Raw genomic sequence first — 57,671 nt, 5'->3', positions numbered from 1 at the left:
ATGAACTTCGAACGCCGCTCACGATATTGCGGGGGCGGTTGTACGGGATTGCCGATGGTATTTTCTCGCCGGGTTCAAAAGAAATTACAGGACTGATCCGACAGGTTGAAGGACTGAGCCGAATAGTGGGCGATCTTCAAACGCTGAGTCTCGTCAACTCCAACGAGATGAGCCTTGATATCAAACCCACTGATCTGGCTGAAGAGGTTGAGCACGTGCTGGTAACTATCAAGCCAGATCTCGAAGCAAACGGCCTTCAACCATCTCTAAACCTGCAATCATCCATCGTGGCGGCCGATAGCAGCAGGATCAGGCAGGTCGTCGGAGCGGTGTTATCCAATACTCAGCGTTATGCGAGTGAGAGTGGAATGTTAAAGATTAGCACATGGTGCAATGCCAACGAGGCGGTGCTCGAAATCATCGATCATGGCCCAGGCCTTCCGCCGGATCAAAGTGAACGAGCCTTTGACCGGTTTTGGCGCGCAGAACAGTCGCGGGCCAGGCATACTGGAGGATCCGGGCTGGGACTTGCAGTGGTTCGCGCCATTGTCGAGGCTCATGGCGGAGAAGCAAAGTTTAGCAATCACGCTATGGGAGGGACGAGATTTGCAATGCACCTTCCCCGTTAAAAATCATCTCCATGATCTCTCCACACGATAGCAAAGAATCCTCCATATTGCCGGGCTAGCTATTATTCATTGGTCAATCCAAGTTTCGATATCGGGTTTGAGCAAAATAAGATTTCTGTCCGAACATGGTTGCGTTTCCGGACAGAAAGGCATTGCGCGCCGTCTCCAAGACCCCTGTACGGCGCGCAATGCCCTCGGCTCTGAATATCCGATGTGGCAATGACCATGCACAATATTAAAGGAACGAAAGACAATGCTCCGTTTTGTTACAATTTCACTGACATGTTCCATGGCTTTAACTGGTTGTGTCACTTTGCCGGACGAGGATTTTGCATGGCGCACCATCGAACAGTGCGATTATTCCGGAGATGAAGTCATCAGCGAAGGTGAGGCATTGGACTGCGGTTTACCGCGCCGGGATTTTCTCAACATGGATTTCAATGATGATGGGTTCCTGACTTTTCATGAGCTGGCCAATTACGGATAAAATTTAGTGTTGCAAAGTTTGTGCAGCCGATTTCGGCGCGCGATAGATTTGAGGATTTAGTTATGAAATTTCATAGAATTTTGGTGCCTTCCATATTGGCATTGACTTCAATATTGCCCCAGGCAGCGCATGCGACAGTTGCAGCTTATACGTCTCATACCGTTGATTTAAGAGCAGGTCCGAGCATGGGATATCCACCCATTCAATATGTTCGCAAGGGTACCGGCGTTCATGTGCATGGCTGCGTCAGGAATTATACCTGGTGTGATATCAGTACGCGTGGTCGCAGGGGATGGGCATCTGCCGCATATCTGGCCACGATTCGAGACGATAAGCCGGTTTATATTCCCCCTTATGCTCTGGATTTGGGAATTCCGATTGTTACGTTCGAGCTTGATGATTATTGGCATGAAAATTATTTGGATTACGAATTTTATGACGAGCGTGACTATTGGGACGATTATGTGTGGGAAGATGACGGCCTACCTCCCGGATGGATGGAAGATTGGGAAGAAGAGTCAGATGATCTGGTGATTTTGGAAGATGATGGCAGCATCATCTGTTTTATCGAAGACTATGATACAGTCTACGATTGCAGCTAGATATTTTACCGAGCTGCAAATTATCGTTGATCATATTCAATCGAAAGTCGGTGCTCGATTGACCCTTATTTCCCGACCAGCAAATAAAAAAGGTGACCATAATAAAACTGCCGGTACTTTTTAGAATATGGATAAATTCTGTCCCGGTAGGCGAGTTGGGCGGTAGATTGGTATAGGCAGCACCGGCTAAGATCCTTTAACCATCGACGCCAAGCAAATCCGATCCGGCCCAATTCGTCCAATGTTGTTGAGCGAAACAGCCTTGACGATATTGTTCATAGTTTTGCCTTGCACCATATCGTTACTTAACTGGTAAAAAGTGAAATACCATTTCCATATAAAACCGGGTTCGAACAGCGGGCCATTCTATCACTCAAGATAGCTGGCGAAGAGCGTTGCATAGGTCTCTTTGCACGGTATCGAGCCTATTGCGTGGATTTGGTTGCGCTGATCCAGCGTCAGTCCTACGCCTAGATTGACCAACATGGAGCTATTTATGAAACAATGGCTCACAGTGGGTTATCAGCACTAACACCAGTCATGCCGCGGCAATGACCATGCTTGAACCAGCATAGCAGGCGGCAAGCACCATCTTAAATCCTGCGAGTATCAAGCGTATACGCAGAACGAACATAACGACGGGCTCCTGTCTTCAATTATCAAATTACCAGAAAACGACCCTCTTTCTTTTCGTCTCCACTGTTTCTGGACAGTTCGTGGACGACCGCTCCATGCCAACAGTCAAATAGGCGACCAACAGCCATGGTTTACCGGGCTGTAACAGGATTAAACAAGAAGGATAAGAATATGAAGTCGTTTACAATCTTTACGGCAGCTTGCGTTTTAGCTCTCCCCGTGGCTGCAGCCGCGCAGAGTAATGACAAGTCGCCATTCAACGGACCGTTCGTAGGGATCGAAGGCTCGCTAGACGCTAACCAGGCACGCAATCCCAAGACGCCCGCCAAAACGCCTCCCACTACCACTACTCCCGCGAGTAAGAAGAAAACGAAGAAAACCAAGACAAAATTCCCGCACGAACAGGGGATGGGTGGACGCATCTTTGCTGGTTATGATGTCGTTCTTGGTGACAGTTTCCTTATCGGCGTTGAAGCTGGCATCGGTACATCCTCAGGCGCAATGACACTCGATGCCAACGGTAAAAAGAAAAAAGCGCCGAAAAAGACCAAAAAGAAAACCAAAACAGCTGCCAGCAAAAAGAAAAAAGGCAAAAAGGAACTTGCACTTGCCGCAGGTGAATACCGACTTGATCCAGGCCTGACCTATGATGCCACAGCTCGTATCGGTTTTCTGCCATCTCCCAATTTTCTGGTATATGGCAGAGGCGGCTATCGCTGGCTGCAAACCAAGCAATCAGTTGGCAGCATGAAGGATAACAAACCAGTCACGACGACTACCAAAGTGACCGAAAAAGGCTTTACTTATGGCGGTGGCGCTGAATTTGCGGTGTCCGAAAACTTCAGACTGCGCGCTGAATTTAACCGTACCAACTTCAGCAAAAACTTTAAACAGAACAAGTTTTCTGTCGGAGCGACGGTAAGCTTCTAAGGCAGAAAGCATCGCGCGTAGCGCTTCTTTCCTCCGTGGGAAGCGTTGCGCGCGATGATCCTTTTTGAGAAACAACAGATGTTTCAGCGGCATCTGTAAATCGTCCCGCTCGGTGACGTTTTTTTTCACCGTAAGTTCGTTCTGCACGTTTCAATCTTATGTCGAATCCATGTCCTTGGTCGACCAGCGTTTCGCTGAGTGTGGAGTGAATTTTGTGAGAATATTTTGCGTGAAGCTGTTTGTCCTCTCAAATATTATTTTGCGTTTCGCCGTTCCAGCACCCGTTTTCTCACGAAATCATAGCCTTTCCCCTTTGATCAATTTTCATGTTGATGCGGGAGTTAATCACGATTGTGAAAAAATGAGTCGGTCTGATGGGTCCGACAAAAGAAAGACTGACAACAGTTTAGAAGAGAAATTTAGCGGAAGAACAAGCATACTTATAATCGGTAGCATCTCTGCGGCACTTTGGACTGGTCTAATTGCCTTAATCATAGCGGTGTACGAATTATGTTTTTGATCTCAGCTTTTTTGCGCACCATTGCGATTATATCAAGACAGTTTGTTACGGGCGTTTTGCCCAAATTGGGATTGCTACCAAATCTAAGCTGAAATAATTGCCTAAAGATCACAATATCTTGGGAGTGGAATGTCCGTCGTCAGATAATTATTGCCAGTGCGTTGTGCCAATAAATATCCTATGTCCGCTTCTGCCCGTAGCGAGCTTTATTCTAACACCTCCAATTAGTTCCCTAATGATCTAAATGACGAATGGCTCTGAGAATGACAATTCTCGATGCTTCGTTCTTCGACGCCATTCCCCAATTATCTTGGAATCCTCTTTGGTCGATTAGACATGCTCCCCAGAAACATAGCGCGCCCGACTCTGAGGCTGATCGAATAACTATATCAACGACACAGACATCACTAAACGACAGCGAAAGCGGGTTGTGCTCACGTCGAGGATGTACCATTCCCACCCATTAAGCACATGACCCGCCTTGCGCGAATCTTTGTATACCGATTTCGACGTCGACCGGTCCGAACTATGCGCGTTCGACTAGAAAAACCTCGATATTTTCGCGTACAAAAGAAAATGGTGGCGTTCCGGCTTGCAATAATGCTGTCTGTTCCAGTTTAATCCATTGAGAAGAGTATCGGTGTATTAACCATCCAACATACTTGTGAATCCGAACAAGAGCTTAAGCGCAAGTTCCAGATCCGCATTATAGGCTCTATGGATTTAGAAAGACGGAATATGAGGACCATTCTCCTCTTTATGGCTTTAGTTCGGGTAGGAAAACGCCAGCTGTGAAAAGCCCCGGTTTTCTGACGGACCGCATTAGCGGCGAGGTGGAGCCATTTGCCCGGCAAACTGAATGTTCCCCGGCAGCGATCAATAGACAGATAATGATTATGTAGCTGGATGCGAGCTGCTCACACGGCGCTATAATCGTTCCTTCCGCAATATCGCCATCCTCGCGTCATTTGGGAACTGCTCAGTTTAACTTGGTGTCAACTTGAGCAATCGCCCATTATCACCATCTTCGATCACGTAGACATTTCCGTTGGGCCCCTGAGCAATGTCGCGCAGCCGATTGTTGAAAGCGAACCTCCCCGCTTCAGTGGCAGTGTTTCCGCTAATTTTGACCTGGATGATGGCCTTGGACTTTAGACCCGCAATCAGTGCGTCTCCCCGCCAGGGATTGAAGACTGTACCTGTATAGAAAATGAAATCGCCTGGCGCGATCGCTGGAGTCCAGCTCAATGTCGGAGCCTTGAAGTCGGGGCGCGAGCTGTGGGAAGGTATTGCGCGGCCGTCATAATGTTCACCCTCCGAAACGATCGGCCAGCCGTAATTGGCACCGGATTCCACGTTGTTGAATTCGTCGCCCCCTCTCGGTCCGTGCTCTGCGGCCCACAAGCTGCCGTTTGGCGCGAATTGCAGACCGAGGACATTGCGGTGCCCAAACGACCAGATCTGGTTGGCGGGACCACCGCGATTGGCAAAGGGATTTCCCGTTGCCGGGCTCCCATCAAGATTCAGACGCACAATAGTACCAAGAGTGTTGCCATTGTCTTGCGCCGGGGTCTGCTTCTGACGGTCTCCGCTACTTACGAACAGATATTTTTCATCCGGCGAGACGGCGATCTTGTGAGAATAGTGACCGGCGCCGTCCACTTTCGGCTCTTGTTGCCAGATGACGGTGAGCGCTTCAATCTTGCAGGCCATGGTCTGGTCGCAAACCAGGGTTCCTCGTCCTACTGCCGCGCCACGTGTGTCGCCGCTGCCAGCCTCAGCCCAGCTCAGATAGATTGTACGGCGGCCCAGCGAACTCGCAGCCTCTGAGGGAAGAAAGGCGATATCGCCCAGTCCACCTTGTCCACCGAAATCGACATTGGGCATCCCCGACACGTTTCCAGTCTGACCGCTCTTGATGTCGACGAACTTCATCGTGCCAGCTTTTTCGCTGATAAAAGCGAACGAGGTACCGGGAGCAAACGAAATGGCCCATGGGCTAGCAAAGGTTCCGATAGGTTCCTTTTGCAACACAAGGGGGGCGTTGGGTTTTGGCGGTGTTGGTGCCGGTGTTGGTGTCGGTGTAGGACTGGGCGTAGGAGACGGGGTGCTAGGGAGAGTTACGCCGCCTGTCGGCGCGGTCCTGTCACTTCCAGAAGAATCGCCGCCACACGCAGCCAAGCCAATGGCAAGAAACGAAGGGAGAGCGATCAATTGAAATTTCCTGAAAATCATTTTTCGACACCTTAATTTTTGGACCAGTTGCAAGCGATCATGATCGGACATCTTAACACAAAAGGGTGCTACCTTAATGCTTGAACAGCGAAAGGACTAAGGAGAAAGGTTTGCGAGTCTGGTTTGAATCGAGAGAGCCTTCGACGCTCACATAAGAGCCCCCAGAATGTTTATCACTGTTGCTCTGCGCCGAGGTTGCAGCAGGAACCGCGAGCAAGCTGACCGTCATCGGTGTAGCGGACGACTTCATGGAATTTTGTCCTTCGAAGCTAATTCACAAACAGTCCGACCGAATCGTAACCGCTGGAAATCAAATCGCTGCTTTCAGTCGAGATTAGATCGAGATTGTGTGGAGGATTTATGGAGACTGGAAGGCGCGACGAAACACGCTTTTCCATGATTGGGACATTCGCAACCTTGCTGCACAGAACGCAAAAAATCGGGACGGGAAGTGTTTCGCACTTGCCAACTTGCCCGTACAGCGTTCGGAGCCAGAACCATTCATTGCTACTCGGATTGTCTGTTATCAGATAATTTGAGACAGATGCGGCTTTCATTCTGTTGAGCGTTTGGCAATATCAATCAACCAGATAAAACCGTTTTCTAATATTCGCCTCGGGAATAAGTTTTCAAAGCATAGTGTTATTGACCCTTAGCTCGCCGCCAAGGATTAGTTGGATTTGGGATACAGCCTTTTCTGTAACCCTAAGGTCTTGATCGACGCTGGTTTCAGAACTTCCGATTGTGATCAAATTGCGATTTGAAAGTATAGATAAGATGCGATCTAGATTTGTTGGGCACCGCATAACTCTCTCTAGGGTTGTTCTTCGCACAATCTGCTTCACATCCCGATTAATGTATAGCTTTAACAAAACGTGCCAAGTGTCGTCGCCAAGAGCAGATATGTCATAACCCAGTGTCTGGTTTCGCTTTTCGGCGATTGCTAAAAGATTGTTTGCAGCATCAATACAGTGCATATGCGCCTCCGTCTACTTCTCTACAACAATGCTCGTGGCCACTATGGGCACAAGAGCGGGCATATACATGTTAGAATATTCTCGTGATTGACTGCGAAGGCCCGAAAGAAACCCTGTCTTTATGTTGATCGCTTCTAGGCAAGCTCTTTCCTTTTCGAAAATTTTCCGCACATGCTTCCCATATGATTCTATTTTGGTCACCAAGAGCAAATGTTCTGGCCTTAGCCAAGCATGCTTTTGCAGCGTCGTGTCGGTCCGGATAGCGATAATAAATTAATGTCAGTTCTTTCAATAGACCGTCCGAAAACCGCTTTGAAGCGGTTCCAGAATTGATTGGCAGATCACGATAGAAATCGCTGCAATTCATCAAACATATCCTTCTTGTCGAAACAAAATCACGATAATTTTGAGCATCTTCAACATTCAACCAAAGAGGCAGGAAGCATATTAGGGATTGCTTCCTGCCTCCATAGCTGACCGATTGGTTGCGATCCGCACGGCCAGCCCCCTGTTCAGAAGATCTGCCGGGAGCAGATCTTCTGAATCTCATCGACTTTCAAACAGCCAATTTTCTGTGCGGCTTTCATTCAATCTCCGTCCAATGCTGTTTTGATTATTTGACGCAGATACTCTCGGTGAGTGCGCGTTGACGGATCACCGCTGCGCGCCTTGCTTCGCATCATCTTGTCGATTTTGGTTACTTGCCCGTAGGTGCCAGCAATAACGGCTTCATAACCAGACTTCTTCTCAACGATGTTGAGGAGTTTATTGACATATGCCGTCTGCAAATTCTGACGGTAAATATTGACTGGTCCACGCATATCCGCTTCGAATATCGCGCTGGTCAAATCATCAAGCATGATATCAAACGTATAGCCGTTGCCATATTGCGCTGAATCGATGATCCGGCTGAGAACCTTTTGATGGAGCAAATAGTCCAGTACGCTTGATTGAATCTGTAAAGCGTCAGAATGGACCTCTGGTGTTTCTATGCCGCTCTGACCACGACGTTGCGGCATCAGATAAGGCAATAAATTTTCAGGTAGTTGCAAGGCATTTGGCGCGAAAATATGCTGAGCTAACATCGCCATGGCATATTTCTGTTCTTCTAAAGGAACAGGAACGAAGGGGTTGGGACCGACTGCGCTTTGCCCCTTAGGACTGCGATCGATATAGACGCCGCCAACATAGCGTGAGATCGTGGCAGCATGCTGCCGATAGATCGTGTGCAAGATATTATTAGCACGCACCAATGCGTCCCATGGCTCGCCTGGCTTTATGAGTTTGTCGACCAACGTTTTGCGCGCCTCATCAATCAATTGCATCTGACCGACGGCAAACAGAACGGGCTGAGATGACATATCAAAAGCCATAATCCTTGGATCAGCACCGCGAGCCGGCGTCCGCATGGCATCCATGTCATTACCGAAAAGAAGGCCACTGCTGCCCGATTTTGCAAGATGCTCCGCACGATAGGCCGCATCCCTCATCCGTTCATCATAGCCAAATCTAATCGCCCAATAGTCATATGGGCCGGGTCCGCTTGGAAAATAGGACATATCGGCATTTTGCTCTGGCAGGATATTAGGAGCAGGATAATCCATGACCGAACCCGAAGTCGGGTGGTTTTTCTCTCGTTCACCAATTGACGTATCCATTTTTGTCAGCTCTTCAACACTGCGATAATAGGATGCTTTCATATTGTGCGTCAGGCCAAGCGTATGGCCGATTTCATGCATCACGATATAACGGAGACTGTCTTTGATGATGCGATCCATCGGGTCGCCGTCATCCCCTTTGCCAGCCGCTCCCTTGGTTAAAGCGATAAGGTGCGCAAAATCTTGCACCTGCAGCAGCGCATGAGAGAAAAGATTTTTCTCATTGCCAAGCTCCTCGATCAATTGCTCAGGCAAATGCTCGGGTAATTCTACGCCAGACATTGTTGCGGCCTTTCCGCTGCGATTAAAAATACCGTTGAGCATCTTGTTGCGACGGACATGATTATGTTCGATTACAATATTCGCGGCCAATATTTCGCCGGTACGTGGATTGACGATTGACGGGCCATAGCCACTATACAGAGGATTGGGAGACGAAACCCATTGGATGACATTATAACGTATATCGCCCGCGTCCCATGTCGCATCATCGGGCTGCACCTTGATCTCTATCGCATTTTTAATCCCTGCGGCTTCAAAAACGGGGTTCCAACTTAATCCAGCCTCGCGGATAGTATCGCGATATTCATGCGGCGTCGTATTTTCTATCCAGTAAGTGATCGGTTTGACAGGCTCAGAAATTGCGGCTTCGGGCTGTTTTTTCTCTAACCGCCAGCGACGGATCCGATCTTCATAGGGTATATCCTTTGTTGTGCTTAAATTTGTGCGCCGGACCGTAAAATAGCCGATCCTTGCATCTTCTTGTTTCGGTTCAAATCCTTTGGGCGGCATGCGCGCAAAACTATGTTGGACAATTACGCTGGTTGGCGGGGCCCCTTTCGAAAAATCAAATATATATTCCGACAGTATCTCTGAGTTTTCCGGATAGTTACGGACCAGTTGGATATTGGATTTCTGTTTGTTTAGTTTTGGCACGATCCCGATGATTGAGAGCAGTGCAGAGGCCTCACCGATGCGGAACAGATCTTTGCCTTTAAACAATCCGTTTGCTGACACGATAAAGCGTGTGTCGTTTTTGTTTTTTGCGACAATGCTAAGCGTGGCCATCACGGAATCAGGGATATTGGTGCGTCCGCCAAGTCCCAGAGTGCTGTCTTCATCATATACATAACCGGTGTTACGCTGGATGATGTCGATGCTTTTGTAACGCCTGCGCATTGAGATAACATAATTGTCGAGCATGTCCCCAGCAGAGCGCAAGCCAGTCAGCCTTCCCAGAAACCCACTAACGCCACTGTGCACATAATTATGATAAATATATTCCGGTCCGAGTTGCTCGGCGGTAACCTCCATGTAGACAATACCGGTCTCTTGGTCCCTGTAAAACGAGAAAAGGCCGGATATCCGTTTCTTTCCTTTAATAAACTCAGCGATCGTCTTGATCTTGGGCTTCTTCTTTTCTTTTTTCTCTCCGTCCTCTGCGCCATCTTCATTTTCGCAATCGTCGCCGACACATTCTTCATCATCGTCCTGTTGCAAGGGCGCGGCGTCATTTGTTTCAATATCGGGAGCCGCTATTGCCGCGACAGGCACGATAAGCACCGACCAAAAGGCTATGGTAGAAAACACGCGAAACAACAGGATCATATTCTAAGCCTTGTGATAAAATCGGGGAGAGGGAAAATTAATCATGTATAAATTAGGACGCGTAAGTTTCAGTTATCCGTAAAAATTGCATCAGAATCTTCCTTTGATGCCCATTGTAAACGTGCGACCACCGTTAAATTGCAATGAGTCAGAAAAGAAATAACGCGCATCTTTCCGATCCGGATTTGACCCTGTTCCAGAGCGAATATCCGGATCATGGGGACCATGTAAGAGATCATCCCCTTCGAAGAAAATCGTCCATCCGCTACCACCCTTATCGAAGGTGTAGGAAAGCCTCAGGTCAAGAGTGGAATAGGCTGGTACGATCTGGTTGAGATCATGAACATTATAACTACTCACCGCTTCGGTTTGGTGCGTGTAAATCACCCTTCCATCGAAACCGCCCCGCGCATAGTTGAGCGAGAGGTTGTAAACCCACGCCGCTTGGTCCTCCAGTGGCAGGTCGAGCAAAAATTGCTTGAACCGGCGGTTTTCATCGACACCGTTGAGCAAGGTAGGAAAATCGCTGGTCGTGTATGTAACATTCCCGAGGACTCCAAAGTCTTTCAAAAAGCCCGGGAGGAAATCAAGCTGACGGATCAACTCCAGTTCGAAGCCATAAATTGAACCGCCTACACCATTTTCTGGTCGTTCGAGCAGGTAAACAGCATCATCGTCAAATGTCAGGAGGTCGGGCCGCGTAGCCGCTAGCGGCTCTAAATAATCGAGCACACGCTGTCTGACATCTGCATTTTCGCTTTCTGTCGATACGACATCAGTAAAGTTGTTGCTGATCTTTTTGTAGAAGAGCGAGGCTCGAATTAAGCCGGGACTGTCCTGAAAATAATAGGCGATATCGAGATCGAAATTATCGGTTACACTTGGAACAAGATCGGGATTCGATTCCCTAATGCGAATTTGATCTGTGATTGCTGAACGAATATCAAGTTGATAGGTTGTTGGTCTTCTCAATAACAGAAAGCTGGGATTAATGGTCGAGCGGAAATATCCAAACCGTGCGACAATATTGTCTGTTGGGCGATAATTGACCAATATGCTGGGCGTCCAAGTCCGTTGAGTGCCAGCCAGATCATTAAAGTCGATAAGACCTTGGTCAAAGAAGGTTATACGCGGTTCCTGAAAATCATTGTCGGTCCTTATGGATGGTGTGACTATAGTAGTGCCGGTGCGTGTCACCTGTTCCATGCGAACACCGCCAACTGCATCAAAATCACCGAAGTTAATTTTTGTTTCGAAAAATGCAGCGATGCGCTCTTCTTTGGATTTAGCTGGTTTAAGTCCAAGGCTTTCCAGAAACGGATTAAGCTCCGTAAAGTCACGAAAGCGGAAGCGTTCTTCATTTACTCCGGTATTGGGGTCATCAACGAGAAAACGGTCCAGTCCGCTAAATATGTCTTCAACCGAACTGCCGGGCAAGAAAGAGACGATCAAATCATCAGCCCCGATATCTGACAGTGAGCCGGTATCGAACAGGGAAATGCCGATATCGGACAATGGTGTGTTACGGCCAAATATCCGCTTATATTCCTGTGATTTTTTCAAATTACCGATGCTGGAAGTAGGCCTGTCATCGGCTGCTTTGCGGATACTTAGATTATATTTACCTCCGACCTTCAGATAGTCGATAACACCTATATCTGGTTCATATGTGGCGGTAAACTCGCCGATATAAGCATCCGTAGGGCTGTTGGAAAAAGAACGATTCGCACTTCGCACGACATATTTTTCAGCATTGATGAGCGAGTCATAGCCTGCCTCGGTTAGTGATGGAATAATAAGGCCATTGGATAGTGTTACGAATCCGCCGTCGACATATTTGGGTGTCATAGCGGCGTTATCCTGAGTATTGATAACTGCTGTTGCTGGATTGATAATAATGTCCAGATCACCGGACCTGATTATGTCGCCTTCTAGAAAAATGACCGTATTGTCGGTTTTCGTGCGCGATCCACTATAGCCAAGCTTATAGTCTAATTGCAGGCGATCCAGTACCGTCTCGCCCCTAAAACTGATAATATTGCTGTTCAGACGCTGGTCGGTATTGCGCAATGTATTGGTTGGTCGCCAACTGTCGTAGGTATTGCGCCGTCTCACTTCTCCATCCAGTTCAGGAACGAAAACATCCCGGCGGAACGTATTATATGATGCATTAACCTGCGACTGTTCAAACACTGAATTTCGCATGTTGCGCTGCAAATCGAGTCTTAGTTGCGTATGATCAGCAATATCCCAAGCGAGGTTCACTGATGCTGTCAGCGTTTCTTCATCTCGGTTCCGGCGGGAAAAGCGGCTACCGGCGATCAAGCGATCTTCGAATTCAGGTTCAAAGGGGAAGTTTTCTTCACCGTTAATTTGTGAAATGGCAGTGAAACCGGCAGGTAAAACATTAGGTATTCGATCAGAAATGCTGACATCGTAGTTCTGCCGGTCGGTTTTGCGATATTGAATACTACCTACAATGCCAAAATTATTCGTGATTTTTTTGGCCATCGTGGCATTGACCTGATATTCACCACCATAAGATGCAATCGTATTTGTTTCTCCTTCAACACTAAAGTTGAAAGCGAAATCGCCATAATCTAGACCCGATTTGGTTTCTATCTCAATCAACCCGCCGGAACCGCTCGCCTCGTGGCTCGGGAGCAATGATTTCTGGATTCTGATTTCAGAAATATTATCGGTTAAAAATCCACTTAGATCGATGGTTCGATCGAGATTACTTCCTTGAAGATCCAGACCGTTTAGTTGAACCTGAATCGCCTCGGAACTGAACCCGCGTACTAGGATACGCGATCCCTCTCCTGTCGCATCGTCACGGCCAAAGGCAACGCCTGGAACCCGGCGCAATGCTTCGGATACAGTTTCCGCTGGAAAACCACCGAGCAGGTCCGAAGAAACGATAGTCGCGCTATTGTCAGCGTTTTTCTGTTTATTCAACGCCTGCTGGATAGAACTGCGATATCCGAAAACAACGATATCGTCGGTAATTTCGCCAAGTACGATATTAGCTGTTTGTCGTGAGCCCGCGGATACCGAAACATTCACTGTCGTTACCGACTCACCCAGATATTCAACACGGACAACACGCCTGCCACGCGGGACAGCGGGGAAATAATACTGACCGCGATCATCCGTAACAGTCTCCAGATCCGTTCCTTGAATACGGACCAACGCCCCCGCCAGCGCAGAACCTGTGGTTCTGTTGACCACCGTACCGGACACAATACCCGTTGGGCTATCATTTGTCGGAGCTTCCGAAATAACCGGACCACTAACAGCTTGGGAAGCTGGCGTTGCCGTCAATTGGCGAACGATGAACACTCCAGATTGCCCCTGTCGGACGGAAAGTGCTGTACCGGCGAGCAATTTGTTAAGTGCGGTCCGAGCTGTGTAACTGCCCTTCAAAGCCTTAGCGCGCTTGCCGCGCACATCCGCATCGTCGAACAAGATTTGTTGCCTGGCGGTTTTTGCGAATGCTCTGAGCGCCGGCCCCAATTCCTGGCTGGGGATATCAAATGTATAGGTTTGTTGCTGAGCATAAGCTGGAACGCTTTGTGCAAATATCACCAAGGCTGCAGACGCTACACTGCCAGATAAAAAACTGGTTCGAAAGGCTCTGAAGTTCATTTTGGTTCCCCCCAAAATTGCCACCATCAATTGGCGATCATAAAAGGTAGGACGCACAGACAGCGCAATCGGACAGCACCAAAATGCAATTATTTTGCAGTTTTACCGCTTTTCAATGTCAACCGCCCCGTTTCCCGCACTGCTTTGACGTCATGCAACGCTGTAACGGCTTCAACAAACGCCTCGGTATCGCCTGCGGTAAACACACCATTTAATCGAATATTTGCGGCCGATTGATCACCCACGATAAGTGTCTGATCTGAATATCTGTTGATGCGTTCGACTGCGGAGCTAAGACGTTCATTATCAAAACTGATCTGACCTGCCTCCCAGGACAATGACCGCTCTACATCTATTGGGGCGATATCAGCAGTGGATGAAGATAGAGGTGCAACAAGCTCACTGCCGGGCACCAATATATTATCTGACTGAAGCCTAGTTTTATTAATTGCAATCGGGCGTGCTTTCGCCGTGCCGTCTACTTGATCCAGTATCTCAACACTGCCTTCATAAAGGACAACACGTGCCTGTTCGCTCAGTAACTCGACACTGAAAGACGTGCCGGTGGCGACGACAATTTTATTGCCGGCAGCAACGCTGAACGGCCGCAATGAATCTTTAGCCACATCGAATTTTGCGCGGCCTGTCAGCAGTCTTAATTCTCGACCATCATCAGTCATTCGCGCCTCGACGCTGGTCAAAGCGTCTAAAGAGAGTTTTGACCCGTCTTCCAGTGCGATCACCTGGCGTTCACCAGTGCCGGTCTCGTAAATCTGGGTCGGCGTATAAAACAGCATCACACCCGTTAAAATAGCGATGAGCATCGCAGCCACCAGACCGGCTGGCCAGCGCCAATGATCAAGAATGCCGCGCGCCCAACGGCGACTATTGGCGTGGCGTAGGCTCTGCAAAGCTTGTGAACGAATATGGATCAGTTCTGGACGCTCTGCAGCTTCATCCGCGCTTTGCCAAATCACCAGCGCCTCCCGAAACGCTCTGGCATTAAGAGGTTCTGCATACCAATTATCGAACGTTTGCCGTTCTTCATCCGACAGGCTATCTTCGGCTAACCTCAGGCACCAAATGGCGGCTTGCTCATCCTCATTCATAAAATCATCATTGGCGATATATCCGGTCATCGGCTGTCCCTCGTCCGCGCCATGAGGAACACCATTGCTTTCGTCACATGCTTTTTGACGGCACTTTTTGAAATACCAAAGCTCTCGGCAATGAGATCGAGACTCATATTTTCTATACGATAGAGCGTAAAAATATTGCGGGTCCTTTCGGGTAAATCTTCCAAACCTTGAGCAAATAACGAAAGCGCATCTCTGCTGGCGATGATGCGATGCGGATCGAACGGTTCTATGCCATGGCCATCAAGACTGGCCGTTGTTTGGCGGTATTCTGAACGTATCTTTGAACGACGTGCACGATCACGCACAAGGTTACTCGCCACCTGAAACACATAAGCATCCGGCGACTTTGTTACTTCCTCGCTGCTCCCCAGCAGGCGGACAAACACCTCTTGCGTCAAATCCTCTGCTTCGGCATGATTCCGAACACGTCTAAGGAAAAATGACATCAGAGCGGGTCGCCACCGGCGACTAAACTGAACCTCGTCACTGATTTTTTCCGAACGCATCTGGTCGAAACCTCTTGCCTGATAAATCAATCATATCAGTGTTAGACGCACCGGACAGCCAATCGGACAGTAATTTCTATTCAGCTCCGACTTCCACAGTCGATTTCGGTACAAGTCTATTTTCCATCAACAAGCAATCAAATAGGAATACAAACTCACTGCCAAGCACCCCCGAGTCTACTATTGACACAAAAAAGCTGAGGTCGACTTCTATCTAAAACCAATCGATTACGAATCAAGAAATCACTGTTTCGATGGCAGCTGGTCAGTCATTTAGCCCTGCGACATCAGAAGCTCCAAACGGCAAGACTTCCCAATTGCGCCGAGGTCAATCCCTTCGGCGATTGTATGATTTTATGGACAGTACCGCCAACTCTTGAGGCGGGGAGCGGGTAAGTTAGATTATAAATTTTCGATCCCTGTAGCGGCTTGGCCAAGAAAATCGGTCTTGGAAAGCATCGCTCGACATGATTTGAAACTAGAATACCCCAAGCAAATGGGGGATTGGTTTGGCGGTATTTTTTGGAAGTCATACGCATGTTCTCTTTAAAGAGCATACAACAGAACAAGCCGCCAAACGATTGTAAGTCCAAAAATTTTTGTGATGTACAGCGCATTGTTCTATTAGGTTTCCAGAGGAATAATTCACGCGCAATCTTTATTTGGTTCACCAGTTTAGTAAGGAACTGAGCAAACTGTTCAGTGCCCAACGCTGCCGCGACGGATGTGAGTTGAAAGAAGTTGTAGCATAATCCCACCTGAGAACTGGTTGTTCAAAAGAATATATTTACGGATGGATGGTCAGAGGAATGAGATATCCCGCCACGGAGAAACTGGAGATTGTCAACTGGTCGAACGCTCCCACCTATCAGTCAAACAAAAGTTGGACAGACTGGGCCATTGCCTGGTCTAACTTTTACGGCTGATATGATCTGCACCAGTGCTTCGATAAGGATCCACTCGGCATACCCTAAACAACGGCTCTTCCTTCATTGTAAGATAGGAGACATTCCTATTGGATAACGGGCGTCATCATCCAACTCTTAGTCCTCATAAGCTCTCAATGAACGCCGTTCTCCACATCATCAACACGAACGTTATCCAAACCATGAACAAAGACATGAAGGTGCTGATCTCTCGAGGTTAAAATTCTCCGGCGATGCCCACTTTGGCTGCGGTGTTTTTTCCGCCCGCAAATGATACGCCGCCAGTTAGCGCGAAGGGATTGTCGGTATCAAGCCGATGTGCGACCGAAAAACTGAAACCGACTTCCCCGCGTTAGGCGGCTCCGTTGGCGGTGTAGCTGGTCTTGCCGGGCGCCGAGGGAAACGGTGCCGTGGTCAGTGCGATCGCAGCAACTATACCCCGGTTGGTTTCGCGTCGTTCAATCTTTGCAAGATCAAAAAGCTTTGTCACTTGCCCTTCCAATGCCATTATGCGGTTTCCGACGCTCAGCAGCCCCCGAACATCAATATTCATTGCGCCCAGATTGCCTTGGGCATCGGTGGTGATCAAACTTAACGGGCCTTGTTGTGCGGCCTGACTGGCTGATGAGGTAATACCGGCGATTTTGACCGTCGCCGCTTCCCCACCCAGAGCGATCAGATTATCATGATCCGCAACCGCATTTGGTCCAATGGCCACTGCACCATTACCATTGGCAGCAGAACCATTTCCCAATGCAACCGCACCATCACCATTGGCGATGTTGAGATTACCGATCGCTACAGCACCCGTGCCGGTGGCCCGGTTATCCGCGCCCAGTGCGACAGCCCCGGCGCCAGTAGCAAAATTGGGATCACCAATGGCAACCGCTCCGTTGCCAGAGGCGACATTACCTGCACCGATCGAAACAGCTTTACCATTGATGGCTTTTGCACCTGCGCCGATGGCGACGGATTCTTCCCCGCTGGCTTCGCTGCCTGTGCCCATCGCGATGGCATTTTGCCGCTGGCCTTTGCGCTTGGCCCGCTGCTGTTGCTGTCGAAATAGGCCAGTTCCTTGCTGTTGGCATCAGCTGTGGCCTGTGCCGTGTTCGCCGCCGCAAGCCCCTGGATGGCGTCCGCCTGGGCTTTTGCAGCCTCGGCTCGGGCGGTATCGGCGGTAATCTGCGCGGTATCTGCCTTGGCCATCGCTTGTATCGCATCGCCCTGCGCGGCCGCAGCTTCAGACCGAGCAGCATCAGCGGTTGTCTGGGCTTTATCGGCCTTGGCTTCTGCCACTTCCGCTTTTTGTTGTGCCGCGACAGCCCCCGATCCCGCCTGTTTTGCCGCCGCCTTTGCTTCCGCTGCCTCGGTTCGCGCCATATCCGCCGTGGACTGCGCAGAAGCCGCATTGGTAAGAGCCTCGTCCGCTCGGGCTTGGGCTGCGGCGGCTTCGCTGCGGGCGGTATGGGCGGTGGTTTGTGCTGCCGCTGCCTCTGTACGAGCCGTATTGGCGGTATTCTGTGCGTTATCCGCGGCGGTTTGGGCGCTATCTGCTGAGCTTTGGGCTCTGGCAGCATTGGAGACAGCTTGGTCTGCGGTTTGCTGGGCATTGTCCGCAGAGTTCTGAGCAGCTGCTGCTTCGGTCCGCGCAGTGTCGGCGCTATTCTTCGCCGCAGCCGCATCAGACACGCCCTTGTTTGCTGTATTTTGGGCAGCGGCCGCTTCGGTGCGCGCAGTATCGGCAGTGGTTTGCGCGCTGGCAGCATCGATTGCAGCCTGATCGGCTGAGTTTTGTGCGTTATTGGCACTATTCTGCGCAGCAGTGGCAGCGGCTGCGACGATATTCACCTGACCGACATTGGCGGCATCGGTATTTTGCGTGCCTGCCGCGACATTGACAATCTGTCGCTGCGCACCAGCAGTCCCGACGGAAACTGTGTTCTGCCGATCAGCCACCGATGCGGTGCCCAGCGCGACGGCATTGCTGGCCGATGCCAGCGCATCATTACCAAGCGCCACCGCACCGCTGTTCGATGCCGTCGCACCGGTGCCACTACCGTCAGCATCGGCCCCGATTGCAAGGCTATTGTCGCCAGTGGCTTGCGCGAAAACGCCCATCGCCGTGCTGCTGATCCCGTTTGCTTTGCTGGCCACGCCGACGGCGGTGCCGGCCTCACCGTTTGCCTCGCTGACAACGCCCACTGCTGTGCTCCTGAAATTGGTGGCGTTGGCGCGTCCGCCAATCGCGGTAGTATCCGCAGCGGTGGCGTTGCTTTCAAAACCCATGGCTGTGCCACCAAAACCGGTTGCCAAGCTGAAAGCACCGATGGCGGTGCTGGCTCCGTTATTGGCCCGGCTTGCCACGCCCACGGCCGTGGCAGCCTCGCCGGTCGCTTCGCTGACCACACCGACTGCCGTGCCTCTGAAGGCAGTTGCGCGGGCGCGTCCGCCAATTGCCGTGGTATCCGAAGCGATGGCGCCGCTTTCAAAACCCATGGCCGTGCTGCCGAAACCTGTGGCCTGGCTGTCGACACCGTTGGCCGTGCTGGCAAAAGCTGTGGCCTTGCTGGCCTTGCCGGTGGCTGTGCTGTTGTCACCGGTGGCTTCACTGAGATGACCGGTGGCCGTGCTGCTTTCACCACTTGCGGTGGTGTAGCTGCCGGTGGCTGTGCTGTTGCCACCGGTTGCGGAACTGACCGATCCCGTCACGGTGCTGTTCCCGCCGGTCGCCCTGCTAAAAGATCCCGTCGCGGTGCTGTTGTTGGCGTTCGCCGTTGCCAAGGATCCGGTTGCCGTGCTGGCATTGCCAGTCGCATTGCTAAAGGCACCAGAGGCAGTACTGTTGCTGGTCGTTGCCCGGCTATTTGATCCTACGGCAGTACTGGCGTTTCCCGCGGCCGTCGCATTGACGCCACAGGCAAGTTTATTATCATTGCCATCCGTATTAGCGCCGCCATCATTATCTGTTCCGGGATCAACTTCACCATTATTGTCCCGGTCGAGTAAACATGTTTCCGCCCATGCTGGACTGGCGACGACAAGGGCCGCTATACTTATGCTGAAGAAAAGGCTGTAACAAATGGCATTGAATGGACGAGGCATTATTTATTCCTTCGATATGAAACGCGGTCATCAAAATCCGGGCCTGCGGTTGGCGATCAAGGGGTAAAGTCAGATATCGGGTTTTGAACGTTTCGATAGGGCAGGGGCAGCGGCTTTTTTGACACGCAGCTGATAGGGGCAGGGCATATCATCGAGTCCTCGGATACAGTGCCCACGAAAAAACGGGCTTTCACATTTCATCTCATTGCCTGTATCCCCCCCATCAGCTGGTCCGCACCAAGCGCTAATGGGCTTGATCGGCGACGAATGAACTGAACGGATATCAACGTAAATATCAGCGCCGCTATGCCCTCAAGCGATGATATCGGCTGTTGAATGTTCGGTCTAAATTTGGAATAGCGTAACTTAACGTAACACGCTGTTTAAGAGGCGACTGCGAAATTGTCCGATAAGCGCTCAATTTTGTCCGAAATCTACAAAACCGTTACGAAAAGTCAGTTCTTGAGCATAGCGACAAAGTTTTTAAGTTTGACCGTTTTCCAAGTAAGGCTATCATTGTCGTGATCCGATCGGGTGCGTTTTTACTGCTGGCAGCTGTGATATTTGGCCTAATTTCACCGGCCAACGCTCTCGCGGTCAAAGACTCCTGTGCTGATGCAGTCGCCCTTAAGAGTCCGATCAATATATTCTCAAAGGGTTATCTGGAACAAGCGGTACCGCTTCAAGCTGACTATTTCCTAAATGCAGGAGTTGCTCTCGGCGCAGATCAAATTGCCTCCCAGGAATTCGTATCATCTGCTTGCTCAAAAATATTCAAAGCGCCCGAAAGGGGTGGGGCTCTGTGGCTGCGATTCGAAGTAAAAAACGATCGCAATGATACACAAACAGCGTCTGTCGCTTTTATGGAAGGCATTTTTGATGATGTCACTTTGTTTGAGCATCGTGCGGATGGTATCACTGCAGTATCGAACGGCGGTCGCGGCACCGTAGATCACGAAAATGGTCTCATAACAGCGGTTTCGTTCAAGATTAAGGCTGGTGATACAAAGTTATTCTATATGCGGGTGTCGGGCGCTTACGCCCCCAATATCGTACCTATTATCATATCCGCGGAGCTTTTGCCCGACTGGACCGAACTTTTCACGATCATGTCTGCACTTCTGCTGGGTTTCAGCCTGCTCATGATCTTGTCGAGCTTGATTCTGTTCCGGCATATCGAAGCGCGCTTTTATCAATATTATACGATTTATATTGGTAGCCTTTTTATTTTTGCGCTGCTCTATCATGGTTGGCCAGCATTATTGTTCGATGTCTCAATACCATTGAAACAGTTTGAACCGCTTACCGAACTATTTTCCGGCATTGCCGTATTGGCTAATATTCAATATTGTCGGATCTTGCTAACGACCAACGAGACCGGCAACCATCTTGGGCAGCAATCGCGTTCACATATTTTTACGCTGCTCACCGTCATCGGAGTGATGGTGATTGCGCTTGCTATTGTCGATTCAAAGGGTGTTGCAACACCTTTGACCCTGTTTTTCTTTATCAGCCCGCTCATATTGCTGCTGGTCTCGATTCAGAAAATCAGAAAAGGCCTGAGGCAGGCGATACCGGTATGTGCGTCACTATTCTGTCTGTTTGTAGGCCTGTCTTTCATAAACTACTGCTTTTTCTTCCCGTTCCAACCAAGAGAGACAGATTCTGCTTCGCAGCTCATTTTGATGCACCCTTTGACTTTGAGCTATGCTTTTGCAATTTTGGGGGAAGGCCTCTTCATGATGGTAGCGATTTCCATCATGATGAATACGATGCAGAGCCAGCGAAAGGATGCAATTGCAGCAGCGATCCGGTTACAGAGTGAAATCCGGATGTCCGAGCTGGCGCATAGGGATGAGCAAAAGATAACAGGATTGCGGATTGAGACATTAAACGCTCTCTTGGCAGATAATCCTGAACGGTCAATTCCTTGCCCGGCAGAACAAAGTTTTTTGGACCGAGCCACCAAATGCGTGATCGATTCTATTCCGCAGAAGGGTTTTGGAGCGAGAGCATTGGCTCAGAAGCTGGGAGTCACGGAGAAAACTCTTGGTCGTCGGTTGCAGGCCTTACAGCCGCTTGCACCCGCCGCTTTCATTCGGTCCATACGTTTAAGCTATGCGCGTGACCTTATCCTGCTCCGGCAATATAATACGGTCACCGAAATTGCCAACGCATCGGGGTTTTCAAGTGTCAGCCACTTTACGAAATCTTATAGCAAAGAGTTTAATGAGACACCTAGCGAAGCCTTTAGGTCAATAAAAGCCGTAAGTTAAAGTCGTTCATATATAACACTCACAGGTTCTTTCGAATCCGCCATCCGCTTAAGGTTTCTTCCAGTGTGGTCGTGCGCCTGTAAACCAACTCATCGCCGGTCAAAACGGTTAGTGACTCGCGATCTTAATAATAGACCGGTCAAGCCTTTCGGACGCTACAATCATTGTTTAACTTTGAACCATCCGAGGCTTCTTCAACGGAAGCTTTGAGAGTTTTCGATATGGTCGATGCTCATGTGTCAATTTAGGTTCTGAACCGGAACCTTTTGTTTGCATGATGATCCGCCAATTTGGATGACCTGCCCCCATGAGGTGGTCCAGTTATTAAGTTAGAGCACGGCGGTTAAAGCCGTCCACCTGGACTGCCCGGAGCGTAGCGTAGGGCAGTTCAGGTGGATAAGGCGAGATTGTTGTTGGTGCTGGTGGTTTATAGCCCAACGAACTATGCGGTCTGATGGTATTGTAATGCTGCCTCCAGCGCTCGATGAGGATAGTCGCCTCCTTCAGTGAGTAGAAGATTTCTGCGTTGAGCAGTTCGTCGCGGAGTTTGCCATTGAAGCTCTCATTATAGCCATTCTCCCATGGTGATCCGGGTTCGATGTAGAGCGTTTTGACACCGATCCGGCCCAGCCAGTCTCATACGGCGTGTGCAGTAAACTCCGCGCCATGGTCACTGCGGATATGGACGGGCGGCTCGTGCCGGGTGAACAACTCGGGGAGAACAGCCAGCACATCATCACTGCTCAATTTGCGCTGAACATGTATTGCCAGAGACTCCCGGCTATATTCATCGATGACGGTGAGCATGCGGAACGCCTTGCCGTCATGAGTCCGATCCATGACAAAGTCATAACTCCAGACATCACCCTTATACTGTAGTCTGAGCCTGACGCAGGAGCCGTCGTTAAACCACAATCGCCCGCGCTTTGGTTGTTTCTTTGATACTTTCAGCCCCTCGCGCCGCCATATCCGCTCCACCCGCTTCGCATTGACCTGCCAGCCGCTGTTACGCAGTGATCCGGCGATAGCCATAGCGACGATATTGCTGTGCCAGCCGGATGATCTCGGCCGTCAGCGGCCTCTCATCGGTTGGTTCGATCTTCGGCTTTCGCTGGGTAGAACGATGTTGACCAACCACCCGGCAAGCACGGCGCTCGGAACAATCGAGCGCCGCCTGTACATGGTTCACGGCGTCTTTGCGACGGGAAGGGCTCAGTACTTTCCCTCAACCGCTTCCTTCAAAATCAGCGCATCCAGCGTCAGATTGGAAACCGCCTTGCGTAGCCGCTGGTTCTCTTTCTCCAGTTCCTTCAGACGACGTGCCTGACTCACCTTCAGACCGCCATATTCACGGCGCCAACGGTAGTAGCTCTGCTCCGATATGCCTAACTCCCTGCATATCGCTCCCGTCTTCTCTCCTGTCGCAAGCCGAACTTCGGCCTCCCGAAGCATCCCAATTATCTGTTCTGGCGTATATCTTTTACGAGCCATCCATCTTTCCTTTCTCAAGATAAACAGCCGTATCTCTAACCCTCAAATCGGACCACTATTTGGGGGAAGGTAAGTATCTCTGACTTGAGCGATTATGCGCCTTCTGGCGTTGCCGATATTGATTTAATGCCAGATTTTTTTGTGCAATCCTTGCGCGAACTTCGTGGACTGCCAGACACTAATAACGCATATGCGCATAGTCTGGAAAAAGATTGAACGGAATAGTGTAAAATTTTAATCTTGGTTCGTGATAACAAAGTAATATTAAACAGTGTATTGATGTAATTATGAGTTGTCACTTTTAAAGCGCCGATAAAGTTTTTGCATCTTTTCTGCGTCTTTTCCCGTGGCCGGGTTGTAGGTAACGAGTTTGAGATCCGGTCGGCCATCTACGGCAAAAGACGAGAATTCGAACGCTATGGCACCCGCCGATGGGTGTTGGAGGCGTTTGATTCCTTCTCCTGTCGACTGCACGTCATTATCAGACCACATGGCGGCAAAGTCCGCACTTTTTGCTGACAGTTCGGAGATTAATTTGGCCGCCAGGGAATCCTCCCCGGCGCGAGCTGTTGCCGCGCGGAACGTCGCCACCAAATAGCGCGCTATGCTTTCCCAATCCTCCTGGGCGGCACGCGTTTTGGGGTCGAGAAACATCCTGCGCAATACATTGCGCTCCGCTTTCGAAAGTGCGGGATAGTCGGTCAGCGCGGCACGAGCCGCATCATTCCAGGCAATGATATCCCATTGCGGCGTCGTAATGATTGCGGGAATAAAGGTCAGCGCATCAAGAAACCGCTGAATGCGTGGCGTTATCGCATCTTTAGAAGTAGAGCGGGTTCTTGGCAGCTTTCCAATGCCGACCAGAAAGAGATGCTCGCGTTCCACCTCGGTGAGCATCAGTGCATCGGCAAGACTCTCCAGAACGCGCGGTGAAGGCGGACCACCGCGTCCTTGTTCGAGCCACGTGTACCAGGTGGTGCTGATATTGGCCCGGCCCGCAACTTCTTCGCGTCTCAAGCCCGGTGTGCGTCTTCTTCCCGAAAATCCGAAAGCCATAGGATCGAGCCGCGTTCGCCGGTCTTTCAGAAAAGCTCCAAGATGATTCGTTTCGTTCAAAGTCACTCGACCCTATTATTATTTATACCTGTATAATGTCTCATCTTTAACTGGATAGAATATTGGATGAATATACGTTGATTTGCAATATGGAGAACGGCGAATGAGAATATTAGTTACCGGCGCAACAGGGTTCATCGGCGGAGCCATAGCCAAAGAGCTGCTCCATCGACGGCATAACCCTATCGGTCTGGCGCGCAGTGCGAGTTCAGCTGATGCGCTTCTCGATGCCGGACTGGATGTTCATCGCGGCGATATCACCGATCCTGAAAGCGTTACTTCCGCGGTAGATGAGGTGGACGCGGTCATCCATACCGCTTTCAATCATGACTTTTCTCGCTATACGGCAAGTTGTCGGGAAGACGGTCAGCTGCTCAATGCGCTGGCCAGAAAGCTTGTCGGTGCCAACAAGACCCTGATAGCCGCTTCGGCCACGATCGTAGGTAGGACAGGCAGCCCGATTACGGAGCAGAATGCGGCCTCGGAGCAGATCCCGCGAAGCTCATCAGAGGCGTTTTTAAGCTATGCTGACGATGGCGTCAGGACTGGCGTCGTTCGACTTCCGCCAACGGTGCACGGAGATGGCGATACCGCTTTCATACCCGCCCTGACAGCTCTTGCAAGGGAGCACGGCGTTTCCGCTTATCCCGGTGATGGCTCAAACCGCTGGCCGGCTGTCCACCGCGACGATGCGGCACGGCTTTTTTGCGATGCAGTCGAGCAAGGCCGTCATGATGCGCGCTATCACGCTGTCGCTGAAACGGGAATTGCGTTTCGCACAATTGCGGAAGCCATCGGTGAAGGCCTAGGTGTACCCTGTGAACGTATTCCAAATGATCAGGCTGAATCGCATTTTGGTTGGTTAGCGATGTTTGCTGCGCTTGATAATCCTGCATCGAGCGAATGGACGCAAGAAACTACCGGTTGGGCACCCCGAGAGATGGGACTGATCTCGAATATGCGCAATGTTGACTATTTCAATACGCCATCTCTTTGAAAGGAGAGCTACTATGCCGAAACACCTCCTTCTGCTACCCGTCATTACTTGCTTGTTGTCTTGCTCGCCTTCCACGGGAAAGGCGGGTTCGATAGCCGAGAAACCGTCAATTGTTGAAGCCACCGTCCAAGAGCGTTTGATGCCGATGACCATAATGCCGGTTGCCGATGCTTTGGACCGACCATTTCGCCCGCTTTATGCTAGATCGCCTGACGGGCCTCAAATCGCTGTACTCGACGGCAATCCGGACAGCGGGCCGTCCTTTACACTCTTCCGTTATGGACGCGATTACAAAGGGAGCGGCAATTTGCATTTTCATACCCATGACTATCATCTGTGGCTCATTGAGGGCGAATTGAAGCATTGGGATGCAGAAGGCAACGAGGATACAGCACCAGTTCTGCGCCCAGGTTCATACGTACATCAGCCTGGTCAGCGACTTCATGCCGCCAATTGTGTAGCAGATCGATGCACCGCTTATGTAATTTTCGATGGACCAATTGAGACAGGCTTCCCTGAAAATCGTTGATCAAAGGCGGAGGTTGGGGTGGAAAAAAATAACGTGAATTTCATTTCAAACCAAAAAGAGAGATGTAAAATGATGATCTACATATTGGCCAATCGTGCGAAATTTCTTTTCGCTATCGGTGCGCTATTTATAAGCAGTTCCATCTTTGCACAGTCGAATTGGTCAAATGCTGCTTCGCTGCCGTCGCCGCGGCAGGAAATCTACGCTACCATGCACGATGGGTTGATCTACACCGCTGGCGGTTTAACTGAGAATGCATCTGCCGTACGTGACGATTTTCTGGTTTACGATCCGCAGACCGACACTTGGCGGACATTGGCGAATCTACCTGCACCACGCCATCACGTCACTTTGTCAGCTGGCGATGACGAGATCTTCGCGATCGGTGGTTTTTCCGGCGCATTTCCAGACTGGAAACCCGAGGCGTCCGTTTATTCTTACTCAACGGAAACCAGTCTGTGGAGTGTTCTTCCCGATCTGCCAGTAGCTCGGGGTGAACATATTTCTGCGGTGGTTGAGGGGCGGATTTACGTGGTTGGCGGCCGGGTTGGTGGAACGCGCGGGGCAGCTAAATTCAACGAGCATCGTGACACAAGCCAGCTCGATATCTATGATCCTGCTACCCGCAGTTGGTCGCGTGGCGCAGATGCACCTACGGCTCGCAATAGCGCCGCTAGCGCTGTGATCAGCGGCAAAATATATGTCGTTGGTGGTCGCCAATATCTAAATCAACCTGACGGTAATACTGCTAACGTCAATGTCGCTTCTTTGGAGGTATACGACCCTGAAACCGGATTATGGACGGTAAAGGCGCCAATGCCAAAGGCATCAGGTGCTCCGGCTGCGGCGACGGTCGATGGTAAGCTTTACGTTTTCGGTGGCGAGCAATGGGTTCCTACCAAAAAGGTTTTTGGTGACGCTTGGGTCTATGACCCTTCCACAGATGTGTGGAGCCCCATCCCCAGTTTAAATATTCCCCGCCACGGACTCGCGGCTGCTGCAACAGAAAACAATATTTACGCTATTGGTGGTGCGACAGAGACCGGTGCTGGAGACGTGGTCACGGTTGAAATGCTGAGTGCCACCCCTTGAAATTGGTGTTTCTGAAGCCATTGATTTAGGCGATCTTACAACGTAACCGACGTTTCTCAAAATCCCAAAAAAACTTGTAGTCGGGAATTGCTCCGCGATAAAATAGGAAATGAAAGAGCAAATTTACAAACAATCTAGATCGAGCTTTCACGTTTCTCGCCCTTAATCTAAGGCGCAAACGAGATCGCATATAGTTCATGGCTCGAAGCTCATTCAAATTTCATGTTTATCTGCACGCACTTCATCCACAAACGTTAATTATAATTCGATGTCAGAAACAATCCGTCACAAATGACTGAAATATTGGAATTGACGAATGAACTTGTTGTTCAGATTAGGTATTTCCTGTGCACCTGAACAAATTCTTTTGAACGAAGCGGGATTTATACCTCCTGCTTTGACTTGCAGTTTGAAGTTAGAGAGACGCACTAAATACCGATTTTACCGTTCTAAACGCCGTTGTAATTTTGAATTTACAACTGTGGATGCGAATTAAACCATTCATGTAGTGGTGAGTTCTGAGGGATTCCAACCAGCAACCTTGCTGATTCACATTCAAACAAGCCCAATTCCGATTATTTCGAGAAATGCATGCCGATTTTGGACAGGTAGTCACCTTCTGAAAATAAGGTGAGAAACTTCTCCAGACTAAAATCCCAGTGCTAAGCACTATTTCTTCGCAAATCCTTGAAAAATTGGTCGGGACGAGAGGATTCGAACCTCCGACTCGCTACACCCTCCGCAAGTAGAGTTTTTCCAAAAACTATCGAAATAAAGCGCGTGACAACGGCCTAAGTCCATCCATTACGAACCGTGTATGAAAGCGATGGTTTCGCGACCGAGATGAATGTTTACCTGTAGCGCGAACAGTTCATTTCAGATTGCCCGATCTGACTACCGAACAAGGATTTGCTTTGGCTCACGTAAACTATCGCTAACATGCGCAGGCTTTTAAGCCGCACGAGAAAAGCAGGTTTTGGTAGTTTCGGATGAAACAAAGGCGACCAGTCCCATGAAGAAGATACAGCTGGCCAGGGTGAAAAACAGATTCGCGTTTTATATGCCGAGTTAGTGCGCAGTATCGTATGATATTGCAATGTCGAGGGTTGCAATTTGCCTTTTTAGGTTGGTCGATGGCTCAAGTACACAAGCTCTCATTCCAATCATCCAAGTTATAGCCAAGTGACACATGACAGCCTCCAATAAAGCATATTTGGTGAAAAATCACTATTGACTTATTTTGCAATAAGTAACAGCTTGATCTTGTCCGGCGTGATATTTTTGGTCCGGAAGCAGTCTTTCCTGAAGAGCTTGGAGCCTGAATATATGTTTGATTTATCCGACCATGTTGCTTTGGTTACCGGCGGAAACGGGGGCCTGGGACTTGCCATGGCAAAGGGCCTGGTCAAGGCGGGGGCGAGCGTTGCAATCTGGGGCCGCAATAGCGAAAAAAATGAAAATGCCCTTGCTGCGCTCAAAGATATGGGCGGTGATGTGGAGGCTTTTCAATGTGACGTCACTGATCCTGAAGACATCAAGGCGACATTTGATTCAACGCTGAAGCGATTTGGTAAAGTCGACAGCTGCTTTGCCAATGCCGGGGGCTCCGGATCGACAGCGATGCTGCACCAGCTGTCCGGTAGCGATTGGTCATCTGTTGTGGACCTCAATCTGACGAGTGTCGTGGACACGTACAAGGCGGTTATCCCCCATTTCCTTGAACGGAAAAGCGGCGGAAAACTGGTTGTCACGTCTTCGGCCGCTGCTCTTTTGGGTACGCCCTTGCATGCTGGATATTCGACGACTAAGGCGGCCGTTACAGGACTGACAAGAGCTTTGGCTGTCGAACTGGGTCGTGCCGGCATACAGGCAAATGCTATCTTGCCGGGCTATATCGAGACAGAGATGTCTCGCGAAACCTCCCAGGCATTTCGTGACGCGTGCAAACGACGCTCCTGCTCAGGCGAGTTTGGAACTTTGGAGGATATGGAAGGAATTGCCGTCTATCTGGCTTCGCAGAAAAGCAATTTCATGACCGGGCAGACTTTGGTGCTGGATGGCGGCCAGACCATTCATCCCGGTTGAATAGGGTCATTCCTCAGCTTTGGTGCCAGCTTCCGGTTTTTGGCGTATCAAAGGCCGCTGCCTTTTGGCAAAATCATTTTCTATTGCGTTGAGCGAACCCAATATCATGGTCACCGTGATATCTTCGATTTCCTGGCGGCTTTCATCACTGCGCAGGAAATGGGCTCCGGCGGTTGCCGGTAAACCAAAGGAGATATCGATCACGGTTTTGGCGAGCGTCCTCGGCAGGTTAAAATTGTCGACGACAATATCGGCAATATAATCGACTGCATCGTCGCGGCTGTAATCTGTCGGGTCATGGCCGTCCGATACGCTCGGTTCTGCCTGCAGGCGTTCGATAAGCAGGCCGCGTTCCTCAATATATTTCAGGTACTGGTGGGTTACACCCCGCACCAGACCTTCGAAAGTTTCCGCCTCTCTGGCCTCTTTCGCCTGCAGTTTTCTCAGCCTTTTAAGCTCTCTTTTGAGCAATACTCTGAGCAAATCGGTCTGGTTGTCAAAATAGGTATAAACCAGCGATTTGCTGATGCCCGCTTCTCTACCGATACGGTCCATCGTCGCCATCGCGACGCCTTCTCTCGCCACAATGTTCGCCGTGTGGTCAAGGATCAGGGACTTGCGCTTTTCCGGGCTGTAACGCCGCTGTTTGATTGGACTTTGTTCATTCATCCGATTCGACTAACATAATGTCCGTGGGGAATGAAGCGTCATCCCTCGCTATGTATATCGCGCCCCGCATGGCTCTCAATATGTTGTTGGATCGATCCATAGCATCGCATCGATAGATTCATCTTTTCCAGCCGACATGTTTTGCTGGATGGAGATTATGTTGCCGTCAGGGTCATGCGCATAATAGATTTTCCAGCCGCGGCTCATTATCGCGGGGCCCATCATCTTGATCCCCTCGGCGGCCAGCCGTTTCCGTTCCGCATCGGCATCGGTGACCTCGAATGCGGTCATATTGTAACCCATCTGGTCGACCATAGCAGGGGCGTCGCGGACAGGCGTCGGCGGGGTAACATATTGCCAGAATTCCAGTTGCAGGTTGCGCACCACAAACCATGAGCTTCGCAGTACCAGTCCATCGATGCCCGCAATGGCGTCAATCTTTTTGTTACCCGAATATTCACCGGTTCTGCGCGCGCCATAGCCGATAAATTTTGTATAGAAAGCAATCATCCGATCCACGTCGGATGTGGCACCGCCAATATGCGATATCCATGCTTTTTCCTGTCGTGTTGGACGGTCCATGACTTCATTTTCAATCATCGTACCATCATGATCACGTCCATAGGCATAGACGATACCATAGCCGCCGATATCGACCAGCTCACCGCCTATGGTGACGATGTCCAGTCCCGCTTGCTTGAACTTAGAGAAGGCTTGATCGGAAGCAGGGGACTGGAAACAGACATGGGTATAGCCCGGGCCGTAAACAGGTTTTACAAATGGTGGTTCCTTTGCGTCAGGATCAAAGTCTGTCAGCTGCAGGAACACGGTCGGCGTTTTGATCAGGGCAATTTCGACCTCGCCATGTTTCCGGTCCATCATTCCGGGCAGATAAATCTCGCTGGCAGGGATACGGTACCGGTGCACCAATTCATAGGGTACGGCTTGCTGGTAGAAAGCGATTGTATCATCGATATCGGACACGGTTTTGCCAACGAAGCGAACCCCCTTGATACGCGTGTCACCCAGGGTGGAGGGGCGGAAAAAGTCGGACTGGACAGTCCGTGGTTCATCAGTGGCCTGTGGGGTGGTATCATCACCCGCGGAAGCAACTTCGCTTTGTTGCATGCACGATGTGAGACACAGGACAAGGCCCAGCCCGGCAACGACAGATCTGATCATCAACTTTCTCCTCATTCCAGTCCATATACGAGCATTACATTGCCCGGTATCTGGCCAAATTTGTCATAGCCGCTGTTGACGATCAGCAGGCCGTTTGCGACCACAGGCCCGCTCGAGTCAATTGATCCTCCGCGAGCCTTTACGTTGTTAACAGTTTCATATTCACGCCGGGTATCGGTGCTCCACAAGATTGTTCCACCATCCATCGAATAGGCGCGCAAAATGCCATTGAGCGCTCCTGAAAATATGACCCCCGGCGTAATCGTTGGCGGCGCGGAGAGGGCGGTGCGGCATTCATGTTTGTTCTCGTCACAGACATCGGGTTCATATTTGCTCCATAACGCCTTTCCTGTGGCCGGATCATAGGCGTGCATCCCCTGCCGAGCGGGGCCAACGGCAAATTCATTGCCCGGCGTATCGGCGATACCGACAAACAGCGTTTCGCCATCGGTTGCCATGCCCCAATGCACGCCGCCATTAAAGCCGCCCATACCAGCGCGTTTTTCCCACAATATTTTTCCTGCATTGTCGGGATCCATGCCGTAAATCATGCCGGACTTCTGACCAGCCAGAATGATATCCTTGCCGTTGGATAGCCGGGTCAGGATGGGCGGCGCACCAAAATCGAAATCAGGTCCGTTTTCTTCCGGGCAATTTACCTGCGTGCCGTGCCGCCCACAGGCCGCGTTCCATGCGTCGCCTTCTATGGTTTGCTGAACCCAGACCACTGCGCCGCTATCCGGTTCGAGCGCGATGATCGCGTCGCTCATATCATTGGCCGGGGAGGAATAGTTTTCGCCCGTGCCGACATAGATCAGATTGCGCTTGCGATCGACGGTGGGCGTAGACCAGATCGGTGCGCCAGAAGGACCAAACCGGTCTCTGCCAACACTGTTGGTGCCGGTTTTTTCCGGTTTTGCGGTCGTGTAGAAACGCCACCGCGTCTCACCGGTTCTGGCATCTAGCGCCAGCACACCGCCCCGAAAGGTGCAGCATTCATATTCAGGGCTATAGGCATTGACGACTTCGAGTGAAGACATCGGCACAAAGAGGCGGCTTTTATACAGCGTTATCGAACCGGTAATTGTGCCGGCCGGATGATCCCTGACAGAACGGGTCCAGAGCAGTTCGCCGCTCCCGGCATCGACAGCATAAACATTTGCCTCCAGATCACCAAAATAGAGCGTCTTGGGCTTGCCTTCGCTATCCGTGGAAATAGTGGGTGCGTTACGCACTTCCGCTTTGGCTTCGAAGGTCCACCAGACGCATCCGGTTTTTGTGTCCAGGGCATAGACAAGTCCGCTCTGACTGCCGGTAAAAATCGCTTCCCGGGTCACAGCCGGTTGTGAACGTGCTCTTGCTGCACCGGGGAAACCAAAGGCCCATTTGAGTTTCAGATTTGGTGCGGTTTGCGGGTTGATACCGCTAAGCGATGCTGGCTGATAACGGGAGTTCCGAAGGCCGTTGCCCCAACGGTTCCATGAGGGCGAGGATGCGAGCTTCAGGGTACCGCTACACTGGTTGGCTTTTGCGTTAACCAGCGCATCGCCTGTTTTGGGGCTGCCAAGATATTCCGCAATTAACCGCCGCTGCATCGGTTGCAGCATGGATGCCTGCTCTTTCATGATGCCGCTGTTCAGCGCGCGGACAATTTCTTCCGTCCCCTGCATCATGATCGCCGCTTTGGTCGGGGCCTCGGTGGATCCGTTATCGTGACAACTTGCGCAATATTGCTGATATAGTGCTTTGCCTGCCTCGTTCTGGACTGTTACGGTGTTCGCTGACCGGTCATCCGGCTGCGTCGGTTTTCCGCTCGAGTCACAGCCCCCCAAAAAGCTCGCGGCGAACAGAATGGTAGCAGAACTGGTAAAGATAGAACGCATCAGATCAAGTCATACCTCTCCACGCCCTGCCTCCTCGGAAAGATTTGACAGGCGCAGTATTTTATTGTTGACTATCTTTACAATAACGGCGTGTAGGCGCAATGCAATGGCAAATTTACCGGGGAGAGGTAATGCGAGAGATAGTGAGAGAGACGAGGTGGCTGAGAAAGCTCACATCTACCATCATAGCGCCTTGCCTGCTGGTGGGTTGCACTGGCGAATCACGCAGCGATGAGCCGGTCGCGACGTCCGGCAATTCAGCACCACCGATCACTGCCAGTAATGATATGCAAGTGACCGACCCCGCGGTAACTTTTGCTAATGCCAATCGCACAGGCAATATCGGCTATCGGGAAGGCTATTTTGGCGAGGGCAACGACCGGATTCACTACGTCGAGGCAGGTGAGGGGCCGCTGATCATCTTCTATCATGGCTTTCCATCCTTTTGGTACAGCTGGTTCGACCAGATGGAGGCGTTAAAGGGAGAATACCGCGTCGTGGCGGTTGATGGTCTAGGCTCCGGCCTGTCTGCCAAACCGCAGAATCCTGCCCCCTATGACATTGCCAGGCTTGCAGCACAGCTTGACGCCCTGTCCCGTCATTTGGGCGGTGATGAGAAATATGTGCTTGTCGGACATGACTGGGGTGCTGTTCTCGCTCTTTCCTATGCGCAGGCCTATCCGAATCGGCTGCACAAAGTCATCGGGATGAGCGCACCGCCCCTGAACGCCCTGCTGAAACATATGAAAACCGACGAGGAACAGCAAAAACGGTCGCAATATATGCAAGTCATGCGGACAACCACGCTGGACCAGCTGCGCGCAACCGATGCCGCAAAGAATATTGCCCAACGATCCTATCAGGGGCTGCTGGATCGCGGTGATCTAACAGTCGGGGAGGTTGCCCTTTTTCATGCTGCGCTGAATGATCCGGAAAGAATCAACGCGGCGATGAACTGGTATCGCGCGAATATCCCTCCTTTTGAAGAGATTAGTGATGCTGACCTGTGGCCCGGAGCAGAAGCGAGAATCGAAGTTCCCACGTTGTTTATCTGGGGGGAGGCGGACCAGATTTTTGTGCCTGAATTGATCGAAAAAGTGAGTAATTACGGGGATGACTGGACCACTGTCCGTCTGCCCGGGATTAACCATTGGACCTCAATGGAAAAACCGGAGCTCGGCACTCAAGCGATTGTCGATTTTCTGGATGGCAAGCGCGAACCATAAACCTGCTTGATTGGGTCAGATGTCTGCTGACGCAGGTCTCCTATTTTTCGCTAACCAAGCTGTCGGTTGTAGCTCATCGAGGCATTAATTGACCAATTTGACAATTATTATTGACTCTATTTCCAATTAAGATAATCTTTCGCAAAACAACAGGATGGGAGAAGATCAGTGTCGCAAGGACCAATGTCTGGAAAATATCGTAAAATAAGCAGGAAAACAGCAGCATGCGTGTCGGCAGTTGCGCTGGCTTGGGCTGGCTCGACAGGTGTCGCTGCCGCCCAGGAGGCAGGCGCTGATCCCGACGATGATGATAACGTGATCATCGTCACTGCCCAGCTGCGCGAAGAAAATCTGCAGGACGTTCCAATCGCCATCACGGCCCTGAGCGGCGATGACCTGCAGGCGGCGAAAATTGAAGACGCTCTTGATTTGCAGTTCAACGCCCCGAATGTGGTCTTGTCGGCAAACCGCAACCTCACAATCCGCGGTGTCGGTTCACAGTCTTTTGGCGGCACCAATGACACCAATATCGGGATACTTCAAAACGGCGTATTTCTGCAGCAAGGCTCAACATTCGGAGAGTTTTTTGATCTGGAGCGGATCGAAGTTCTGCGTGGCCCACAGGGCACCTTGTTCGGGCGAAACACAACCGGCGGTGCAATCAACATTGTTACCGCCAAACCAAAAGATGAATTTGGCGGCTATGCGTCCATTCAGCTAGAGCGTTTCGACGGTATCCGGGCAGAAGGGGCGATAAACATCCCCATCGCCAATGGTCTGTCGCAACGCTTTGCCGCGCATTTCCTGAAACGCGACGGTTATACGAAAAACCTGTTTGACGGTAACCGCATAGATGGCCGTGACCAGTTTACGCTGCGGTCGAGCACCCGCTTTGAGCCGACGTCGCGCACCACGGTGGATCTGACGCTGACCTATTTCCGCGAGGACAGCAATCGTGCCAATGCGGTCAAGTCTTTGTGCACGCCGGACCCTGTGCTGGGCTGTTCGCCGGACAGTGTTGATTTCGATTTCCCGAGCAACAATTTCCCGATCGACAACGGATTGCTTCCCGGCATTGTACGGGCTGATACGTTCAGCGATAACCCCACCAATCTGCGCGAAGTGCGGATCGATATTGATCCAATCCAGCGTAACGAGGATTTTCTCGCAACGCTGGTGATCAATCAGGATATTGGCGACAATCTGCGTCTCACCTCGGTTACCGGTTATCGCGATGGCGAAAACAGTTCCTATCGCGATTTCGATCAGGGCACGCGGCCTAATGCCTTCAATCCCGGCGATTTTACTGTGTTCGGCGCACCCTTTACAGTAACCGACGATGGTAACGGTAATGGTGTGCTGACCTATAATATTGGCAACGGGCAGACGATAACGACAACAAATTACCTGACGGCCCAGGAAGCATTTGGCACGCGGGAGCAGTTCAGCCAGGAGCTGCGTCTGGCCTCTGATTTCGAAGGCCCGTTCAATTTCCTCATCGGCGGCTATTATCTGGACGCGGACGGCACCGGGGAAGTGAATACCTATCTGCCTGCCAACCGGACGTTAGGCTTTCTGACAAGCGGCAATACCAGCCTGGCAGAAGTTGTCAGCTATGCCGCTTTTGGTGAAATCTATTATGATCTGACGCCGACCATCAGTCTTTTGGGTGGTTTGCGTTATACGAAGGACGAGAAGCAAATTGTCACGGCCAGTGGCTTTTTGGCCTTGGGTGAACCTTTTGTCGGCGAAGAGGATTTCGATGCATGGACCGGCCGTGCCAGTATTTCCTGGCAACCTACGCCCGAAAATAACGTCTACCTGACCTATTCTCGTGGCTTCAAATCTGGCGGATTTAATCCCGGATCTACCGCCACCAGCCAGACATTCGGGTCTGAATTTATCGATTCCTACGAACTGGGCAGCAAGAACGAATTTTTCGACCGCCGCCTGACGGTGAATGCCGCAATCTTCCGCTATGACTACAAGAACCTGATTTTTGGTCAGATTGTCGGCGGCCTCGCGGAGAATACGAATATTCCGTCTTCACGGGTTCAGGGCCTTGAGCTGGAGGCTTTTGCCACTCCTGTTCCGAACTTAAGGCTCGAAGCGGCACTGGGTCTGCTCGATACGGAAATTCGCAGCGACTTTATGAGCGAGGACGCGTCGCGTGGCTTTGCGCCGTTCCAGCTTCAGGGTAACACCCTGCCTAATGCGCCAAAGCGCACGCTCAAGCTTGCGGCGGAGTACACTATAGAGGTGGGATCAGACTGGACGATCCGCCCCCGTGCCGATTTTTACAGCCAGACCAGCTTTAACAGCCGCGAGTTCAATACGGCGGCCGACCGGGTGGATGGATGGGAACAATTTGACCTGTCGCTCCAGCTGGCGCGTCAGGATCGTGACCTCAGCATAACCGCCTTTGTTAAAAATGTACTCAACCAGGACAGCATCACATTTTTCGAAGTGAATTCTGAGTTGGTCGGTAGCTTTAGGAGCGCATTCCTGCTCGATCCCCGGATATTCGGCGTGAGTTTGCGGGTTGGATTTGACTGAAGATATGCTGAGGCCTTCAGCCGCCGACAGATGCAGTAGCGATCGTCTCGCGAGCGTTACCAAAAATCCAACCAGAGAAAATTCGATGATGGCTAACGATCTTACTTTTAAGCCGTTATTAATCTTGGCAGCACAGGGAGTTGTATTCTTCCGATCCAATCAGGGGATGAATAGACGAGTAAAGTCTGCTCTGCTTCTGACGTCCGGGCCCGCATGCTGCTAGTGACGGCGCAGGCTATCGGTGTGGCGACCGATCTAGACCCCAAAACATCTATTGCCGCCGATTCTCGCTTCTAGGGGGTAGTTCAATCGAGCGTGGAAGGTTATATCAAATCATGCCGATGACGGTTTCTTTGGTGTGATTGGAAGATACGGAGTTGCTCTTTATGAGTTACTTTACAAGTCCAAAATCAAATCCGTTCCCTAGAGTCACCTGTTCGTAGCAGCCTTAGTGGATACCCAGTCACTCGACCATTTCTGTCGCGATTCTAGGCCAATCGGTTGAAATCCGGAAGGACGTCTGGGTTCCAGCCATTCAGCTAATTGTGCAGATACATGTTCCGCCGCTTGCAAGACCGCTTTGTCGATATGCACATAACGCTGGGTAACGCCGCGTGATGCGTGGCCTAGCAATGATGCGATAGTCAGCTCGGAATATCCCAGTTCAGCGGCGACTGATGCGAAACTGTGACGCAACCGATCGGCGGTAAGACCCTCGATTTAGTCTCGACTGATAGTCGCTTTAAAACGCGCGGGATGCCAACAAAATGACCATCGCCACGTTCGCCAGTAAACATGCGGGGATTGTCGCCGATAATAGGCTGCGCTTTTATTAGGGCAATTGCATGGCTGCTGATCACACGTATTTGGTTGCCCGTCTTGGTGCTGGGAAAATAGACGCAATTTGATTTCTCATCAATCCAGTCATGCTTTAATCCTAGTGCTTCCGTCCGCCTAAAGCCTGTGAGCAGCACCAAGCGAATGGCATCGCACATGCCACGGGATTCTCTTGCGGGTTGTTGCGTATGATATCACCAATCAGCTTGATCTGTTCGACGGACAAATGTTTTATCTGCTTCTTCTCAGCAGTAAGGTTGCGGGCATTTCGTGCGGGGTTGGTATCGATGAGGTCCCCGCGCGCTGCTTGATCGAATATCGTATGGAGCATATCTATGGTACGGCCAGCAACGCCCGCGCCCCCAAACGCCGGCGCCCCAGTAGTGATTCCACCGCGTCCCCGTCTTTCCTGTGATGTTTTGCCAGCGGCAACGTCTGCCTGAAAGCGTTCGAGGTGGTCAAAGTCAATGCTCGCACCAAACGACCACCAAGCAGAGGCTTGACGTGTCGCTCGATCCGGCCGCGATCAAATTTCAGAGTCGAAGACGCTATAGGGAGGCGTCGTCCACCCAATAGCTGCCTCCAGATACCAATCGCAAATCTCGCTAACGGTTGGCGCGTTGCGCTCGGCTCTACGTTGTTCGATCGGATCACCGCCCTTGCAGACGAGCGCCAGTTTTTCCTCATTACGATAATGAAGAAAATAGGCAGCGGAGCCACTTGGCAACATCCGAACACCAAAGCCGCGTAGCTCGTTATCCCACATAAAAAGCTGGCGCTTTTCGTCTGGTTTCAAGGTATCTATCAAACGATTTGTCAGCTTGGGCATGATGATCTCGCTTACAACAATCTCAAATAACCTATGTGTAAGCAAGGTACCGATTTATATAGATAAGTGAGAGTGTAGTGTACCGTAGGGAATGCCCCCAATCATGATCTATCTCTTGCCAAGGTTGGGGCCGAGAGTTCGAATCTCTTCGACCGCTCCAGATTCTATTGATGTTACAAGGTAATACCCGGCTGACGATCGTTAGCCGTTCAAAAATTACGTACTTTGTGTCCATATGATGCCCAACTAATTAGCATCCGCTATCAAAAAATTTTGATATTATTCGATTAATGGCGGCGCAAAGGTAGCAAAGGTAGATGCGGTGGTTCATGTTAGGGCGCGCGCGCCGAAAGATTGCCGTCACTACAAAGAGGAAATGAACGTCATTCTGGCGATAGGCAGAGGCACAAGCTTGATCGGGGCCTTTAGTGATTGGGCAGCAAAGATTCTCACGATGTTAAACTATCCGATAGGTGGATAGGGATTTAATTGAACCAACATTCCGCGAAAATTTGAGCAAGCTTGGATGATAGCTCGGGGACAACCGTCAGGATAGGCGTGTTGATAATATAACTGTTCCAAAAGGTTCAGATTTCATGGAGGTAGAAAATGCGCGTTCAAAAAGTGAGTCTATTGGCTCTGGCCGCAGCCACTGGTTTTGTAATTCCAAGCGTTGCCGTTGCACAAACGTCTGAGGCTGCCGAAGTCGATGATGGCAATATCATCGTCGTAACAGCGCGTAATCGTGCTGAGAATATTCAGGACGTTCCTCTCGCTATCACAGCCTTTGACGCGGAAGATATATCTCGCCAGGCGATTCAGGAATTGGACGATGTTGCGCGTTTTACGCCAGGTTTCAGCTTTGAGGATTTCTCCGGCGGTATCGGCACACCGGTTATTCGCGGGCAGGCCCAGACACGCGTCACCGCTCTGGAATCGAATGTCTCAACCTTTTTGGACGGCATATATATACCGCGTGCTTGGGCTGTGGACCTCGGTACAACAAGTCTTCAGCGTATTGAGATCGTCAAGGGCCCGCAAAGCGCGCGCTATGGACGCAACGCTTTTGCAGGCGCAATCAACTATATTCCCAGGAAAGCCGAGATTACGGGAGAGATTTCCGGCGAGATCGAGGGCACAATTGGATCTGACGAGCGCTATGATATTGGCGGTTTTCTAAACTTCTCGGTCAATGAATGGTTTGCCATTGCAGGTTCTTACGAATATTCATCTTTTGATGGCTCTTGGGATAATGACCACCCGTTCGCCGACAGTCTGGACTTGGATCGCGGTACATCCGGTAATGTCGGTGGCCGGGACAATCAGGCCATTTCGGTTTCAGCAGCGTTCAAACCGTTAGACGGGGTTCGCCTGGAAGCGTCCTACAACCATTTTAACAGAAAAGAAGAAGCCCGCGCGAACCGCTATCTGGCGGAAGTTCTGGGTGATTTCAATTGTGGTTCCAATCGCACCATTTTCGGCGTGGGGCCCAATCCTGCGCTAATCTGCGGCGATTTGCCTGCACCGGGAGATTCAGTCATTGTTGACCCGCGGGCCTACGGCGTCCATTCAAAGACCGGCTTTTTCCGGGCCAATCTGGAAATTGATGTTTCTGATGCGCTGACATTCAGCTATTTGTTCGGCAACGTAAACGGCGATGTTGATATTGCGGTCAGCGGCGAACCGGAGCCGATTAACTGCGGAACGCTTGTTGCGGGGCGGTGTAATTTCCAGAATACACCGGTCGGCAGCATGGATTACGACTCCCATGAGGTGCGGCTCAATTTTGACAATTCGGGTCAGTTTCGGGGAGCAATCGGGGTCTATTATTCCGATGGTACGGACATCACGACATTTACGAGCAACAATTTAAATCCGATCGTAAGTGCCGATGATCCTTTTCCGGGCGATCCATTCGCCTTTCTTTTGGGAGACACCACCACCGACACCGAAATCAAATCGATTTTTGGTGAAATTCACTGGACATCAGCAAATGGCGCACTTCGCCTGGGAGCAGAAGGAAGATATTCCGAGACAGAGATTACAGCGATAGACAACCGCAGGTCTCTGACACTAAGCGATACGTTTAAAGACTTTGCGCCGCGCTTCACGGCCGAATATGATCTCAGCGATGAGAGTCTTCTTTTTGCAACGGTTGCAAAAGGTTCAAAGGCCGGTGGTTTTAATCCGACCGCGCTCGCTCCGGAGAACCAGGTTTTTGACAAAGAGACCAACTGGACCTTTGAAATTGGTTCCAAAAACACCTTCCTGGGCGGTGATCTTCGTCTCAACGGATCGATATATTACACGGATTGGCGGGATGTCGTAATCAATTCTCCCGATCCGGATGCGACTGACCCGAATGCCACCGCAATTGCCCAAAATCTTGGCGGTGCATCAATCTATGGTATTGAGCTTGATGCTTTCTACCAGATAACCGACAACTTGAGCATTGATGCGACCTTCTCGCATTCCGAGGCAACATATGATGATGGCACCATCGATCAGCGCTTTGCGCGGACACGTGGTACGCCGGGTACGCCCTTTTTCATCTCCGCACCTTGTGATGATGTGGTGTGTAACTCCAATGGCGATGTTGGAGGCAATGATATTGAACGTACACCGCCGACCCAGGCATCCTTTGGTATCCAGTGGGAGGGAGAAATCGGCTCCGGAGATAGCAATTATTATCTACGGACGGATTTCAGCTATCAAAGCGACTTTTTCGCATCGACGGCCAATGTCGGGACAATTCCGGACCGCTTTCTGGTCAATGGCAGTGCAGGCGTTACCTTCGGAAACTTTTCTGTAAATGCCTGGATACGCAATGCTTTTGACAAAAAATATGTGTCGAATGCTTTCGTTGTGGTTCTGCCTTTCGGTACCACCTATGGTGAATTTTTCGGTGAGCGGCGCACATTTGGCCTGACAGGCAAAGTTAATTTCTAATCGCTTGTGTCACAAAGCCTTTGGCTTCGTCACGCATTGCCGGGCACCTTGGGGGAGGTGTCCGGCAATTTGATTGTGATTTCTTGTTTCCGCGATTGTGCTCAACCCAAAAATAGTTCAGCCGCTGCATCGATAATCGCGTTCTCGTCTATCCGGTAGGCATTGTAGAGATCAGGCAAGTCTCCGGTCTGGCCAAAGCGATCAGTGCCGAGAGGACTGACCTTCATGCCTCGCACAGCACCCAGCCAGGACAGGGCTGAAGGAGAACCGTCGAGAACCGTGATCAGGCCTGCATCCGGTGATAATTCGTCCAGCATCAGGCCGGCATGACAGGCGCTATGATCTTGTCCTTGCCAGCGCGCTGCACGTTGCTGTGACCATCCGCGATGGAGCAGGTCGGGTGATGTCACGTTGAGCAATCCCAATCCGGGGATATCCGTGACCAGACTGTCATAAGCCTGCAGCACTTCCGGTGCTATGGCTCCGGTAAAGGCAATGGCCGCTTCCGCGCCTTTGGCGGGTCTGCGTAACCAATAGGCGCCCTTGAGTGCATCCGCTTCCCAGCTGTCATTTTCACGCTCTATTTGCGCGATCGAACGTGTGCTGAGGCGCAAATAAACGGAACTGCCGTCTTCGCACTGCATATGATCAAAGGCCCAGCGCATCATCAACGCCACTTCGTCAGCCCAGACCGGCTCGAAATAGATCAGGCCGGGTTGCCCTATCCCGATCAATGGCGTGTTGATAGACTGATGGGCACCGCCCTCCGGTCCCAGCGTGAGGCCGGACGGTGTTCCGACCAGCAGAAAGCGGGCATCCTGATAACAGCCATAGTTGAGCGCATCGAGGCCGCGGGCAATGAAGGGGTCATAGACCGTCCCCACAGGCAATAAACGCGTTCCGAAATGCGGGGCCGTCAGCCCCATTGACGTAAGCATCAGGAAGAAATTATTCTCCGCTATGCCCAGCTCGATATGCTGGCCTGCGCCATGTGCGGACCATTTTTGCGCGGACGGAATTTTCGCCTGCTGGAAAACGTCAGCCACTTCCTGACGCCGAAAAAGACCGCGCTGGTTCACAAAGGCACCGAGATTGGTTGTCTGGGTAACGTCGGGAGCCGTCGTAACGATCCGGTCGCCGATTTCTTCTCCCGATTTTGCAAGATCCAGAAGAACTTTGCCAAACGCAGCCTGGGTGGATTGTTCCGCACCCGCTGGTACTTCGAACCGATCCGGGACGACGACCGGAGCGGCCTTTGGTTCCGGTTTCTGCCTTGCAAGCGCGCTTTTTTCGACGAAAGCTTTCAGCTGTGCTGCCGCATTATCGCCCAGTCCGCCATAGGCTTCCCACTCAGCGCCTTGCTCGATTCCCAGGCTCTTGCGATAACCCTCCATCTGCGTCGGGTTCATCATGCCGGAATGATTGTCCTTGTGACCAGCCAGAGGCAGGCCAAAGCCCTTCACGGTATAGGCAATGAACAGTGTTGGTCGCTCATCATCACAAGCATCAAATGCATCCGACAGCGTTTCGACACAATGGCCGCCGAGATTGGTCATCAGATCGGCAAGTGCATCATCATCGAAACCGGCGAGCAGTTTTTTCACATGGGGCTTGCCGCCGATATCGTCGATCAGCCGCTTGCGCCATGCCTCGCCGCCTTGATAGGTCAGTGCGGCAAAATCGGCATTGGGGCAGCTGTCGATCCATTGTTCCAGCGTCTTGCCGCCGGGTTTCTTGAATGCCGCCTGTTGCCGCTTGCCGTATTTCAAGGTGACCACGCGCCAGCCGCAGGTTTCGAAAATATCATCAAACCGGCGGAACATGCGGTCTGCGGTCGTGCTGTCGAGCGACTGCCGGTTGTAGTCGACCACCCACCAGCAATTGCGGATATCATGCTTGTAAGCCTCGATCAGGCATTCATAGATATTGCCTTCGTCCAGCTCGGCATCACCCATCAGGGCGATCATCCGCCCGGCATCGCTCTCTTCCATTTGACCATGGGCGATCAGATAATCTTGCATCAAACTGGAAAAAGCGGTCACCGCCACACCAAGGCCGACCGACCCGGTGGAAAAATCGACCGGGATGGTGTCCTTGGTCCGCGACGGGTAGCTTTGCACGCCGCCGAGGCCGCGAAAGCGTTCCAGCTTTTCCTGGCTCTGATTGCCGAGCAGATAGTGGATGGCATGGAGCACAGGGCCGGCATGGGGCTTGACCGCTACTTTGTCCTGCGGCCGTAACGCATGAAAATATAGCGCTGCCATGATCGCGGTCATTGATGAACAGCTCGCCTGGTGGCCGCCAACTTTCAGCCCGTCACGCTTTTCCCGGATGTGATTGGCATTGTGCACCGTCCATGATGACAGCCACCGCAACCGTGATTCCAGCAGTTCCAGCATCTGCATTTCATTTGATGTCTTGGTGTTCGTTTTTGTGGTCATGATTTCGGCGTTCCAGATGAGTTGCAACTACACATAGACATCATGGTCTTTATGCACCAGCTTAGGAATTGCACCCTGTCCATCTGATGGACAAAATCAATTGTGCATGTTTCGGTTGGCGTGAAGCTCTCTATTGTCACTTTTCGGAATGGCGCTTTCTCGCGGCGGATGCCATTTCTGGTCACCAGAAATTGAGGATATTATATGCAAGAGATCAATCTTTCCATCCCCCAGCCGGGTCCGGCTGCGACAAAGTTTCTGGAAAAAGGCATATATTCCAATCTCGTAAATGGCGAATGGTTGTCATGTCAGAGCGGTGAAACCTTCGATACGCTCGATCCCGCGACTGGCGAGGTGATCGGAAAGCTTCAACGATCAGGAGCAGAGGATGTCGACAAAGCTGTCCATGCGGCGCGTAACGCTTTTGCAGATGGTCGATGGTCGAAAATAACCCCGATGGAACGCAGCCAGATGCTGTGGAAAATAGCGGGCCTGTTGGAAGCCAATATTGACGAGCTGGCTGAACTGGAAACGCTGGATCAGGGGAAAGCATTATATGTCGGGCGCTGGGCGGAAATTCCCGGTGCAGTGAACCAGTTTCGATATTTTGCCGGGCTGGCGACCAAGATCGAAGGGGCAACCATTCCCACGTCGATCAACTACCAGCCGGAGGGCAAAGAGGTTTTTGCCTATACTCAAAAAGAACCGGTGGGCGTGGTCGGTGCGATTGTGCCGTGGAATTCGCCCCTGGTTCTCACCGCAATGAAGCTCGCTCCCGCTTTGGCGGCCGGGTGTACGATAGTATTGAAGCCAGCGGAGAACACATCGCTGACCGCAGTCAGGCTGGTCGAATTGATGCAGGAAGCCGGGCTGCCCGACGGCGTGATAAATCTGGTAACGGGTTTCGGACATGAGGCAGGCGCGGCTTTGGCGGAACATAAACATGTCGATAAAATCGCGTTTACCGGTTCGACGCAAACCGGCCGCGCGATCATGAACGCGGCGCAGGGCAATTTGAAACGCATAACATTGGAGCTTGGCGGAAAGTCGCCCGTCATCATCATGCCGGATGCCGATATTGATGCCGCCATTCAAGGCGCTGCCAATGCGATATTCTTCAATGGCGGACAAGTGTGTATCGCGGGGTCCCGCCTCTATTGCCACGGGTCGATCATGGATAAAGTGGCAGAGGGAATTGCCGCCATTGGCGGACAGATAAAGCTCGGCCACGGCCTTGATCCGGAAACGCAAATGGGACCGCTGGTTTCGAAAGAACATAGCGCCAAAGTTGCCGCCTATATTGCGGACGGCAAATCGGCGGGCGCCTCGATATTGTCGGGAGGTGAAACGGGTGGTCCCAATCAGAGTTTTGTCGAACCGACAGTGATCACGGATGTAACCCCGGATATGAGCATTGTCCGCGAAGAAATTTTCGGGCCGGTGGTCGTTGTCACCCCGTTTGACGACACTGACGAAATTATCGCTGCTGCGAACGACAGCGACTATGCGCTGGCAGCCGGCGTCTGGACCGAAGGCCTTTCGAACGGCATGCGTATGGCGGGGCGCCTGAAAGCTGGCACGGTCTGGGTCAATGGCCACGCCATGTATGATGCGTCCCTTCCCATTGGCGGGATGAAACAGTCGGGTTGGGGCCGCGATAGCGGGCAGGCTGCACTGGAAAACTATCTGGAGCTAAAGACCGTCTGCGCGATCATCTGACCCTTCAGCCGAGTTGCCCCGGAAAATGGGCTTCGTGATTGTCGGCATACCAGTCAGCAATCTCTTCTCTTGTCGCCCACCATATGCCGTCCAGCCCCTGCGCATATTCAATAAATTCCCGCAAGGCGCGGATGGTATAGGCGCGGCCCGATACATGGGGATGCAGGCCAACATTCATGATTCGTCCGGTTTTGGCGCCTTCCTTGTGCAGCACCGTCAGCTCCTCGATCAGCAGGTCGCGATATTCGTCAGTGGTGCGGGCGTTGCGGGTTAATATGGTGAAGTCATTGATGACATTGGAGTAGGGTGTGGCGACTATCGGCCCTGCATCCGTGCGGATCATATAGGGCTGGTCATCATTCATAATGTCACAGTAAAATTTGAAACCTTCCTCGACCAATATGGTCGGCGTGTTCAATGTCCCGCGCAGCGACGAGGACAGCCAGCCTGTTGGCCGTTTGCCAGTATGTTTTTCGTACATCTCGACGGAGCGGCGAATAATGTCGCGTTCGGCGTCGATATCATCGTGGAAGTCTGTCAGCAGTTCGCCCTGCTCATGATTATGGGCGATCAGTTCCCAGCCGCGCTCCAGACAGGCATCGGTCATCGCCTTGCGCCGCTCAAACGTGACGGCATTTGTGGTGCACCCTGCCTTTGCGCCAAGCTCGTCAAACAGATCGAACATCCGCCAGATGCCGATTCGCTGGCCATATTCACGCCAGCTATAATTGGGATAATCGGGTATCCGCCCGGCCAGTGCATTGGGCAGCAAGGCAGGGCCACCGGCATAATAGGGCTGGTCCGTGTCTTTCACGAGATCCCAGGTTTCCAGATTGAAAGTGAACATCAATGCCACTTTTGCGCCATTCGGCCATTTCAGCGGTGCACGCTCGGGCAGCGGGACATAATCATAATCAAACATCTGTATGTCTTTCCTAGAATTCTTCCATCAGGCGACCAAAGCCGCTGACCTGATCGGTGATATCATTCTGGCGCAGCGCGTTCCAATAGGTTGCGGTGTTGATCGCGATGACGGGTTTGCCCAGATACATTTCCGCTGCCGCTGCCAGCCGCGTCATCGACAGGTTGGTTCCAACCTGTACGAGCGCATCAACATCATCGCCATCAAGAGCGTGCAATTCTTCTCGCAACGTCTCGGTTGGCACCTGCGCAATCGAAGTCCAGCTGGAACAGCGCAGGCAGGTATCGCGGACGACCTCAACCCCATGATCGGCCATGAAATGGGCAACATGGGCGTTGGCGGACGGATAATAGGGCGAGAGCACGACAATCTTTTTGATCCCGCCATAGGCTTTGAAAGCCTCGATCAGCGATTGGGATCCTGTACATAATTTCAGACCCGCCTCGCTCTCGATATTTTCGCGCCATTTCTGCGCCCCTTCTGCGCCACCGTAAAAGGTAACAGCGGACATGCCCATGACCAGATAGTCGGGATTGCAGGTCAGGACACCGCGCACCGCATCCAGCGTATTGCGGGAAATTTCCAGCGTGCCTGCCATGAAGGTTTCATTCGAGATTGCCTGCGCATCTTCCACGACAATCCGGCTGTAATGATTGGTCACACCGCGCACACGCAAATCATCAAAATCCGGCTGGACGACGGTGTTGGTAGACGGCCCAAGTACGCCGAACAATTTGCGATAACCAAGAGCGTCGGGATCAGGGCGGGGTTTTGGATTAGATTTCAGGGGCATCAGGCGACCAGCTTTTCCTGTTTCAGACTTTCAATCATCGATTGCCGCAACAGGAAGCCTTCGCGCGCTTCCGGGTCACTGTGGACACGCTGCATTTCTTCTTTGCGGCGCTTATGCTCTTCGCTCTCGCCTTCGGCCAGATATTGCATATTTCTGATTGTCTGTGCCTGAATAAAATCATGGGTTGTTTTATGACGTTGCCGTTCGAAAATGCCCAGAGCTTCGTCGGCATCCGCGCCTTTGTTATAAATGCGCGCAAATTTGTCGCACAAATTAAATGCATCGTGAATGCCGCTGTTCATGCCAAAACCCCCAATCGGGTTATTAAGATGCGCCGCATCACCAATAATCGCAACCCGGTCATGCATGAACCGCTTCGCCACCCTCTGATGTACACGGTAGATGGTGCGATGCGCAGTCTCCACATTTTCGCCATTGCCGACCAAGCGATCAAACACGTCGTTTTTCTTCTCATCGGCCAACAGCTCTTCATCCGGCTGTTCTTCCTTGGCAGGGACGAGCACCCGCCAGAGCGATGGCACTCTCAGCAGAACCATCCATTCCTTGGGATCTGAGACATAATTGACATGGCATAGATTCGGCAGTTTCTGTTCCAACGGTTCCGTGGTGGTGTAGCAGAGAAATTTTTCCGGGTAGGTGAAGCCATCAAAATCCGTATCGAGCCATTTGCGGATGATGCTGTTCGATCCATCAGCTCCGATCAGATAGTCCGCACGAATCTGGACAATCTCTTGCGGATTTTCAGCATAGACATCGACCCCGGTCTGGTCCTGATCAAAGCCAACGACGCGATGTGCGAAGCGCACGTCCGCGCCGGGCAAGTTGCGTACGCTGTCTGACAACATGCGAGAGAGATGATATTGCTCGCACTGCACGCGATAGGGAAAGGGCGTGTGGTCAGAAATCTCACCCATGTCAAAGTCGATCACTTCCCCCGTCTGGCGCTCCCTGAAATGATAAATCGGCGCTTTCAGGCCTTTTTCGATCAGTTTTTCGGTGATGCCAAATTGATCCAGCATTTCCAGTGTTGGGGGATGAAAGGTCGAGGCACGCAAATCCAGTGCGCAATCACAGCCGGATTCCAACAGGATAACGTCTATGCCGTTACTTGCCAGGAAATAGGCTGCGACGCTCCCAACAGGTCCTGCACCTGCGATTACGATCTGTGTTTTCAGATGCTGCATATATATTGCTGCTCCAGCGTTTGTGTGTTTGGCGCCATAAGCAATTACACGGGGCGTGGAGCGCTGTTCTGTTCTACTATTCGCACTGCGGTGACACCGTTGCCAAAACTATCCGTCGAGTGGATATTGATCCCTCTGAAAGCCCTGATCCGAGTCTGCTTGGTTATAAGAGGGCCGAATTGATAGAGGACAGAATATCATGGCTTTAAACAAACGCCCGCTTCGCGACGTCACGCAACAGGATATTGACGATTATGCGAGAGATGGTGCCGTCTGTCTGCGCAGCGTGTTGGATCGCGACTGGATCGACTTGCTCGAACCGATTGCCCGAGAGGTTATAATCGACAAAAAGGATGTCGGTTTGCTGCCAACTATACCGGGCCGTTATATGGCGCGATGCATTGAGGAATATCGCCGGTTCGTCTTTGAATCACCGATTGCGGAGGTTGCAGGCAAAGTCATGCAGTCAAAGGAGATTCGATTTTTCTTCGATGAATTTTTCGCCAAGCCGCCGCAATCTGATGCCAAGACCCTTTGGCATTGTGACCGGATGGGCTGGCCGGTTAAAGGCAACATGGTGCCCTCCATCTGGATACCATTGACGCCGATTGTGAAAGCCAATTGCCTCGAAGTTCTAGCGGGCACGCAGCATGATGATGTGCCTTACTGGCTGTTTTCACCTAACGCGCGAAAGATGATCAAACCGGATGATCGGGTGCCGCATCCGGAAATTGAGAGCAAGCGCGGGGATCCGAATTTGCGTTTTCTGTCGTGGGACATGGACCCTGGTGATCTGCTGATTGTGCATCCATGGGTGCTGCATTATTCCGCCGGTAATCCGACCGATGACTGGCGTGTCGCCATCTCGGAACGGGTGTTCGGTGATGATATTCGCTGGGCGCCGCGTCCGGATTGTGTGAATCTGGCCGGGGTCAGTTTTGACGAAATGCTCGAAGGCGAAAAGCCCGAAGGCTCCCACTTCCCGCTTCTATGGTCTGAAGATGGCCGTGCGGATAGCGATGCGCATTTCCCGCAAGGCTTCGCGACGCGCTGGCCAAAGCAGGAAATGGCCGGCGTGAACGAATATAAGGCCTTCAAGGAATTGAAGGTGAAGGAAGATGCCGGGGAGCTTTCCCGCAAGGACAAGGCGCCTGCGAACTGAAGCTTCTGTGACTTTGGCTAAAAAATTACGCACGCGATTGCAGCAGCGAGAGATTGTCATCGCGCCGGGCGTATATGACGCGCTCAGCGCCTATCGGGCTGAAGCCGCAGGCTTTGAGGCGGTATTTGTTTCCGGTTCTGCTTTGGCTGCTACCCATTTGGCGCGGCCGGATATAGGGCTGCTGACCGCGAGTGAGACTGCAGAGATTGTTGCTCGGATTGGTGATCGCATCGAGATTCCGATGCTGGTTGATGCAGATCAAGGCTTTGGCAATGCCTTTGCTGTTGGCAGAACAGTCGGGATGCTGGAACGGGCAGGGGCCTCTGCCATTCAGATTGAAGACCAGCAGGAGGTAAAACCGGCTAACAATCCGCTTTCCCGCCTGTTGATCAGTCAGGAAGCCATGGTTGATAAGATCAAGGCGGCCCGCGATGCGCTAACCGACGCGGACGTCCTGATCAGCGCGCGCAGCGATGCCATGACCACAGAAGGGTTTGAGCGTGCATTGGAACGTGTCCATGCCTATGTCGAAGCGGGCGCTGACATGGTCTTCGTAGAATCTTTGACTACGCGGGCCCAGATGGATGAGCTTGTCCGGCAGATGGACGGCAAAGCGAACTTGCTGCATAACTTGCTCCGTGACACGGATGAAGTGACCGATGCTAAAACAGCGCAGCAGATTGGATATAGTGTCGCGCTTTTCCCCGGCACGGCGCTCGGCGCCGTCGGTGCGGCATTGGACCGGGGTTTTGCGGATCTAAAAAACGCGCCTGAACTGCGCGGTGGTGGGTCAAAAATCGATCGCATCGGCGCTGATGCCTATTTGAAATAGAGGAAGATATTGATCATGAAACTTTTTTACTCCCCGTTTCACAGCTTCATTCACAAGGTTCTGGTCACCGCGCATGAGTGCGGGCATTGGGACGATATTGACTTTGTTCCGACCTTCCCGTTCAAGAATCTGGACGGGGAAGATCAGGGCGATGCTTACAGTATCGTGGCGCTCAACCCGCTCGGTAAGGTACCGACGCTTGCTACTGACACCGGCCAAGTCATTTATGGCAGCCAGGCGATCTGCGAATATTTTGATGTCAACAGTAAGGCGCGCAAAATGTATCCGGCGCCGGGCCCGGCCCGCTGGGATGCGATCACCCGGCTGGCATTGGGGGACACGATTTTTGAAACGACGGTGCAAATGGTGGCCGAACAATGGCAGGAGCCCGAGCAATGGAATATGCGGGTTTTTGAATCCTTATGGCCGAAATATATCCGCGCCCTGGATGGGCTCGAGCAACAGGCGGGCAGCTGGACGGATTTTGATATTGGCCATGCGTCGCTGCTGCACGCGATCAGCTATCTCGGTTTTCGCGCGGAATTTTATGAAGCCAAAGATCCGATCCATCCCGATTTCCGGTGGCGCGATGGTCGTCCGGCGCTGTCGGACTGGTTTGACGCAGCGATCGAGCGCCCTTCGGTGCAGTCGCATTACAACAAGGATTTTGAAGGCGATACCGGTGCCAAACGCTGTCAGCAGGCGGTGCAGGACATACTCGCCTTGCAGAAGGAGCATGCCCGATGATCGATTTTTATTACTGGCCGACGCCCAACGGGCATAAAATATCGATCGCGCTCGAAGAGTTCGCACTCGATTACCGGACCATATCCATCAACATCCTGCAGGGCGAACAACATATCCCGGAATTTCTGGCCATCAGCCCTAATAATCGCGTGCCCGCAATCGTTGATCATGAGGGTCCCGCTGGCCAGCCCCACGCGGTCTTTGAATCGGGTGCCATATTTCTCTATTTTGCGCAAAAGACCGGGAAATTCTGGCCGGAAGAACCGGTGCAGCAATCCATCGTAACGCAATGGCTGTTTTTCCAGAATGCCAGCGTTGGCCCCATGTTCGGCCAATGTGGCTATTTTAACGGCTATGCGAAAGAGCGCGTCGAACATGGTATTGAGCGCTATTGCGGCGAAACAAAGCGGCTTTATGGCGTGATCGACAAACGGTTGGGAGAGCAGGAATATCTGGCGGGCAGCGACTATTCAGTCGCTGATATGTCGACTTTTCCCTGGATGACCGAAAAGCAGCAAAATTTGCACGGGATCGACGTCACCGCATTTCCAAATGTCGAGCGCTGGCTAGCCACCGTCGGAGCGCGTCCCGCTGTTCAGCGCGGCCTTGCGGTCATGGAAGATGACCTTAAAGTCGGCAATCCTACGGAGGAATCATTCAAGGCCATGTTCAATCAGAAGTGATGGCGTCTTAGCGGGATAGGCCATCCAATATCAGATTGACGATTTTTGCGTCGTCATAGTCGAAATTCACTTGGCCTGTGCGAACGATCGTCAGGCCGCTGGATGGAACGACATAGACACGCTGTCCGCCGAACCCGTCAAAAAACAGCACATCTTCGGCCAGATAAGGCGCACCATGGGTCACCGCGAGCGGGTTTTGCTGGCTATAGCGGCGTTTGGCGACATAGGGCGATCCGCGCCAGACATGCAGGCCATAATTGGGATTGGTCGGTGCTGACTGGGCCATGGCCTTGATCCATTCGGCGGGGACTATCTGTTTGCCGTGCAATCTGCCCTGATTGCGGATCAGTTCGCCGATCCGGGCCCAATTATGCGGGTTTGTGAACAGGCCGGAATAATAATGCGGAGCACCGCCCTCCCGGTCGAGCCACAGCCTGGCTGTGTCATTGCCGACCGGACACCAGAGCTTTTGTTCCAGATAGCCTGCATAGCTGTCATAGCCATTTGCCTGAAGGGCGCGTTGCAATGCGATGCCGGCCACCTGGCTGTTCACATTATTATAGCGAAACTCTGCACCAGGAGCATCGGCCAGCGGATAGTCCAGCGCGACCGCGTTGATATCGGCCGCAAAAAGCAATTCCCGTAATCTCTCACCGGCATCGGCAAAGCTGTACAATTTCAGACCGCTCTCCATATGCAGCAACTGCCGGAGCGTAATCTGACCGCGCGGATCATCTTTCCATTCGCTGATATATTGTCCTGCGCGATCATCCAGCGATCCGATAATGCCTTCCGCAATCGCAATCCCGTAGACCAGTGCGAGAACGGATTTGTGCATGGAATAGCTGTCGGTAGAGGTGGCCGCGCCGGCATCGCCAGCATAGCTTTCATGCAAAATTTTCCCGTCTTTCAGAATGACGAGACCAACCCCCTTTTGCGCGTTGGAATAGCTATCGGCCTGCGCGATGGCAGCGGCAAGATCGGTCGACATCGCGGCCTCGCTTGCTGGCAGCTTCTGTTCATCACATTTTTCGCCGATGGTGATCGTTGGCTGGAACAGGTCGACATCCAATACCGTCGCGCCTTGCAAAGCCTCTGCTGCGGCGGCCAGATCGCGCTCCAGAACGGCATCTGTCGCTGGCGTCATGCAGGCGGCCAGCGATGAAAGCAATGCGCCCGCTATAGTGATTTGTATGGTTCGCATGCTCTAGTCCTTTGTGACTTCAACGCCGGATAATGGCTCCGGGCCTTCTGCAACCTTCTCTGGCTTCAGATGCAGATCGAGAAACTGGATGGTCGTCGCGATAGAATGATCGAAGCGCTTTGCGATTTCCGGTCGGATGGATCCGCCCCGCCCGAAAAGCCCGTCAAAATAATGATCAACATCATCCCCGACCCACAGCCACCGCGCGCCTTTAGGGGTGGCTTCATAAGCCGCCTTGTGGAGCCGCCAGTCGTCGATAAAGCCCGGCAGGACATCCGCTGTCCCCGTCACCGTCAGACTTGGTACGTCGATAGTCGACCAGCCTTTGGCGTCGATCATCTCGGCAATCGGGCCGGGCGGAGAATAAGCGACGAGTGCAGCGACATTGCCGATCTTGCGATTGGTACGAGAGCCATCGGGCTCCATCGCAATTGCTCCGGCACCAATCTGGGCTATCAGGGCCCCATAGCTATGGCCCATTGCGGCGATCTGGCCTGCATCAATATCGATGCCGCGCTTTTTGAGGAGAGCCACTACCCGTTCCGGAACGGCCGCAAGATGCGCAATCTCGTCATTGCGTGTCTTCCATACTGTTTCCGACTTTGGCTTGGGATCAAGCGCCAATATCTCCGCATCCAAATGAGTTGGCGCAAGGATAACATATCCTGCATCAGCAATCGGCTGGAGCATGTTGAGATAACGGTCCGGGCTTGAAAAGGCACCGGTCGAGAAGACGATCAGGGGAAAGGTGCCTGATCTGTCTGGTGCGAATATCGTCAGAGGGAATTGGTGGCCACTTTCGGTCGTCAACATTGTCTGAATTTCGGTGACGACAAGCTTTGGGGGCGCATTCGGAATCGTCGACGCGGCCTGCATCGCAAGGGCTGGCCCGCTGCTCAAAAGCATGGTGAGCCATGCCATGCCTCGGCACAGACTGCGCCGATTGATCATTCCGCGCCCGTCAGATCACCGATAATGGTTTTGACAATCGCGCCCGTGCGTTCATCCAACCGGCTCTGCAGCGTTTCATCGGGCTGATAATTTTCAACGGCATCAGTCACGTCAATGCCCTTGTCCGTCAGTATTTTTTCCAGCACCATCTGCCGGTCGGTCAGCACGCAGATTTCTCGGGTCAGGCTGATCAGGGCCCGGCCCAGATTGTCGACCTGCTCCGGAAGTAGCAGCTCGCCTTCGGGAAGTTAAAGCTGGTAGGTGTGTCGCGATCCGGCCCGCTCATTCCGGTTTGCGCCCTTTGACAACATGCGGATATATGCCGTCGGCAGTAACATCGACAAAGCCCACTTTTCTCGCGATTTCGGCCAGGTCAAGGCTGGCGGTTTCGCGCCAGAAGGGCTCACCGCCATATTTGGCACTGCGATCGGCTTTCCACACACTGAGCTTGTCGAGATCGGCATAGCGGGTGGCATCCGACATGATCATGTCGCCACCGGGCTCCAGCACGCGGAGGGCTTCCGCAAAAACCTGCTCGACGACATCAGCGGGAATTTCGTGGATCAGTATGTAGGACGCGACAAGATCAAAGCTGCCATCGTCAAAACCCGTATCTTCGGCCGCCCGCTGATAGAGTTTCCAGTTCCAGCCATTGGCATTGGCCGTGCGGTGGGCATGCTCCAGCATCCGGGCAGAGAGCTCGACACCGGTAATCTGCGCGTCCGGATAGGTTTTGGCGAGCGCGGTGGTGAAGTGACCGCTCGAACACCCCATGTCCAGTATCCGGTCATAACTGTCGCGCGGCGCCATTTCGGCCACGTTTTGCCTTTGTTTGAATATCCCGCCCGGGAAGAAACGCGCGACCATTTTTTTGTGAATAATCTCGCCATGGACATAGCCCATATGCTCATGCGCATCCCAGCCGCCCTCTGTACGGTGAAAATGAACGCCGTCCCAATAAGCAGGAAGTTTGAGAGCTGGATCAAGCACAAGGCTCGCCGGTCCCTTGGTGGTTGCATCCAGAACCGGCTGCAATTCCGGTTTGATTTCCTCAAAGGCTTCCCATGAAATCCGGCCATGGCTGCGGCTGTGCCAATCCCCCATCAGGCGCTGGGTTGCGAAAGCGGTGGAGTCCGACAGTGCATTGTCGATTGCCGCTTCCCGTTCATCCAGATCATCCGGCAGATTATCGGTGTCCAGTCGATCGTTAATTTCAGCGGTCACTTTTTGCGATACCGGTGCAGAAGCCATGCCCATTTGCGCCAGGAAATCGAGCGAGGCACGGCCACGCTGTTTTAAATTGGGATTTTGCAATTCCATCATGATTTCTCCTGTTTGTTCACTTCATTGTTGGCAGTGTTCTCTGCCCGAGCAGCCTGCAATTCCTGTTCTGTCAGGTTATATCCTGACAAGATCCAGATGGCGACGAGCCCAAATAGGGCAGGGAGCCAGCTCACTGAAAATAGCAGGGCCGTGTCGACATTGCCACCTTGCGGAACGTCAAAGGGCAGCTTGTTGTTAAACCCGGCAAAGGAGAGCGCAAAACCCACGATGAGCGGACCGACCGCGCCGGTCAGCTTCTCCACGAAACTATATAGCGCGGTGAACGCACCCTCACGCCGCACGCCGGTGCGGTTGGCATCAGCGTTGATGATATCGGTGAGCATCGACATGGCCATGACCACATTGCCGGTAAAGGCGATGCCGACGAAAGCGGCGCGCATGACAATCGACCAAAGCGGCTCGCCTTCGCTGGCCAGAGACCAGCTCAGCGCGTAAAAAATATTGACGCTGGCCGCAACATAATAGGTATTCTTTTTCCCAAACCGCTGGGAGAATTTAACGAGCAACGGGGCAAAGATAATCGTTGAGATTGTCACTGTGGTGCCGAAAATCGCCAGAATGTTGAAATCCCGACCCAGGCTTTGGACGAAAAAATAGGCAAAGGCAGCGCCAGAGGTCTGTACCCCCAGCAATTGCGCAAATTTCACACCGATCAGGCGCAGAAAATGCCGGTTGCTGCGGACCGCGTTAAATTCATGCACGACTTGGGCCGCATTGCTTTTGGTACTTTTTTCAGCGCCTTGCGTGAACCGGGCAGAAGCGGTTGTGAAATAAGCGACCATAGTGCTGATTAGGATAAGCACTGCACAACCGACACCGACGACCGCATAGCTTGATGGCTCGGTTTTGCCGAGCGCTTCGAGTACCACCTTTACTCCGGCTGTCGCTACGAAAGACCCGAGCGAGATAAAAACCATTCGATAGGCATGGATCGAGGAGCGTTCATGATAATTGTCGGTCATTTCCGCCGGCATCGACATATAGGGAATATTGTAGATCGTGTAGGCGATGGCGTAGAAACTCAGGACGATGAAGATATAAAAGGCGGTAAGATACTGGTTCTCGAATGATGGCGAGGTAAAGATCAGGGCAAAGCTGATAGCGCCGGTAATTGAGCCCCAGAGCAGAAAGGGCCTGCGCCGTCCCTTGCTCGATTCATAGCGGTCACTCCAAACGCCAACGATCGGATCCGTGACAACGTCGATCAGTTTGGCGAGAAAGATGACAAGCCCGGCGAGCCAGGGATCGATCTGCAAAATACTGGCGGTGAATAGCAGGATCAGCCCGGAAACGCCATTCATCAGCAGCGCGATACCGAATGCGCCGGAGCCCCAACCCAGTTTCAGGGAAGCGGGAAGAGCCTGTTTGGTCCTGACCTCGGATGCTTCAGCTATGGTCGCCATGAACTGCTATTTCCCTTTTTGCGGCACGGGTTGCGGTTCGTCAGGCCCCCGCTTAATCGCATTGATGACAAGATTGGGAATGTAGCTGTTGTCCCAGGGTTTGTCTTTCGGCGGACGGTCGCCTGTTCGCACAATGATCAATCTTTGCGATGGGACAATATAGACCACCTGGCTACCATTGCCGTCAAACAGGAACAGATCCTTGTCGGCATAGGGTTCGCTGTGCAGGGTTTTGCCTGCTTCCATTGACGGATGAAGCGGCCCGCGGCCCTTGACATAGTCACCGGCGATCCAGACGCCCATGCCGGCATGCGGATTTTCTTTTGTCGGGGTCCGCATGGCATTGACATAGCCATCTGGAAGCAGTCTTTCGCTCTCCCAAATTCCATCGTTCAGCAACAAAATGCCCAATCTGGCCCATGTTTGCCCGGGCAGTTGAATACAACATCCGGCATGAGCCACGCCGCCGGGTCTGTTGACCCAGACCGTCCCACCCTGAGCGCCAATGGGGATCAGCAACGCGTCGCTGACATAATCGTGATACCTTTGTCCGGTCGCGCGCTCGATAACCGGTGCTACCAGTTCGGAATTGGCATTGGCATATTCGTACCGGCTGCCTGGTTCGTTCACCAGGGGATATTCATTGATGATCACTTCGTCATGGCGGGGGTGGAGATAGGCGCGGTTCAGCACATTTTCCGGGCCGCCTCCAAAACCCTGCGGCAACAACCCGCTGCGCATGTCGAGCAGGTGGCGGATCAGGATTTTGGATTTTCCGGGATCGCTTTTCCATTCGGTGATGAAGTCTGCAACCGGCTGGTCGAGCGATTTAATATGCCCCTGCTGGATGGCGCGGCCGACGATAATCGCGGTCAATGGCTTGGCCAGCGATTTTGCGTTGATGAGATAATCGCGATCCGCCTCGCCAAAATAGCTTTCCTGGAC

General features: G+C 51.9%; 40 protein-coding genes and 2 pseudogenes (2 of these 42 cut by a window edge). 17 read left to right on the top strand and 25 right to left on the bottom strand.

The features are described 5' to 3' along the window. From J4G78_RS08090 to J4G78_RS08075, 4 genes are all read left to right on the top strand, one after another. Nucleotides 1-629 carry the 3' portion of an ATP-binding protein gene (locus tag J4G78_RS08090; RefSeq protein ID WP_207989964.1) on the top strand. 565 nt of this gene lie to the left of the window's left edge, so 629 of the gene's 1,194 nt are visible here — the last part of the coding sequence; the start codon falls outside the window, past its left edge; its stop codon occupies nucleotides 627-629. A gap of 289 nt (nucleotides 630-918) precedes the next feature. After that, nucleotides 919-1,116, top strand: a complete 198-nt coding sequence (locus J4G78_RS08085) for a hypothetical protein (protein ID WP_207989962.1) — start codon at nucleotides 919-921, stop codon at nucleotides 1,114-1,116. A 62-nt stretch (nucleotides 1,117-1,178) separates the two neighbouring features. Then, nucleotides 1,179-1,718, top strand: a complete 540-nt coding sequence (locus tag J4G78_RS08080) for an SH3 domain-containing protein (RefSeq protein ID WP_207989960.1) — start codon at nucleotides 1,179-1,181, stop codon at nucleotides 1,716-1,718. Nucleotides 1,719-2,525: 807 nt separating this feature from the next. Then, entirely contained in the window at nucleotides 2,526-3,284 is a 759-nt protein-coding gene (locus J4G78_RS08075; protein WP_207989958.1) for an outer membrane protein, read from the top strand. A gap of 1,504 nt (nucleotides 3,285-4,788) precedes the next feature. Here the strand turns inward: J4G78_RS08075 and J4G78_RS08070 are convergent. From J4G78_RS08070 to J4G78_RS18390, 7 genes and pseudogenes are all read right to left on the bottom strand, one after another. After that, nucleotides 4,789-6,018: a PQQ-dependent sugar dehydrogenase gene (locus J4G78_RS08070; protein WP_243457273.1), complete on the bottom strand. Its 1,230-nt coding sequence runs from the start codon at nucleotides 6,016-6,018 to the stop codon at nucleotides 4,789-4,791. Nucleotides 6,019-7,603: 1,585 nt separating this feature from the next. Continuing rightward, nucleotides 7,604-10,282: a zinc-dependent metalloprotease gene (locus J4G78_RS08065; protein ID WP_207989954.1), complete on the bottom strand. Its 2,679-nt coding sequence runs from the start codon at nucleotides 10,280-10,282 to the stop codon at nucleotides 7,604-7,606. A 90-nt stretch (nucleotides 10,283-10,372) separates the two neighbouring features. Further along, entirely contained in the window at nucleotides 10,373-13,930 is a 3,558-nt protein-coding gene (locus J4G78_RS08060; RefSeq protein WP_207989952.1) for a TonB-dependent receptor, read from the bottom strand. Nucleotides 13,931-14,019: 89 nt separating this feature from the next. Further along, a complete protein-coding gene (locus tag J4G78_RS08055; protein ID WP_207989950.1) occupies nucleotides 14,020-15,069 on the bottom strand; it encodes a FecR family protein in 1,050 nt (349 codons plus the stop codon). Continuing rightward, the gene (locus tag J4G78_RS08050) at nucleotides 15,066-15,575 is read right to left on the bottom strand and encodes an RNA polymerase sigma factor (protein ID WP_207989948.1); all 510 of its coding nucleotides are present in this window, start codon (nucleotides 15,573-15,575) and stop codon (nucleotides 15,066-15,068) included. The genes J4G78_RS08055 and J4G78_RS08050 overlap by 4 nt, the downstream gene beginning before the upstream one ends. Nucleotides 15,576-16,853: 1,278 nt before the next feature. Then, on the bottom strand, nucleotides 16,854-17,507 hold the full coding sequence (locus J4G78_RS08045) for a hypothetical protein (protein WP_375140355.1): 654 nt from the start codon (nucleotides 17,505-17,507) through the stop codon (nucleotides 16,854-16,856). Nucleotides 17,508-18,574: 1,067 nt separating this feature from the next. After that, a pseudogene (locus J4G78_RS18390) lies at nucleotides 18,575-19,603 on the bottom strand (hypothetical protein); the annotation flags it as partial. Nucleotides 19,604-20,124: 521 nt separating this feature from the next. On the opposite strand from J4G78_RS18390, the gene J4G78_RS08035 reads away from it, so the two are divergent. Then, nucleotides 20,125-21,879 (top strand): helix-turn-helix domain-containing protein, encoded by a 1,755-nt coding sequence (locus J4G78_RS08035; RefSeq protein ID WP_207989944.1) that lies wholly within the window; start codon nucleotides 20,125-20,127, stop codon nucleotides 21,877-21,879. Between the two features lie 324 nt (nucleotides 21,880-22,203). Here J4G78_RS08035 and J4G78_RS08030 read toward each other — a convergent pair. Both J4G78_RS08030 and J4G78_RS08025 read right to left on the bottom strand, forming a co-directional pair. After that, a pseudogene (locus J4G78_RS08030) lies at nucleotides 22,204-23,370 on the bottom strand (IS3 family transposase). 285 nt (nucleotides 23,371-23,655) lie between these two features. Then, nucleotides 23,656-24,492: a helix-turn-helix transcriptional regulator gene (locus tag J4G78_RS08025; RefSeq protein ID WP_259371354.1), complete on the bottom strand. Its 837-nt coding sequence runs from the start codon at nucleotides 24,490-24,492 to the stop codon at nucleotides 23,656-23,658. A 97-nt stretch (nucleotides 24,493-24,589) separates the two neighbouring features. Here J4G78_RS08025 and J4G78_RS08020 point away from each other — a divergent pair, with 97 nt between their 5' ends. The 4 genes from J4G78_RS08020 to J4G78_RS08005 all read left to right on the top strand — a co-directional run bounded on the left by J4G78_RS08020 (nucleotide 24,590) and on the right by J4G78_RS08005 (nucleotide 29,189). Next, nucleotides 24,590-25,483 carry an SDR family oxidoreductase gene (locus J4G78_RS08020; RefSeq protein ID WP_207989940.1) on the top strand — a complete coding sequence of 298 codons (894 nt, stop codon included), beginning with the start codon at nucleotides 24,590-24,592 and terminating at the stop codon, nucleotides 25,481-25,483. Nucleotides 25,484-25,496: 13 nt separating this feature from the next. After that, nucleotides 25,497-26,012, top strand: a complete 516-nt coding sequence (locus J4G78_RS08015; protein WP_207989939.1) for a cupin domain-containing protein — start codon at nucleotides 25,497-25,499, stop codon at nucleotides 26,010-26,012. A 69-nt stretch (nucleotides 26,013-26,081) separates the two neighbouring features. Beyond that, the gene (locus J4G78_RS08010) at nucleotides 26,082-27,104 is read left to right on the top strand and encodes a Kelch repeat-containing protein (RefSeq protein WP_207989937.1); all 1,023 of its coding nucleotides are present in this window, start codon (nucleotides 26,082-26,084) and stop codon (nucleotides 27,102-27,104) included. A 1,326-nt stretch (nucleotides 27,105-28,430) separates the two neighbouring features. Beyond that, nucleotides 28,431-29,189, top strand: a complete 759-nt coding sequence (locus J4G78_RS08005; RefSeq protein ID WP_207989934.1) for an SDR family NAD(P)-dependent oxidoreductase — start codon at nucleotides 28,431-28,433, stop codon at nucleotides 29,187-29,189. 6 nt (nucleotides 29,190-29,195) lie between these two features. Here the strand turns inward: J4G78_RS08005 and J4G78_RS08000 are convergent, their stop codons facing one another. From J4G78_RS08000 to J4G78_RS07990, 3 genes are all read right to left on the bottom strand, one after another. Further along, nucleotides 29,196-29,858 (bottom strand): TetR/AcrR family transcriptional regulator, encoded by a 663-nt coding sequence (locus tag J4G78_RS08000; RefSeq protein ID WP_207989932.1) that lies wholly within the window; start codon nucleotides 29,856-29,858, stop codon nucleotides 29,196-29,198. A gap of 75 nt (nucleotides 29,859-29,933) precedes the next feature. Beyond that, nucleotides 29,934-31,040, bottom strand: a complete 1,107-nt coding sequence (locus tag J4G78_RS07995) for a VOC family protein (protein WP_207989930.1) — start codon at nucleotides 31,038-31,040, stop codon at nucleotides 29,934-29,936. An 11-nt stretch (nucleotides 31,041-31,051) separates the two neighbouring features. Further along, nucleotides 31,052-32,923 carry an outer membrane protein assembly factor BamB family protein gene (locus J4G78_RS07990; protein ID WP_207989929.1) on the bottom strand — a complete coding sequence of 624 codons (1,872 nt, stop codon included), beginning with the start codon at nucleotides 32,921-32,923 and terminating at the stop codon, nucleotides 31,052-31,054. Nucleotides 32,924-33,054: 131 nt separating this feature from the next. Between J4G78_RS07990 and J4G78_RS07985 the strand changes: the two genes are divergently transcribed. Continuing rightward, nucleotides 33,055-34,149 carry an alpha/beta fold hydrolase gene (locus J4G78_RS07985; protein ID WP_207989927.1) on the top strand — a complete coding sequence of 365 codons (1,095 nt, stop codon included), beginning with the start codon at nucleotides 33,055-33,057 and terminating at the stop codon, nucleotides 34,147-34,149. Between the two features lie 228 nt (nucleotides 34,150-34,377). After that, on the top strand, nucleotides 34,378-36,705 hold the full coding sequence (locus J4G78_RS07980) for a TonB-dependent receptor (RefSeq protein WP_207989926.1): 2,328 nt from the start codon (nucleotides 34,378-34,380) through the stop codon (nucleotides 36,703-36,705). Between the two features lie 429 nt (nucleotides 36,706-37,134). Here the strand turns inward: J4G78_RS07980 and J4G78_RS18385 are convergent, their stop codons facing one another. The 3 genes from J4G78_RS18385 to J4G78_RS07965 form a co-directional block, all read right to left on the bottom strand. Continuing rightward, a complete protein-coding gene (locus J4G78_RS18385) occupies nucleotides 37,135-37,401 on the bottom strand; it encodes a hypothetical protein (protein ID WP_207989924.1) in 267 nt (88 codons plus the stop codon). Beyond that, nucleotides 37,350-37,700 (bottom strand): site-specific integrase, encoded by a 351-nt coding sequence (locus J4G78_RS07970; RefSeq protein ID WP_207990881.1) that lies wholly within the window; start codon nucleotides 37,698-37,700, stop codon nucleotides 37,350-37,352. The genes J4G78_RS18385 and J4G78_RS07970 overlap by 52 nt, the downstream gene beginning before the upstream one ends. 368 nt (nucleotides 37,701-38,068) lie before the next feature. After that, nucleotides 38,069-38,371, bottom strand: coding sequence for a hypothetical protein (locus J4G78_RS07965; RefSeq protein ID WP_207989922.1), 303 nt, complete (start codon nucleotides 38,369-38,371; stop codon nucleotides 38,069-38,071). 609 nt (nucleotides 38,372-38,980) lie between these two features. Between J4G78_RS07965 and J4G78_RS07960 the strand changes: the two genes are divergently transcribed. Then, nucleotides 38,981-41,320 carry a TonB-dependent receptor gene (locus J4G78_RS07960; protein ID WP_207989920.1) on the top strand — a complete coding sequence of 780 codons (2,340 nt, stop codon included), beginning with the start codon at nucleotides 38,981-38,983 and terminating at the stop codon, nucleotides 41,318-41,320. A gap of 101 nt (nucleotides 41,321-41,421) precedes the next feature. Here the strand turns inward: J4G78_RS07960 and J4G78_RS07955 are convergent, their stop codons facing one another. Further along, nucleotides 41,422-43,761 carry a thiamine pyrophosphate-binding protein gene (locus tag J4G78_RS07955; protein WP_207989918.1) on the bottom strand — a complete coding sequence of 780 codons (2,340 nt, stop codon included), beginning with the start codon at nucleotides 43,759-43,761 and terminating at the stop codon, nucleotides 41,422-41,424. Between the two features lie 204 nt (nucleotides 43,762-43,965). Between J4G78_RS07955 and J4G78_RS07950 the strand changes: the two genes are divergently transcribed. Continuing rightward, entirely contained in the window at nucleotides 43,966-45,480 is a 1,515-nt protein-coding gene (locus tag J4G78_RS07950; RefSeq protein WP_207989916.1) for an aldehyde dehydrogenase family protein, read from the top strand. 4 nt (nucleotides 45,481-45,484) lie between these two features. On the opposite strand, the gene J4G78_RS07945 is transcribed toward J4G78_RS07950, so the two are convergent. From J4G78_RS07945 to J4G78_RS07935, 3 genes are read right to left on the bottom strand one after another with little or no spacing between them, the layout of a single operon-like run. Then, nucleotides 45,485-46,402, bottom strand: a complete 918-nt coding sequence (locus J4G78_RS07945) for a polysaccharide deacetylase family protein (protein ID WP_207989914.1) — start codon at nucleotides 46,400-46,402, stop codon at nucleotides 45,485-45,487. Nucleotides 46,403-46,415: 13 nt separating this feature from the next. Next, nucleotides 46,416-47,195, bottom strand: coding sequence for a maleate cis-trans isomerase family protein (locus J4G78_RS07940; protein WP_207989911.1), 780 nt, complete (start codon nucleotides 47,193-47,195; stop codon nucleotides 46,416-46,418). After that, nucleotides 47,195-48,400: an FAD-dependent oxidoreductase gene (locus J4G78_RS07935; protein WP_207989909.1), complete on the bottom strand. Its 1,206-nt coding sequence runs from the start codon at nucleotides 48,398-48,400 to the stop codon at nucleotides 47,195-47,197. The genes J4G78_RS07940 and J4G78_RS07935 overlap by 1 nt, the downstream gene beginning before the upstream one ends. A 199-nt stretch (nucleotides 48,401-48,599) precedes the next feature. On the opposite strand from J4G78_RS07935, the gene J4G78_RS07930 reads away from it, so the two are divergent. Genes J4G78_RS07930 through J4G78_RS07915 form a run of 4 tightly spaced genes read left to right on the top strand, consistent with a single transcriptional unit; the run spans nucleotide 48,600 to nucleotide 51,824 of the window. After that, nucleotides 48,600-49,562 (top strand): phytanoyl-CoA dioxygenase family protein, encoded by a 963-nt coding sequence (locus J4G78_RS07930; protein WP_207989907.1) that lies wholly within the window; start codon nucleotides 48,600-48,602, stop codon nucleotides 49,560-49,562. 7 nt (nucleotides 49,563-49,569) lie between these two features. Next, on the top strand, nucleotides 49,570-50,394 hold the full coding sequence (locus J4G78_RS07925) for an isocitrate lyase/PEP mutase family protein (RefSeq protein ID WP_207989905.1): 825 nt from the start codon (nucleotides 49,570-49,572) through the stop codon (nucleotides 50,392-50,394). A gap of 15 nt (nucleotides 50,395-50,409) precedes the next feature. Next, the gene (locus J4G78_RS07920; RefSeq protein WP_207989903.1) at nucleotides 50,410-51,141 is read left to right on the top strand and encodes a glutathione S-transferase family protein; all 732 of its coding nucleotides are present in this window, start codon (nucleotides 50,410-50,412) and stop codon (nucleotides 51,139-51,141) included. Then, nucleotides 51,138-51,824 carry a glutathione S-transferase family protein gene (locus J4G78_RS07915; protein ID WP_207989901.1) on the top strand — a complete coding sequence of 229 codons (687 nt, stop codon included), beginning with the start codon at nucleotides 51,138-51,140 and terminating at the stop codon, nucleotides 51,822-51,824. Before J4G78_RS07920 ends, J4G78_RS07915 begins: the two co-directional genes overlap by 4 nt. Nucleotides 51,825-51,831: 7 nt before the next feature. On the opposite strand, the gene J4G78_RS07910 is transcribed toward J4G78_RS07915, so the two are convergent. The 6 genes from J4G78_RS07910 to J4G78_RS07885 form a co-directional block, all read right to left on the bottom strand. Further along, complete coding sequence (locus J4G78_RS07910) at nucleotides 51,832-53,028, bottom strand: serine hydrolase domain-containing protein (protein ID WP_207989899.1); 1,197 nt, start codon at nucleotides 53,026-53,028, stop codon at nucleotides 51,832-51,834. Nucleotides 53,029-53,031: 3 nt separating this feature from the next. After that, nucleotides 53,032-53,979, bottom strand: coding sequence for an alpha/beta hydrolase family protein (locus J4G78_RS07905; protein WP_207989897.1), 948 nt, complete (start codon nucleotides 53,977-53,979; stop codon nucleotides 53,032-53,034). Next, on the bottom strand, nucleotides 53,976-54,146 hold the full coding sequence (locus J4G78_RS07900) for a hypothetical protein (RefSeq protein WP_207989895.1): 171 nt from the start codon (nucleotides 54,144-54,146) through the stop codon (nucleotides 53,976-53,978). The genes J4G78_RS07905 and J4G78_RS07900 overlap by 4 nt, the downstream gene beginning before the upstream one ends. A gap of 115 nt (nucleotides 54,147-54,261) precedes the next feature. Continuing rightward, nucleotides 54,262-55,302 (bottom strand): class I SAM-dependent methyltransferase, encoded by a 1,041-nt coding sequence (locus J4G78_RS07895; protein WP_207989893.1) that lies wholly within the window; start codon nucleotides 55,300-55,302, stop codon nucleotides 54,262-54,264. Continuing rightward, the gene (locus tag J4G78_RS07890) at nucleotides 55,299-56,726 is read right to left on the bottom strand and encodes an MFS transporter (protein ID WP_207989891.1); all 1,428 of its coding nucleotides are present in this window, start codon (nucleotides 56,724-56,726) and stop codon (nucleotides 55,299-55,301) included. The genes J4G78_RS07895 and J4G78_RS07890 overlap by 4 nt, the downstream gene beginning before the upstream one ends. A gap of 6 nt (nucleotides 56,727-56,732) precedes the next feature. Then, nucleotides 56,733-57,671 carry the 3' portion of a serine hydrolase domain-containing protein gene (locus J4G78_RS07885; RefSeq protein WP_207989889.1) on the bottom strand. 351 nt of this gene lie beyond the right edge of the window, so 939 of the gene's 1,290 nt are visible here — the last part of the coding sequence; its start codon lies off the right edge, out of view — the gene reads right to left on this strand; it ends in the stop codon at nucleotides 56,733-56,735.

The sequence above is a fragment of the Parasphingorhabdus cellanae genome, assembly GCF_017498565.1.
GTDB classification, from domain to species: domain Bacteria; phylum Pseudomonadota; class Alphaproteobacteria; order Sphingomonadales; family Sphingomonadaceae; genus Parasphingorhabdus; species Parasphingorhabdus cellanae.
This window is presented reverse-complemented; position numbering and strand designations above follow the sequence as displayed.

Coding starts and splice junctions, on each gene's coding strand:
- J4G78_RS08085 (WP_207989962.1), top strand. CDS start 919: ATGGCTTTAACTGGTTGTGTCACTTTGCCGGACGAGGATTTTGCATGG.
- J4G78_RS08080 (WP_207989960.1), top strand. CDS start 1,179: ATGAAATTTCATAGAATTTTGGTGCCTTCCATATTGGCATTGACTTCA.
- J4G78_RS08075 (WP_207989958.1), top strand. CDS start 2,526: ATGAAGTCGTTTACAATCTTTACGGCAGCTTGCGTTTTAGCTCTCCCC.
- J4G78_RS08065 (WP_207989954.1), bottom strand. CDS start 10,282: ATGATCCTGTTGTTTCGCGTGTTTTCTACCATAGCCTTTTGGTCGGTG.
- J4G78_RS08060 (WP_207989952.1), bottom strand. CDS start 13,930: ATGAACTTCAGAGCCTTTCGAACCAGTTTTTTATCTGGCAGTGTAGCG.
- J4G78_RS08055 (WP_207989950.1), bottom strand. CDS start 15,069: ATGACCGGATATATCGCCAATGATGATTTTATGAATGAGGATGAGCAA.
- J4G78_RS08050 (WP_207989948.1), bottom strand. CDS start 15,575: ATGCGTTCGGAAAAAATCAGTGACGAGGTTCAGTTTAGTCGCCGGTGG.
- J4G78_RS08045 (WP_375140355.1), bottom strand. CDS start 17,507: ATGGGCACAGGCAGCGAAGCCAGCGGGGAAGAATCCGTCGCCATCGGC.
- J4G78_RS08020 (WP_207989940.1), top strand. CDS start 24,590: ATGAGAATATTAGTTACCGGCGCAACAGGGTTCATCGGCGGAGCCATA.
- J4G78_RS08015 (WP_207989939.1), top strand. CDS start 25,497: ATGCCGAAACACCTCCTTCTGCTACCCGTCATTACTTGCTTGTTGTCT.
- J4G78_RS08010 (WP_207989937.1), top strand. CDS start 26,082: ATGATGATCTACATATTGGCCAATCGTGCGAAATTTCTTTTCGCTATC.
- J4G78_RS08005 (WP_207989934.1), top strand. CDS start 28,431: ATGTTTGATTTATCCGACCATGTTGCTTTGGTTACCGGCGGAAACGGG.
- J4G78_RS08000 (WP_207989932.1), bottom strand. CDS start 29,858: ATGAATGAACAAAGTCCAATCAAACAGCGGCGTTACAGCCCGGAAAAG.
- J4G78_RS07995 (WP_207989930.1), bottom strand. CDS start 31,040: ATGATCAGATCTGTCGTTGCCGGGCTGGGCCTTGTCCTGTGTCTCACA.
- J4G78_RS07990 (WP_207989929.1), bottom strand. CDS start 32,923: ATGCGTTCTATCTTTACCAGTTCTGCTACCATTCTGTTCGCCGCGAGC.
- J4G78_RS07985 (WP_207989927.1), top strand. CDS start 33,055: ATGCGAGAGATAGTGAGAGAGACGAGGTGGCTGAGAAAGCTCACATCT.
- J4G78_RS07970 (WP_207990881.1), bottom strand. CDS start 37,700: ATGTGCGATGCCATTCGCTTGGTGCTGCTCACAGGCTTTAGGCGGACG.
- J4G78_RS07965 (WP_207989922.1), bottom strand. CDS start 38,371: ATGCCCAAGCTGACAAATCGTTTGATAGATACCTTGAAACCAGACGAA.
- J4G78_RS07960 (WP_207989920.1), top strand. CDS start 38,981: ATGCGCGTTCAAAAAGTGAGTCTATTGGCTCTGGCCGCAGCCACTGGT.
- J4G78_RS07955 (WP_207989918.1), bottom strand. CDS start 43,761: ATGACCACAAAAACGAACACCAAGACATCAAATGAAATGCAGATGCTG.
- J4G78_RS07950 (WP_207989916.1), top strand. CDS start 43,966: ATGCAAGAGATCAATCTTTCCATCCCCCAGCCGGGTCCGGCTGCGACA.
- J4G78_RS07945 (WP_207989914.1), bottom strand. CDS start 46,402: ATGTTTGATTATGATTATGTCCCGCTGCCCGAGCGTGCACCGCTGAAA.
- J4G78_RS07940 (WP_207989911.1), bottom strand. CDS start 47,195: ATGCCCCTGAAATCTAATCCAAAACCCCGCCCTGATCCCGACGCTCTT.
- J4G78_RS07935 (WP_207989909.1), bottom strand. CDS start 48,400: ATGCAGCATCTGAAAACACAGATCGTAATCGCAGGTGCAGGACCTGTT.
- J4G78_RS07930 (WP_207989907.1), top strand. CDS start 48,600: ATGGCTTTAAACAAACGCCCGCTTCGCGACGTCACGCAACAGGATATT.
- J4G78_RS07920 (WP_207989903.1), top strand. CDS start 50,410: ATGAAACTTTTTTACTCCCCGTTTCACAGCTTCATTCACAAGGTTCTG.
- J4G78_RS07915 (WP_207989901.1), top strand. CDS start 51,138: ATGATCGATTTTTATTACTGGCCGACGCCCAACGGGCATAAAATATCG.
- J4G78_RS07910 (WP_207989899.1), bottom strand. CDS start 53,028: ATGCGAACCATACAAATCACTATAGCGGGCGCATTGCTTTCATCGCTG.
- J4G78_RS07905 (WP_207989897.1), bottom strand. CDS start 53,979: ATGATCAATCGGCGCAGTCTGTGCCGAGGCATGGCATGGCTCACCATG.
- J4G78_RS07895 (WP_207989893.1), bottom strand. CDS start 55,302: ATGATGGAATTGCAAAATCCCAATTTAAAACAGCGTGGCCGTGCCTCG.
- J4G78_RS07890 (WP_207989891.1), bottom strand. CDS start 56,726: ATGGCGACCATAGCTGAAGCATCCGAGGTCAGGACCAAACAGGCTCTT.